The sequence below is a fragment of the Virgibacillus halotolerans genome, assembly GCF_016908515.1.
In the GTDB taxonomy this organism is placed as follows: domain Bacteria; phylum Bacillota; class Bacilli; order Bacillales; family Amphibacillaceae; genus Virgibacillus_M; species Virgibacillus_M halotolerans.
This window is the reverse complement of sequence record NZ_JAFBEA010000001.1, coordinates 1,144,445-1,192,360: the sequence shown is the minus strand read 5'-3', so window position 1 is coordinate 1,192,360 and position 47,916 is coordinate 1,144,445. Positions and strand designations below refer to the sequence as shown.

Annotated in this window: 44 protein-coding genes (1 of these 44 running past the window's edge); 39 read left to right on the top strand and 5 right to left on the bottom strand. The window is 39.1% G+C overall.

Features of this window, described 5'->3' with window-relative positions; all coding sequences use genetic code 11:
- Positions 1–163 precede the first annotated feature (163 nt).
- Entirely contained in the window at positions 164–628 is a 465-nt protein-coding gene (locus JOC34_RS06480) for a hypothetical protein (protein ID WP_205135882.1), read from the bottom strand.
- A 155-nt stretch (positions 629–783) separates the two neighbouring features.
- On the opposite strand from JOC34_RS06480, the gene JOC34_RS06475 reads away from it, so the two are divergent.
- The 31 genes from JOC34_RS06475 (at position 784) to JOC34_RS06325 (ending at position 33,726) form a co-directional block, all read left to right on the top strand.
- Entirely contained in the window at positions 784–1,059 is a 276-nt protein-coding gene (locus tag JOC34_RS06475) for a hypothetical protein (protein WP_205135881.1), read from the top strand.
- A gap of 209 nt (positions 1,060–1,268) precedes the next feature.
- Entirely contained in the window at positions 1,269–1,913 is a 645-nt protein-coding gene (gene trhA, locus JOC34_RS06470) for a PAQR family membrane homeostasis protein TrhA (protein ID WP_205135880.1), read from the top strand.
- An 869-nt stretch (positions 1,914–2,782) separates the two neighbouring features.
- Positions 2,783–3,304 (top strand): P-loop NTPase family protein, encoded by a 522-nt coding sequence (locus JOC34_RS06465; RefSeq protein WP_205135879.1) that lies wholly within the window; start codon positions 2,783–2,785, stop codon positions 3,302–3,304.
- Positions 3,305–3,551: 247 nt separating this feature from the next.
- Positions 3,552–4,721, top strand: a complete 1,170-nt coding sequence (locus JOC34_RS06460; protein ID WP_205135878.1) for an amidohydrolase — start codon at positions 3,552–3,554, stop codon at positions 4,719–4,721.
- A 371-nt stretch (positions 4,722–5,092) separates the two neighbouring features.
- Positions 5,093–6,244 (top strand): ABC transporter substrate-binding protein, encoded by a 1,152-nt coding sequence (locus tag JOC34_RS06455; protein ID WP_205135877.1) that lies wholly within the window; start codon positions 5,093–5,095, stop codon positions 6,242–6,244.
- Between the two features lie 91 nt (positions 6,245–6,335).
- Positions 6,336–7,205, top strand: a complete 870-nt coding sequence (locus JOC34_RS06450) for a branched-chain amino acid ABC transporter permease (protein ID WP_205135876.1) — start codon at positions 6,336–6,338, stop codon at positions 7,203–7,205.
- Between the two features lie 25 nt (positions 7,206–7,230).
- Positions 7,231–8,196, top strand: a complete 966-nt coding sequence (locus JOC34_RS06445; protein WP_205135875.1) for a branched-chain amino acid ABC transporter permease — start codon at positions 7,231–7,233, stop codon at positions 8,194–8,196.
- The gene (locus JOC34_RS06440; protein WP_205135874.1) at positions 8,177–8,950 is read left to right on the top strand and encodes an ABC transporter ATP-binding protein; all 774 of its coding nucleotides are present in this window, start codon (positions 8,177–8,179) and stop codon (positions 8,948–8,950) included. Before JOC34_RS06445 ends, JOC34_RS06440 begins: the two co-directional genes overlap by 20 nt.
- Positions 8,943–9,644: an ABC transporter ATP-binding protein gene (locus JOC34_RS06435; protein WP_205135873.1), complete on the top strand. Its 702-nt coding sequence runs from the start codon at positions 8,943–8,945 to the stop codon at positions 9,642–9,644. The genes JOC34_RS06440 and JOC34_RS06435 overlap by 8 nt, the downstream gene beginning before the upstream one ends.
- A 247-nt stretch (positions 9,645–9,891) precedes the next feature.
- Complete coding sequence (locus JOC34_RS06430; RefSeq protein ID WP_205135872.1) at positions 9,892–11,064, top strand: hydroxymethylglutaryl-CoA synthase; 1,173 nt, start codon at positions 9,892–9,894, stop codon at positions 11,062–11,064.
- A 147-nt stretch (positions 11,065–11,211) separates the two neighbouring features.
- Entirely contained in the window at positions 11,212–11,640 is a 429-nt protein-coding gene (locus JOC34_RS06425) for a MarR family winged helix-turn-helix transcriptional regulator (protein ID WP_205135871.1), read from the top strand.
- 5 nt (positions 11,641–11,645) lie between these two features.
- A complete protein-coding gene (locus JOC34_RS06420; protein WP_205135870.1) occupies positions 11,646–12,845 on the top strand; it encodes an MFS transporter in 1,200 nt (399 codons plus the stop codon).
- 279 nt (positions 12,846–13,124) lie between these two features.
- Positions 13,125–13,688, top strand: coding sequence for a sigma-70 family RNA polymerase sigma factor (locus JOC34_RS06415; protein ID WP_205135869.1), 564 nt, complete (start codon positions 13,125–13,127; stop codon positions 13,686–13,688).
- A gap of 387 nt (positions 13,689–14,075) precedes the next feature.
- The gene (locus JOC34_RS06410) at positions 14,076–14,843 is read left to right on the top strand and encodes an N-acetylmuramoyl-L-alanine amidase (RefSeq protein ID WP_205135868.1); all 768 of its coding nucleotides are present in this window, start codon (positions 14,076–14,078) and stop codon (positions 14,841–14,843) included.
- 261 nt (positions 14,844–15,104) lie between these two features.
- Positions 15,105–15,491, top strand: coding sequence for a 3D domain-containing protein (locus JOC34_RS06405; protein ID WP_239544079.1), 387 nt, complete (start codon positions 15,105–15,107; stop codon positions 15,489–15,491).
- A 126-nt stretch (positions 15,492–15,617) separates the two neighbouring features.
- Positions 15,618–16,427, top strand: coding sequence for an Fpg/Nei family DNA glycosylase (locus JOC34_RS06400; RefSeq protein WP_205135867.1), 810 nt, complete (start codon positions 15,618–15,620; stop codon positions 16,425–16,427).
- Between the two features lie 24 nt (positions 16,428–16,451).
- Positions 16,452–17,297: a deoxyribonuclease IV gene (locus JOC34_RS06395; RefSeq protein WP_205135866.1), complete on the top strand. Its 846-nt coding sequence runs from the start codon at positions 16,452–16,454 to the stop codon at positions 17,295–17,297.
- Positions 17,298–17,394: 97 nt separating this feature from the next.
- Entirely contained in the window at positions 17,395–18,486 is a 1,092-nt protein-coding gene (locus tag JOC34_RS06390; RefSeq protein ID WP_205135865.1) for a GerAB/ArcD/ProY family transporter, read from the top strand.
- Positions 18,476–19,936, top strand: a complete 1,461-nt coding sequence (locus tag JOC34_RS06385) for a spore germination protein (RefSeq protein WP_205135864.1) — start codon at positions 18,476–18,478, stop codon at positions 19,934–19,936. The genes JOC34_RS06390 and JOC34_RS06385 overlap by 11 nt, the downstream gene beginning before the upstream one ends.
- Position 19,937: 1 nt before the next feature.
- Complete coding sequence (locus tag JOC34_RS06380) at positions 19,938–21,068, top strand: Ger(x)C family spore germination protein (RefSeq protein WP_205135863.1); 1,131 nt, start codon at positions 19,938–19,940, stop codon at positions 21,066–21,068.
- A gap of 124 nt (positions 21,069–21,192) precedes the next feature.
- Positions 21,193–22,293, top strand: coding sequence for an amidohydrolase/deacetylase family metallohydrolase (locus JOC34_RS06375; RefSeq protein WP_205135862.1), 1,101 nt, complete (start codon positions 21,193–21,195; stop codon positions 22,291–22,293).
- On the top strand, positions 22,271–23,374 hold the full coding sequence (locus tag JOC34_RS06370) for a DgaE family pyridoxal phosphate-dependent ammonia lyase (protein WP_205135861.1): 1,104 nt from the start codon (positions 22,271–22,273) through the stop codon (positions 23,372–23,374). The genes JOC34_RS06375 and JOC34_RS06370 overlap by 23 nt, the downstream gene beginning before the upstream one ends.
- Before the next feature lies 1 nt (position 23,375).
- Entirely contained in the window at positions 23,376–24,131 is a 756-nt protein-coding gene (gene dagF / locus JOC34_RS06365; RefSeq protein ID WP_205135860.1) for a 2-dehydro-3-deoxy-phosphogluconate aldolase, read from the top strand.
- Complete coding sequence (locus tag JOC34_RS06360; RefSeq protein WP_205135859.1) at positions 24,124–25,140, top strand: sugar kinase; 1,017 nt, start codon at positions 24,124–24,126, stop codon at positions 25,138–25,140. The genes dagF and JOC34_RS06360 overlap by 8 nt, the downstream gene beginning before the upstream one ends.
- An 8-nt stretch (positions 25,141–25,148) precedes the next feature.
- A complete protein-coding gene (locus JOC34_RS06355; protein ID WP_205135858.1) occupies positions 25,149–25,862 on the top strand; it encodes a GntR family transcriptional regulator in 714 nt (237 codons plus the stop codon).
- Positions 25,863–26,001: 139 nt separating this feature from the next.
- Complete coding sequence (locus JOC34_RS06350; protein ID WP_205135857.1) at positions 26,002–27,327, top strand: GntT/GntP/DsdX family permease; 1,326 nt, start codon at positions 26,002–26,004, stop codon at positions 27,325–27,327.
- A gap of 178 nt (positions 27,328–27,505) precedes the next feature.
- Complete coding sequence (locus JOC34_RS06345; protein ID WP_205135856.1) at positions 27,506–28,837, top strand: sigma 54-interacting transcriptional regulator; 1,332 nt, start codon at positions 27,506–27,508, stop codon at positions 28,835–28,837.
- 19 nt (positions 28,838–28,856) lie between these two features.
- Positions 28,857–30,161: an aspartate aminotransferase family protein gene (locus JOC34_RS06340; protein ID WP_205135855.1), complete on the top strand. Its 1,305-nt coding sequence runs from the start codon at positions 28,857–28,859 to the stop codon at positions 30,159–30,161.
- Between the two features lie 59 nt (positions 30,162–30,220).
- Entirely contained in the window at positions 30,221–31,591 is a 1,371-nt protein-coding gene (locus JOC34_RS06335) for a YjiH family protein (protein ID WP_205135854.1), read from the top strand.
- Positions 31,592–31,622: 31 nt separating this feature from the next.
- The gene (locus tag JOC34_RS06330; RefSeq protein WP_205135853.1) at positions 31,623–32,978 is read left to right on the top strand and encodes an FAD-binding oxidoreductase; all 1,356 of its coding nucleotides are present in this window, start codon (positions 31,623–31,625) and stop codon (positions 32,976–32,978) included.
- An 85-nt stretch (positions 32,979–33,063) separates the two neighbouring features.
- On the top strand, positions 33,064–33,726 hold the full coding sequence (locus JOC34_RS06325) for a reverse transcriptase-like protein (protein ID WP_205135945.1): 663 nt from the start codon (positions 33,064–33,066) through the stop codon (positions 33,724–33,726).
- Between the two features lie 179 nt (positions 33,727–33,905).
- Here the strand turns inward: JOC34_RS06325 and JOC34_RS06320 are convergent, their stop codons facing one another.
- A complete protein-coding gene (locus JOC34_RS06320; RefSeq protein WP_205135852.1) occupies positions 33,906–34,580 on the bottom strand; it encodes a GntR family transcriptional regulator in 675 nt (224 codons plus the stop codon).
- Positions 34,581–34,906: 326 nt separating this feature from the next.
- Here JOC34_RS06320 and JOC34_RS06315 point away from each other — a divergent pair, with 326 nt between their 5' ends.
- Positions 34,907–35,926 (top strand): zinc-binding alcohol dehydrogenase family protein, encoded by a 1,020-nt coding sequence (locus tag JOC34_RS06315; RefSeq protein ID WP_205135851.1) that lies wholly within the window; start codon positions 34,907–34,909, stop codon positions 35,924–35,926.
- A 98-nt stretch (positions 35,927–36,024) separates the two neighbouring features.
- Positions 36,025–37,377 carry a gluconate:H+ symporter gene (locus JOC34_RS06310; protein ID WP_205135850.1) on the top strand — a complete coding sequence of 451 codons (1,353 nt, stop codon included), beginning with the start codon at positions 36,025–36,027 and terminating at the stop codon, positions 37,375–37,377.
- Between the two features lie 302 nt (positions 37,378–37,679).
- Here the strand turns inward: JOC34_RS06310 and JOC34_RS06305 are convergent, their stop codons facing one another.
- Together JOC34_RS06305 and JOC34_RS06300 are read right to left on the bottom strand one after the other, a co-directional pair.
- Positions 37,680–38,921: an aminopeptidase gene (locus JOC34_RS06305; protein ID WP_205135849.1), complete on the bottom strand. Its 1,242-nt coding sequence runs from the start codon at positions 38,919–38,921 to the stop codon at positions 37,680–37,682.
- Positions 38,922–39,805: 884 nt separating this feature from the next.
- Positions 39,806–40,471 carry a hypothetical protein gene (locus JOC34_RS06300; protein ID WP_205135848.1) on the bottom strand — a complete coding sequence of 222 codons (666 nt, stop codon included), beginning with the start codon at positions 40,469–40,471 and terminating at the stop codon, positions 39,806–39,808.
- A gap of 343 nt (positions 40,472–40,814) precedes the next feature.
- Here JOC34_RS06300 and JOC34_RS06295 point away from each other — a divergent pair, with 343 nt between their 5' ends.
- Complete coding sequence (locus tag JOC34_RS06295; protein ID WP_205135847.1) at positions 40,815–42,524, top strand: ABC-ATPase domain-containing protein; 1,710 nt, start codon at positions 40,815–40,817, stop codon at positions 42,522–42,524.
- Between the two features lie 164 nt (positions 42,525–42,688).
- On the opposite strand, the gene JOC34_RS06290 is transcribed toward JOC34_RS06295, so the two are convergent.
- Complete coding sequence (locus JOC34_RS06290; protein ID WP_205135846.1) at positions 42,689–43,147, bottom strand: hypothetical protein; 459 nt, start codon at positions 43,145–43,147, stop codon at positions 42,689–42,691.
- Positions 43,148–43,625: 478 nt separating this feature from the next.
- On the opposite strand from JOC34_RS06290, the gene JOC34_RS06285 reads away from it, so the two are divergent.
- The 5 genes from JOC34_RS06285 to JOC34_RS06265 all read left to right on the top strand — a co-directional run.
- Positions 43,626–44,516: a LysR family transcriptional regulator gene (locus JOC34_RS06285; protein WP_205135845.1), complete on the top strand. Its 891-nt coding sequence runs from the start codon at positions 43,626–43,628 to the stop codon at positions 44,514–44,516.
- Positions 44,517–44,651: 135 nt separating this feature from the next.
- Positions 44,652–45,440, top strand: a complete 789-nt coding sequence (locus tag JOC34_RS06280; protein ID WP_205135844.1) for an amino acid ABC transporter ATP-binding protein — start codon at positions 44,652–44,654, stop codon at positions 45,438–45,440.
- Between the two features lie 36 nt (positions 45,441–45,476).
- Entirely contained in the window at positions 45,477–46,148 is a 672-nt protein-coding gene (locus tag JOC34_RS06275) for an amino acid ABC transporter permease (protein ID WP_205135843.1), read from the top strand.
- A gap of 19 nt (positions 46,149–46,167) precedes the next feature.
- The gene (locus JOC34_RS06270; RefSeq protein ID WP_239544077.1) at positions 46,168–46,974 is read left to right on the top strand and encodes a transporter substrate-binding domain-containing protein; all 807 of its coding nucleotides are present in this window, start codon (positions 46,168–46,170) and stop codon (positions 46,972–46,974) included.
- 32 nt (positions 46,975–47,006) lie between these two features.
- Positions 47,007–47,916, top strand: partial view of an LLM class flavin-dependent oxidoreductase gene (locus tag JOC34_RS06265; protein WP_205135842.1) — the 5' portion only. It continues 404 nt past the right edge of the window; the window shows 910 of its 1,314 coding nt (coding positions 1–910); it begins with the start codon at positions 47,007–47,009; the stop codon falls past the right edge of the window.

The window sequence follows — 47,916 nt, the reverse complement described above, 5'->3', positions numbered from 1 at the left end:
ATTTACGTGAATGAGATCTTTTAGACATACAAAAACTCCCCTTAAGGAAAACAGATTTTATTTTTTAATCTGTCTACCTTAAGGGGAGCATATCAGATAGACAATTTGGGGTCTTCATCTCTTTCTATCTAATCCTTATTTATCAAGAAAATTTTAGTGTCGCTTATTCAGGGCTTTTATCGTGTAAACGTCTAAAACCTTCCTGTTCCAGGTAGTCAGCTGCACCATTAAGTGTTGCAAAGGTCCCATCCAAAATGTCACCTGCAAAAACGTTCCAAGTGTTAAAATCCTCAACTATTCTAAGTGTCTGGTTTTCGGCATTTACCCAGGTTTCTTCAAAAGGTTCTGATTCAGATAGAGATTCAATGGACTGTTTGATCACTTCACGAAGTTCTTGTTCCGTAAAATCTCGGATGTTTACCATCCCATTGGAATCGATTGGATAGTTGCCATCTAATTGTTCCGCATACACAAATCCGTTTCCATTAGGGTGTAAACGATATACAACAATTTTTTTATCCATAATGCTTTCCTCAAAGTGAAAATTGACACGACCAAGGGATACATCGTGACGCTTTAATTCAGGAAATGACGCTATAATTGCTAGCTTTTCTTCAAATGTAAGCATGTTACCTCCAAATAGATCTGTAATTTTAGTCAGCTCCCATTATACCACTTGAATTTATAAAAATACGAGGGAACTGAAGAAAATCACATAATACAGGAAATCTAAGGGATAATATATAGAGATTTTTGATTAAGAAATGAATGGAGGATACTTATATGGAACAACCGAACCTACATCAGCAATTACAGCAGGCAAGTCAGCAAATTAAAGAAGCAGCGCAGGCAATTCGGCAGGCGCAAGGATCTGACATGCAGTTACTGGAACAGGCAGAACAGCAGTTACAACGGGCGGAACAGGAATTGCAAAGTGCGCAAAACACGGCCGGAACGGAAGCAACACAGAACCCACAATTTCAGCAAGCTTATGAACAGCTGCATGATACCCGTCAACAAGTACAGGAAGCCCAGCAAAATAACAATGATGTTTTATAAAGTGAAAACTGTCCGTTAAACTGCGATAAATCAAATGAGCGCAAATGTGTATATACATTCGTGCTCATTTTTTTATTTAACGGTTCAACAGTTTAACTAACGCGATTCTAAAATATTTCTGGTATAATAAAGAAATAGCTTGCTTTTAAAAAGTTCAGAGAATATGAACTTTTGTAAGCTATTAACTTCAAAGTATAAGGAATGATCAATTGGCACAAACACATATTTTTTCAAAAGGCGAGGAAATAGCAAATGCAATTACACATGGGATTGGAGCGGTATTAAGCATTGTGGGGTTAGTTGTACTAATCGTATCTGCTTCTCTGCAGGGAACCGCATGGCATGTTGTTAGTTTCACGATATTCGGTGCGACAATGTTTATCTTGTATATGTCATCAACGATGGTGCATGCACTCCCTCATGGGAAAGCAAAAGATCTATTTGAAATATTTGATCATGCTTCGATTTACTTATTTATTGCCGGATCTTACACACCGTTTACTTTTATTGTGATACAAGGAAAATTAGGTTGGACAATGTTTGGTATTATATGGGGACTGGCGATTGCTGGTACCGTATTCAAGGCTTTCTTTGTTAAAAAATATCTGTTCACCTCGACGATTTTATACGTATTAATGGGGTGGATGGTTATATTGGGGTGGAACCAAATTGTCGAAAATTTACATCCTAATGGCGTTATTCTATTTGTGACCGGTGGTATTTGTTATACGCTTGGGGCTATATTTTATGTTTGGCGGGGCTTTAAATTCCACCATGCTGTATGGCACCTATTTGTAATTGCGGGAACAGCCACGCACTTTTTCTGTGTATTATTTTATGTTCTACCATTGTAGGAAATGGTGTAGGTGTTGAGAAAAAAGTAATTTATTCAATATCACACTCTCACAGAGTAAAATTGACAAATAAGCCTTGACAGAATCAGGTAGGATGATGATACACTGTCGAACTTGACTTTTGATAGAGCCTATTCGTTAATTTTGTCGCTTTTTATTATCGCATTTATATAAATTGCGACATAAGAGCATGTTGATTTCCCAAGAGGTGTGTTATTTCGCCGTCCGGGATCGATCCGGGCGGATGCTTTCCGCGGACACGGCCTCAGCCACCTCGAGAAACCCACTCTCGGGGGTCTTCGGACACGTGTTGTTCCCGCTGGAGTCACCGCCCTTCTCTCACCCGGACTAGTAATGCTATTTACGGGAAGTACTTTGTCATTTCATCCAGCTAAAGCACGCTTTTATTGGCAAACGCTATACTTAGCAGCCCGTATACACGAAGACTCCTGCGGGAGAAAAGGCATCGGTGAGACCCCGCAGTGCGTAAGCACAAGGAGGCTCAACAGCCGCCCGCGGAAAGCGAAGTGTATACGGGCTGCGGTCGCCTAAGAAACTTGTTTTATTGTCAGCATTAAGATCTAACATAGATAGAATTTATGTCGCAGCTTATCTCTTTTGTGTAAAAAACAACCCTTTATTTTATAAGGTTGTCAAGGGAAGTATTAGAAACAGTTCTAGGTTTAACTCATCTAGCGCTTTGGACGTATTTTATCGGTGCAAGTTGAGTTAATAATAAAGAAAGAAAACTTGGAAAAATGACTAACCAATTAGAAAAAGCATCTACAGTGGAGACAGCACACCGTGCAGATGCTTTTATTTTGGCTTAAAAAATGTTCAGTTTGTTAAAAAGGAAAGGGGGGAGAGAAATGAAGCGCATTATGGTGATGGGAGTTTCAGCTGGTGTAGGGAAGTCTACATTTGCACGAAGGCTAGGAGGAAAGTTAGATATTAATATCTACCATCTAGATGCTTTATACTGGAAACCTAACTGGATAGAAGCCACATTGGAAGAGTTTACTGTCAAACAACAGGAGATTGTAGCTCAAGATAAATGGATTATGGAAGGTAATTATAGCAATACATATGACATTCGGATAAAAAAGGCGGATACAATTATTTATCTGGAGCTTCCTTTGGCAGTTTGTTTGTACCGCGTTATCAAGCGTTGGATGCTTCATATAGGTAAGACCCGATCTGACATGGGGAGCGGGTGTAAGGAAAAGTTGGACTATGAATTTCTTAAGTTTATCTGTACGACTTATCGTTCCCGTAAGAAAAAGATGCAGGAAAGATTTCAGTCTATTCAAGCGGCTGGCGATCAAATCAATATTATTACGCTAAAGAGTAAGAAAGAAATCCATTCGTATTTGGAAACATTAAATGTTTGAATATTCAAGGCTAATAAATGAAAGCGTCTCAAAGGCGGATAAGGGGAATTGAATGACAAATAATATATAGTAATTAATTTAAAAGTGTAAAATGATTTACAATCCATTTTTCGGGAATATATATAATAGATCTTTCTACGATCTAAGCTTGTAAATTGTTAGCTTTTTATCGCAGTTTGGCGGCAATAAAATCCCCACTGAATGAGGACTTACTTTATACAAATGATAAAACAAAGGAAGTGTTGATATGGCAGAAACACCACTACAAAAATCGGAACAAATAGAACAACAATTGATTGACTTCCGGAGGGCATTGCATGCAGATCCGGAATTGAGTGAAAATGAATTTAAGACACAGGAGAAAATTACTGCGAAACTGGACGAAATGGATATCCCATATGAAAAGGTTGGTAAGACCTCAACGATCGCAACGATTGAAGGTAATGGCCCGGGGAAGACGGTTGCATTAAGAGCGGATATTGATGCATTACCAATAAATGAGGATTTAGGTCTTGATTTTCAATCCAAAAATGAAGGCGTCATGCATGCTTGTGGTCATGACGCACATACGACAATGGCGATGGGCGCTGCGAAAATTTTAAATGATATGAAGGATCAATTTGCCGGGGAGGTACGCGTGATCTTTCAGGAAGCGGAAGAAACGTTTAAAGGCGCGGAGAAAGTTATTGCCGCAGGTGGAATGGAAGGCGTAGATGCAGTATTTGGTATGCATAATTATAATTTGCTTCCCACTGGTTCTTTTAATGCGAAAGTAGGTGATCTGTTTTCTGGATGTGATACCGTTTATGTGACATTTACCGGTGAATCCGGACATGGCGGGACACCGCAATTAGGCAAGGATTCCTTTACGCCGGGTGCACAATTTGCACTTGATTTACAGAGCATTGTAGCGAAAAACACGGATGCACGTACCCCGATTGTGTTAAATGTTGGCCGTTTTAACAGTGGCGCGAAGGCAAATATTGTTCCTAAAGAAACCAGTATGGATATCTCTATGCGTTATTTTGATAGCGAAACACGTAACACAGTCCATGAAGCGATTAAACGCCATGCGAAAGCGCTGGCAGATATGTATCAAATAGATGTTGAGGTAACCGTTGAACCAAGTACACCCCCAACAATCAATGATGAGAAGTTGGCAGAAATTGCTGCGAATGCTGGAAAAGAGGTATTTGGTGAAGATCATTTGGCTGATTTCCCCCGTGCAATGAACTCGGAAGACTTCTCCTATTTTATGGAGGAAGTTCCAGGTGTGTATGGTATCATTGGTACTTATAATGAAAAAAAGGGTACCGTTTATGCACCACACGATGATCAATATCAATTGGATGAAGATCTCTTAAAGTTGGGTGCGGCTTGGCATGTTGAATTTGCCCTAGAATTTTTAGGGAAATAGAATCTATTAAAAGAGGATGTGTGCTGCGAGTGGAGCATACATCCTCTTTTAATTGTCCCAATTGAAAGCGATTGCTCCTTTAATAGGGATATGCATCCGATGTTAGAGAATGGTGTAAAAAAATAAAATTCGGTAAAATTCGACTTGATTTTTAAAATTATTAGGTTTAGAATACTCTTATATCTAGTAGATAGAATATACTGCGATATATTGCATCTTTCTGCAGTTATCCTTGAATGAATGGAAAGGGAGGAATCTGTGCATCTCGCAATAATAAATTAACAGTAATGATAATTGGATAGGCCAGATCTTTGATCCCTGAAGGACAAGAGGGGTTATTTTATTTTATTAAGAAAAATGGGGGTATCATAATGAAGTTAAATTTTAGAATGTTCGCCACTATCGCAAGTTTGTTTGTATTGTTTATGCTTGCAGCGTGCGGGGGAAGCAATGATACGGCATCAGACGCTTCAGGAGAATCCGGTGCAGTTTCCGGTAAAATTGGTGTTGTTTCGTTTATGACCGGTTCTGGGGCTGCTTACGGTGAGGCGATTACAAATGGATTGGAGTTGGCAGAGAAGGAACTCGATGAAGCAGGGGAAGTCGACGTTGAGTTAGTGATTGAAGATTCTGCTGGGGAACCGGACCAGGCGCTTTCAGTGACACAGAAGCTGATAAATTCGGAAGATGTAGTTGGCATTATTGGACCAACATTGAGTACAGAAATGGAAGTGGTTGGACCGGTTGCAGATCAAAATGGCGTCCCGATTATGGGAACATCGAATACAGCAGAAGGCATTCCACAAATCGGTGAGTATGTGTTCCGTGATTCTATTCCGGAAACACAAGCGATCCCGGCTTCAGTGGAAAAAGCAATAGAGGAATATGACGCGAAAAAAGTAGCTATCATGTATGGAAATGATGATGTATTTACGAAAGCGGGCTATGATGCAATGAAAGACGCAGCGGAAGACTTGGGTCTTGAAGAACTTACCACACAAACATTTCAAATCGGACAGTCCGACTATAAAGCACAACTTTCAAAAATTAAACAGATGGAACCAGACTTGATTCTGTGTTCTGCATTATACAACGAAGGTGCTGTCATTATGAAACAAGCTCGTTCCATGGGGATAGATGTTCCGTTCGTTGGTGGAAATGGATTTAACTCTCCAGAAGTGATCGAAATTGCGGGTGATGCTGCAGATGGATTAATTGTTGCAACACCATGGTTTACCAAAAAGGATGATCAAAAGGTGCAAGACTTTGTATCTACGTACAAGGATGAATTCGGTAAAGAACCGGATCAGTTTGCTGCACAGGCCTATGATGGTCTTTATCTAATGGCTGAGGGATTGAAAAATGCTGGTGAAGCGGACCGTGATGAACTTCGAGATGCGATTGCAGAAATAGATGGTTTTGAAGGGGTACTCGGTGATATTTCGTTTGATGAAGATGGCGATGTGGTAATGGATCCTACTGTACTAATCATTGAAGATGGTGAATTTAAGGAGATGAAATAATTTCGGCTGGTTAAATAAAATGATCTGAGAAAGCCTGCTGATTACTGAAAAAAATGTATTGTTAAAACAGGCAATTAAAGGATGTGATGTCATGTTTCTGGAACAATTGATTAACGGAATAACAACAGGAAGTATTTATGCCATCGTTGCCCTTGGATATACACTCGTTTTCGGGGTGCTCGGTATCATTAACATGGCACACGGGGAAATCTTTATGTTTGGTGCTTTTATGGGAGTGGTGATCACTAGTACATTGGGGTTACCGCTTTGGCTGGCATTTGTTGCTGCCGCAGTTATAACGGCGATCCTAGGTTATTTATTAGAACGACTGGCATTAAGACCATTAAGGAACAGGCCGGACTCTCATCTTGCTCCATTAATCAGTACCATTGGGGTATCGATATTTCTTGAAAATCTTGCAGATAAACTGTTTGGATCGGGTAACCACCCGGTTCAAAACAGTCTTTCTGAAGCAAGCTTTACAATAGGTTCTGTGAATATTTATGTTGTACAAATTGTGATCTTCTGTATTTCGATCGCCTTAATGATTGCACTGTCCTATTGGCTATTGAAAACAAAAGGCGGAAAGGCATTGCGGGCGACAGCGGAAAACTTGGAAACGGCGAGTTTACTTGGGGTAAATACCAAAAGGGTTATCATGGTTACTGTGGTTCTTGCATCAGTTATCGGTGGTATTGCTGGGATTCTGGTTGGAATGGCATTTAGTTCGGTCAACCCACAAATGGGGCTGTCATTCGGATTAAAAGGCCTGGCGATTATTATTTTAGGCGGAATGGGCAATGTGAAAGGTGCGATGGTCGGCGGGATGATTCTAGGTTTATCCGAAACGCTTGTTGTGGCACTAGGCTATTCCGGTTACCGTGACGCTATTGCGTTTATTATGATCATTGTTATATTGCTACTTAGACCGCAGGGGTTGTTTGGAACGAAAACAGCATGATGTATACTGGGAGGTGAATCAATCCATGCTAGGAGAATTAATCAATCCATATTATTTACAAGTTGCCTCGTTTATATTAATTAATATCATACTGGGTCTAAGTATTTATGTAACACTTGCCTCAGGGCAATTATCGCTTGGAAGTGCCGGCTTTATGGCCGTAGGTGCATATACGACAGCGCTGTTGACAACAAACTTTGAGGTGCCATTACTGGTTGGTATTTTAGCGGGTGTAATGCTGGCAGGGATTTTTGGAATCATTGTTGGTATTCCTTCTCTAAGGTTACGTGGTGTGTTTCTTGCTATTGCGACATTGGGATTTGGAGAAATCGTTCGTGTGTTTATCGTCAACACGGAATCATTGACGAAAGGCGCAATTGGCATTTCCGGAATTCCACAGCTTGGTAGAGAAATACTCGACAAGCTGGAAGTCATTGGATTTGATCCGGAGATACTCGGTTTGAAGGCAAATCAGTTTACATTTTTAATTGTCTTTATCTTATTGCTGATTATTGTAATCGTTCTGGTCTGCTTTTTTTCCAGACAGAAGAACTCCCGTGTAGGGCGTGCCTTTTCAGCTATTAATATGGATGAACAGGCCGCGGCATCGATGGGGATTAATGTTACATATTACAAAGTGCTTTCATTTACACAAGGAGCAATGCTTGCAGGGCTTGCTGGCGCACTGTATGCGCACGTATTATCTTATATTAGTCCGGCAGATTTCACGTATCACAAAGCCGTTGAAATATTGACTTTCTCCGTATTTGGCGGGAGTGAAGTCGTCGGTGGAGCGATCTTTGGTGCTACATTTTTAACGCTACTTCCTGAAACATTAAGGGCGATTAGTGAGTACCGCTATATGATCTATGGTATTTTGTTGGTTGTGATGATGGCGTATCGTCCGCAGGGAGTTATTGATGAACAAATGATGCGTTGGTTTAAACGAAGGAAAGGAAGGAGACAGCAGCATGGTACTGAAAATAAATAACATTAGTAAACAATTCGGCGGTATTACGGCATTATCGAATGTATCCTTTTCTATTACGGAAGGAGAAATACTAGGATTAATTGGACCTAACGGTGCAGGGAAAACAACCATGTTTAATATGATTACGTCCGTGCTTGCGCCAACCTCTGGTGATATATCCTTTTATGATGAACAGATAAGTGGGTTAAAGTCACATCAAATCACAACAAAAGGTATTTGCCGGACCTTCCAAAACATTCGTTTGTTTCCAGAAATGACTGTTATCGAAAACGTAATGACAGGAAGTCACTGCAGAACGAAGTCAGGTGTGTGGAAAAGCGTGTTTCGCACAAAATCACAAAAACAGGAAGAAAAAGAGATATATGATAAGGCAAAACAACTGTTAGAAACGGTTAACCTACTGAAAGAGCGGGAGACACTTGGGAAAAATCTTGCCTATGGTCAGCAACGAAGGTTAGAAATTGCCCGGGCACTGGCAAGTGAACCAAAACTGTTACTGCTCGATGAACCAGCGGCAGGGATGAATGAACAGGAAACGGTAGAATTACACCGCTTGATTACAAAAATACGGGACATGGGAATTACAATTTTATTGATCGAACATGATATGCCACTTGTCATGAAAACTTGTGATCGGATTGTCGTCTTAAATTTTGGTAAGAAAATTGCTGAAGGAGAACCGAAAGCGATTCAATCAAACCCAGAAGTGATTAAGGCTTATTTGGGCACGGAGGGGGATGACGATATTGCTTAAGGTCGCAGGTGTAGACGCTTTTTATGGCCAGATTCAGGCGTTAAAAGGAATCGATCTCGAGGTAGAGGAAGGCAGTATTGTGACGATCCTTGGTGCCAATGGTGCAGGAAAGTCAACTACGATGAAGGTTATATCTGGCTTGTTGAAGCCTAAAAAAGGAAAGGTGACATTTCTTGGTAAAGATATAACTGGCTTACGCCCCGATCAACTGATACGAAAAGGAATTGCACTCGTACCTGAGGGGAGAGCCATGCTGGCAGAAATGACAGTGCTGGAAAATTTAGAGATGGGCGCTTACCACCGGAAGGATAGCGAGGTGGATAAGGATATCGCACAAGTAATGGAACGTTTTTCCATTCTAAAAGAACGTAAGGACCAACTGGCGGGGACGATGTCGGGTGGTCAGCAGCAAATGCTTGCCATTGCTCGTGCCTTACTTGCACGACCGAAGCTGCTGCTTTTAGACGAACCCTCAATGGGCCTTGCCCCGATCATTGTGGCGGACATCTTTAAGATGATTAAAGAGATTAATCAATCAGGCACAACGGTATTACTTGTAGAGCAAAATGCTAAACAGGCTTTGAAGATTGCTGATTATGGCTATGTTTTGGAAACAGGAAAATTAACAACTGAAGCCAATGCAAAAGACTTATTAGAAGATACAAGTATAGCAGAAGCATATTTAGGTGGATAAATAGAAGTGTTAGGAATCTTCGTGCATATTAAAGGAGATGCCTGGCATTTTCGTGCGAATTTTTGCTGAATGAATGATTGGTTTACATCATAATCTTCCATGTCTAGATTTGCAATTAATTGTCTTTCATCGTTGTTTATATTATTATTTATAATGTTGGGATAAAAATCATGGCAATTGTGAAAAGCATCACTTAGATTCATCACAGCATTGATTAAATTTTTATCGTAATCGAAGGAGCATAACATTGAAAATAGGAATTGACAAAATAGGATTTTACACCCCTCATTTATATGTAGATATGAACAAGTTGGCAGTTGCCAGAGATATTGAACCAGAAAAATTCACGATTGGCATCGGTCAGGAGAAGATGGCGATTTCCCCAGTTACGCAGGATGCTGTGACATTGGCGGCCAATGCAGCACTGAATATCTTAGATGAACAGGATAAGGAACAAATCGACTTTGTGATTTTCGGTACGGAAACAGGCATCGATAATTCCAAGTCGGCAGCGGTTTACGTCCACCATTTGTTAGGACTTCATCCGCAAGCCCGTGCAATTGAAGTGAAGCAGGCTTGTTACGGGGCAACCGCAGGCATTCAAATGGCGAAAGGGCATATTGCGTTAAATCCTGACAGTAAAGTACTCGTACTAGGTTCGGATATTGCTAGATATGGACTAAATTCGTCCGGAGAAGCTACTCAAGGTGCTGGAGCGGTTGCATTGGTGATCAGTGCAGATCCTAAACTATTGGTACTGGAAGATCAAAGTGCTTACTTGACGGAAGACGTGATGGACTTTTGGCGCCCGGTTTATTCGGACAAGGCTTATGTAGATGGAAAGCTTTCCAATGAAAAATACATCTCGTTCTTCAATACTGTTTGGGAGCAGTATAAAGCAAAAAGCGGTCTGGAACTGAAGGACTTTGCAGCGATTTGTTATCATCTGCCATATACGAAGATGGGACTGAAAGCACTAAGAACGATAATGGATGAAGGAACGGAAGCAGATAAAGAACGTTTGTTAGCGAATTATGAGGTAAGCAAAGGTTACAACAAGATTGTTGGAAACATTTATACCGGTTCCTTGTATTTGAGCTTACTTTCCTTACTTGAACAAAAAGACGATCTAGCGGCAGGGTCAAGAATCGGTCTGTATAGCTATGGATCAGGTTCAGTAGGCGAGTTCTTCACAGGTATTTTGCAGGAAGACTACCGTAAGCATCTTCACGTAGAACAACATACAACATTACTTTCCTCAAGAACGGAAGTAACCGTTGCGGAATATGAAGATATTTTCGAGCAAACATTGCCAATCGATGGTTCGACCGTTGAACTAAACGTGGATAACGATCCTGCAACCATTTGTGTCACTGGTATAACGGATCATATGCGTCAATATGTTAATAAGGCAGATTAAATAAAACGATATGCTGGGGAGATTTATTTCCCTGGCATTTTTATTTTAATTGCAAAAAGGTACAAAAGGACACTAGACATCATGGAATAAAATATGTATAATATTGATTAGTTTCACTAACTAACTAATTAAAGGCGGTAAATAATCATGGAACCCCATAGAGAGTTTTTTTATGCGTACGCAGTAACTTATCGACCGTATTTAAATCTATTAAATAACCAATTGGCTTCGTTTCAGCTGTATAGCTCCCAGTGGCGGATTATGAATTTTATTCTGCACAATGGCGCACATACAGTTAGTGATATTGCGATGTACCAAAAAGTAGAAAAGCCAACCACAACAAAAATGGTGCAGCGATTAATAGAACTTGGTTATATGGAAGCCACTCCCGGAGAGGATAAACGAACAAAGGTGATTCAATTAACGGAGACAGGTCTTAAGATATGTGATCAGGTAGAAGAAAAGCTTAATCAATTACAAAGCTATTTATTAGAAGACGTATCAGAAGAGGAGCAATTGATGGCTACCCGCTTAATAAAAAAAGTCTCAGAAAAAATAGCGGATTATAAAGGATGATAGGAATGGAAAAGGAAAAATTATGGACAAAGGATTTTGTCTCGGCATCGATCGTTAACTTTGTGTTAATGTTATCGATGTATTTATTGTTAGTAATCATGGCAACTTATTCAATGGAGATATACGGCGCCTCGGTAAGTTTAGCCGGTTTAGTTGCCAGTATTTTTGTCATTGGGTCTTTGGTAGGCCGATTATATGCAGGAAGACAAATAACGAAAACAGGAAGTAAAAAGATGCTGATCACGGGGATTATCATATTCCTCATTTTGACCTTATTTTATTTTATACCAACGAATATTTATCTCTTATTATTATTGCGTTTCTTACATGGTATTGGGGTAGGTTTGGCTACGACAGCAACGGGGACCATCGTAGCACAGGTTATTCCTCCAAGCAGAAATGGAGAAGGAATTGGTTATTTTAGTATGAGTGTGGTATTAGCAACCGCAATCGGACCGTTAATTGGTGTTGGACTGATTGGTACCCTCGGCTATACAAGTGTTTTTCTATTTTCTCTCATCATGGGAATCGCCAGTCTTGTGATTGCACTCCCGCTTAAAGTTCCAGAAATGGCAGCACCGGAAAGTACTGAAGGCGAAGGGAAAGGATTCAAGATATCCAATTTCTTTGAATTAAAAGCAGTACCGGTTTCTATTTCCATGTTTGTTGCTGCTTTTGCTTACTCAGGCATTTTATCATTTATAACTGGCTATGCTGCAGATATTAATTTAGTAGAGGCGGGCAGCTTTTACTTCCTCGTGTATGCGGTAATTATTTTATTGTCACGACCGTTTACAGGGCCGTTGATCGACCGCAGAGGTGGGAACAGTGTTGCCTATCCAGGTCTTGTGTTGTTTGCGATTGGCATGCTAATGATTAGTCAAGCAACTACCAGTTGGGTATTTTTACTAGCGGCAGCTATTATAGGGTTGGGCTATGGTAATTTTCAATCCACCTCTCAAGCAATTGCCATCAAGGTAACACCCCCACATCGCATGGGGTTAGCAACGTCAACGTATTTTATCGCCCTGGATCTTGGACTTGGTGTTGGACCTTTCGTGTTAGGCTACCTGGTTCCATTATCAGGCTATCGGGGCATGTATCTTTCCCTGGTAGGTTTAATTGTTGTAAGCATCATCGTTTATTACTTTACGCATGGTAGAAAGGACAAAGCACTTACCCGTTCGACGACCGAACAGGCATAAAATTTTTGCGAAATGATATAAGCAAGCAATCAAAAACGCTTGGTACTTCATAGAGAAGGCCAAGTGTTTTTTTGCTGTTTAGAAAAAAGATAGGTTTAGCTTGCATTATCTGACCTGATCATTTATGCTGTTTTATACAGAACAAACGTTCCTATTTTAATTGGCGGATGTTTGTCATAAAGATCAATTATTTTAAAATCATGCCACCAATGAATAGGCAGCTACGATGATAGTAGTAAAGACAGAGGAAAAATTTACATCGAAAAAGGAGGACAACAAATGGATGCAAAAAAACATGTATCTTTTGAAGAAATGGTGAAGCAAAATGAGCGACGTATTCACTACCAAATTCACAAATTGAACGTGTATGATCCACACAATGAATTTTATCAAGAGGGCCTGGTCGCGATGTGGAATGCTTATGAAAAATATAAACCGGATAAAGGTATGCTATCGACGTACTTTAACTATACGATTCGCAATCGTTTAATTGATTTAATCCGGAAAAAGACAGCGTTGACACGCAGTGATGATATGTTCTTTGAAGCGGAGAAGCAAAAGGTAGATCACGGTAATCGGACTAGTAAAAGCACACTTCCCTTACCAGCATTATCTGATATTAATGTACAGGATTTATCAATCTGGGAACAAGTGCACACGATCTTAACCGAGAATCAGTGGAAGTGGGTCTATTACTTTATCATTCTGGAAATGCCGATAAAGGATATTGCCGCACGCGAAGGTACCTCGGTGGACGCAGTGAAAAGCTGGGGTAGACAGGCGCGGAAGAAACTACGTGAGGAAGGGTTTAAGGAGAAGATAAAAAAAATGACGGAAGTTTAGTGTACCAATTTCAATGGTAAGTAACCTACGATATAAAACTATCCTAACTTTAAAAGCTTTGGGTAGTTTTTTTATTGCTAGGAATGTTTTATAGGCACGCTGGGAGAAGTGTATTCGTGTAGCGGGTTGAATAACAACAATCTATATGAAAAATTATTATTTAGAATCTCCTACCGTTATGCCACTTGCGTCGCTCCCGATACGATTCTACTAATAGAAGATGTTATTTTCATGTTCTCCGTTTCTTGGAAATAACATCTTCAAACTACTTGTTAACGGGAGGGATAGTTGCCTTATTAGGTAAGGAAGATCCGAGGTTAGTGAAAACGGCTAGTCCAATCGGGCAAGCAGTTTTTCTAATATAAAGTATGAAGGAGGAGATTTAGAATGGTTAAAATTTATGTAGATGCAGGGCATGGTGGAAGTGATCCAGGCGCAGAAGGAAACGGTTTGCAGGAGAAGAATGTGACGTTACAGATTGCGAAAAAGGTACAGGAATATCTAGGTGAATACAGTAATGCAACTGTCAAAATGAGTCGGACTACCGATAAAACTGTCAGTCTTGCAGCCCGTACCAACGAGGCGAATGCATGGGGTGCTGATTATTTCTTATCGATTCACATTAATGCTGGAGGCGGGACAGGTTATGAGGATTATATCCATAATACGTTGTCAGATACATCCAATACCGCAAATTTACGTAATACCATCCATGCTGAAGTAGTGAAATTAAATAACTTGGGTGATCGTGGAAAGAAGAAAGAGAACCTGCATGTGTTACGAGAATCAAGCATGCCAGCAATGCTATCGGAAAATGGTTTTATAGACACGAAAGCAGATGCCGATAAGATGAAAAATGCTACCTGGATCAATAATGTCGCACGCGGCCATGTGAATGGCCTGGCAAAGGCATTGGGATTGCAAGGAGGTAGTGATGGGGGAGGAGGTTCGCAAAAGTATATTGAAGTATTAGTAAACTCATTGTGGACATACAATACTGCTGATTGGGATGATAGAGCTGTTACGGTAAATAAAGGTGAAGTGTTTACCGTTATTAAAGATAAATTCAAGGTTGGAGAAGGCTATATGTATCAAATTAAGAGTGGTCTCTATATTACGGCTAGCCCAACCTATGTTAGGGAGTATACAAAGTAATAAAAAATAACAAATTGAAAAATGTTTAATAGATGGAAGTTACGGGAAATCAACATGTAATCTTACCAATTTAGCATGACCTATTAACAGCTGGTCATGCTAAATTGAATTTAATGAGGAGGTATTTTTATCAAATATTTAGTTCTCACAACATTATTTGTGGCAGGTGCATTTTTATTTACTGGATCAGCTTATGCAAGTAGTTACACGATTCAGCCCGGGGAAAATCTATATCAAATAGCAAATAATTATGAGGTTGGAATGGATAAGCTCATTGCTTCAAATCCAACTGTCTCCAATCCGGATGACATTCAAGCGGGACAAATGATCAATATACCGGATGAAAGCGGAAGCCCATATACGGTTACTGCTTATACAGCGGGAGAGGAATCAACTGGAAAACAACCGGGTGACCCTGGCTATGGCATTACTGCCTCTGGCAATGAAGTACAGGAGGACCAAACATTAGCTTGTCCACCATCACTATCATTTGGAACCAAGGTACATATACCTGAATTAGATAAGACATTTACTTGTGAAGATCGTGGGAGTGCGATTACGAATGGCCGATTAGATGTGTATATAGATGATTTAGATGATGCATTGGAATTTGGCGTGAAAGAATTACAAGTTCAAGTGATGGATTAATAGAAATATTTTTCAAAAGCGTTCATCCAGCTTAGACAGCTGGGTGAACGTTTTTATTATTTTATTAAATGTTTTATATCAACTAGGGAATAATAAGGAAAAAGTTTTATCGTTGGAGGTATAAAGATGCCTGAATTACCGGAAATGGCAACATATAAAACCTTACTTAATCAGCAGATTGGTGGGAAGACAATAACCGGGGTAACGATTAATCGGGAAAAGTCAATTAATCTAGGGAGCGATAATTTTAAAAATAAGATAAAAAATCAGCAAGTCGAAATGATTGAAAGAAAGGCTAAGTATTTACTTTTCCATTTGAAAAATGGCGATGTTTTACTATTACACTTAATGTTAGGTGGATGGATGTTCTATGGTAAAGCGGAACAAAAGCCGGATCGTACGGTACAAATTCAATTAGAATTTGGTGATCAATATCTATACTTTATTGGGCTAAGGCTAGGTTACCTTCATCTTTTGTCACGAAAAGAGGTGGGGCAGGGATTAACGGATTTAGGCCCGGAGCCACTAAATGTTAATTTTTCCTTGGAATCATTTTTGGATTTGATTAAAAACAAGAGAGGTAGGATAAAAACAACGCTCGTTGATCAGGCGTTTTTATCTGGAATTGGAAATCGTTATTCCGATGAAATTGCTTGGCATGCACAACTGCTTCCAGAACGAAAAGTGAATGATCTTGATCATCGCGAAAAAGCGCAATTATATCAATCCATACGTTTTATACTTTCCCAGGCAATCGAAAATGGTGGTTATATGGATCAACCTTTGTTCGAAGGGGACATTAAAACAGGTGGTTATCATAAGCATATGTATGTGTACGATCGGGAAGCGAAAGCATGTAAACGGTGCGGCTCACTGATTATCAAAGCGGACATTTCATCCCGAAAAACATTTTTTTGTACGAATTGCCAGTACTGATTTCACAGCGTGAAGGAGGATATGATGAAATTCGGTAGTCATGTTTCCATAAGAGATGGTTATCTAGGGGCAGCAAAACAAGCGTTATCCATGAATGCAGCAGCATTTCAATACTTTCCCAAAAATCCGCGAAGTTTAAAGCTAAAAGCATTTAATAAAGAAGATGCAATGTTATGCAAGGCATTTTGTGAAGAAAATAAGTTAGAATCAGTTGCACATACACCATATCCGACAAGTTTAACACCTAAGGAGGATGCTAAAAGAAACAAAGTCATTCAATCCCTGTTAAATGATTTGGAAATTGCTGATGCCTGCGGTTCCATTGGGGCAGTGGTTCATTTTGGCAAGGCCATTAGTACGCATGACCCGTTGGCTGGTTATCAATTAATGATTGAAATACTAAATGAAGTGCTTGTCGAGTGGCAAGGGGATTGCAAAATATTACTTGAGAACAGTGCAGATAAACCAGGATCGATGGGAACGACATTGGAAGAGCTCGTTCAAGTTCGAAAACTATGTGAAGTTCCGGAAAAAATAGGATTTTGTTTTGATACATGTCATGCATTCGCAAGCGGATTGTGGAACGGTGACAACTGGCAGGATGTGATGAAAAAGGGGGAGCAACTTGGGTATGTTGAACAATTGGAAGTAATCCACTTCAACAATTCAAAATATGATACAGGCTTAGGAAAAGATCGACATGCGAATATATTTAATGATGGTTATATAACGGAAACACAATTTGACCAGCTGATACAAAATCCACAAGTAAATGAAATCCCATTTATTTTAGAAACACCAAAAGAAAAAGTGTCACATCAGGAAGAAATCAAACAATTACAGGATAGATGGGGGAGTTCGTACGATTAAAATGGTTCTGTTCGTTCGATTACAAAAATGATAAATGCATAGCAATATTCAATTTCAGACAACATAAGCATAATATGGTTATTTCTGGAGGATGTATATGGGCTACAAGATCAGTGTTTCGCAGGTTTTTTACATATTCTTGTTGAGTACAGGCTTAAGTAACCATGTGCTTGTAATCCCATTACTGATTGATGCTGCGGGGCGTGACGCGTGGATCAGCGTCCTAATTGGCTACCTTATAAGTATTCCTTTTCTACTTATCTTGTTATATGTTATGAAAAACCTTAAAAACATATCCCTTTTTGATTGGTTGAAATCTACTTACAGTGCTGCATTTAGTCGAATCATTGCCACGTTAATCGCTATTTACCTACTCATCGTCGGCTGGATTACATTAAAGGAAACGGTAACATGGACACATGAAACATATTTATTGAATACGCCTGTGCTCGTTATTGGTTTATCAATTCTTGCATCATCTTTATATATATCTTATGGAAAAATAAACGTCATTGCAATTTGTGCTGGTGTATTACTTCCATTAGTAATTGTTTTCGGTTGTTTTGTGGCGATAGGTACAATCCCCGCAAAAGACTATTCATTTATTACACCTGTTCTTGTAGAAGATACTTGGTGGGATGTAGGCAAAGGTTCTATTTTTGTTTTTGGGTCACTGGTAGAACTTTTTCTACTGGTCATTTTACAGGATCGCGTTTCAAAGCGAATGAAATTTCCGCATTTACTATTACTCTCCTTATTTCTTATCATATTAACGTTAGGACCGTTACTTGGAAGTATGGCGGTATTTGGACCTGAGGAAGTGGAAAGGTTAAGATATCCTGCCTTCTTGCAGTGGAGAATACTAAGCATTGGAACCTATTTTAATCATTTGGATTTTTTATCGATTTACCAATGGCTTTCAGGGTCTTTTATTCGTCTGGCATTGATTCTATATTTAATCACAAAGGTTTTCGAGATGCAATCAAAGAAGGGCCGTATCGTTATCCAATCCGTTGTTTGTGTGCTTTATTTGATATTTATTTCAATTCCCATATCAGATGAGCAACTTGCTTTCTTTTTAAGAAAATACTTTTATAGTGGTAGCAGTATTTTTGCGGTAATGGTCCTATTGGTTTTAGCTATTTTTATAAAGAAGTCAAAGAATAGGGTGTCAGCGAATGAAAAGTAAAAATAAAAATAATACGATCGATTATTTTAATAACCTTTTTCAACAGTCGTCAGATATCAGTATTGAAGAACACCGATTAATCAATGACAAGAAAACAGAATCCGTGCTTGTTGTTTACTGTGAAGGGCTAACAGAAACGGATTTATTAATGAATAGTATTCTTCCGGGAATTCAAAGAACCTATTATCTACATGGTCTGCAAGGATTGGAGAATCAAAAAGACTCCAATTCACTGAAATGGTCAAATAGGGCGAATGCCCAAATCAACAAAACGATTCAGGACAAGGTATTCGATGGATATACAGTTATCTTCATCGCAGACACGGTTTATTTTTATAATACGTCCAATCCGCCAAAAAGAACACCGGAAGAATCAACGACGGAAGTATCTGTAAAAGGTCCGCGGGATGCTTTTATAGAGGATATCGGTTCAAATATTGCATTGGTCCGTAAGCGGTTGAAGACAGATTCCTTTGTTACGAAATCATTTACTATCGGGAGAAGAAGTAATACGAAAGTAAGCCTGGTTTATCTGACTGATATCCAGAATGATCAGATGATCCAAGAAGTTACTGAACGGTTGAACAATATCGATTTAGATGCATTGATAAGTGATAATCAACTTGGGGAATTACTCGGAGATTCTCGTTATGCATTATTTCCACTAATGGAGAGCGTTTCTCGACCGGATGGTGTTGTTAGTAGCTTAGTGCGGGGACGCTTTGCCATTTTTATTGATAATGTGCCAAACGTTATTGTAGGTCCAGCCAATTTGGGTGTATTAATGAATACGTCTGAAGATGCGCATATGCCTTACTATTTTGCTTCGTTTGAAATGCTGCTTCGAATCGCGGGATTACTCCTGGCTATTTTTCTTCCTTCATTTTGGGTGGCTCTATCGGCATATAATGTGGATCAGATTCCATTTCCATTGCTCGCAACAATTGGTGCTTCCCGATTGGGAATTCCGTTTAATACAACTGTAGAATTGTTGTTAATGCTTGGTCTGTTTGAATTGTTTAGAGAAGCTGGCGTCCGTTTACCAAAAGCTGTTGGTCAGACCGTCGCTGTCGTCGGTGGGCTGATTGTCGGGGATGCTGCAATCAGAGCGGGATTAACCTCTCCCACCATGCTAGTCATTTCTTCCATTACAGCAGTCGCCACTTTTACTTTAGGTAATCAATCCTTATTTGGAACAGTTACTATACTAAGGATTTTTTCCATTCTATGTGCAGCAGTGTTAGGGATGTATGGATTTTTCGTTAGTTTATTTTTTGTTGTTGCTTATCTTGCTAAATTGGAATCATTTGGAATCCCTTATTTGAGCCCAGTATCCCCGTTTGTCAAACAAGATATATTTAAAGCACTATTTAAACTTCCGGTCACCAGCGATAAAATGCGTGCCAAAATACTCCGAACACAGGATAGCGACAGGCAGGGGGAGAAGTGAAATGAAGCAACTGCGTACAATAGGAATAGGCTTATTAATTGCTATCGTATTAACAGGGTGCTGGGATCAAAAGGAGATTGGTGAAGTAAATTATGCAACTGCAATTGGTATTGATTATGAAGACAATAAATATACGCTATATGTACAACTGTTAGATTTTTCCAATGTGGCCAAACAAGAAGGTAGTAAGCTCTCAGAGACGTCGCCATTATATATAGGAAAAGGAACAGGATCGACCTTTATGGAAGCCGTAAATGATTTATATGAAACATCACAGCAATCAATTAATTGGGGACAAATTGGTGCAATCATCTATTCTGAATCTGTAATGGAACAAGGAATTGAAAAGGTCGAACAGGGAATGAGAAGGAATGGAGAATTTCGTTATACGCCATGGATATTTGGAACAACTGAATCGATTGAAAAAATACTAGGGGAATCCGGTTTCTTTCATCTTCCACCGGTATACACGGTGCTATATAAACCGAATGTCACGTATAAGGCTAATTCCTATATCGAACCCTTACGTATGTACCAATTTAATGCCATTTATAAGGAACCAGGCGGGACCTCACTGTTACCGTCTATCTCCGTTAATGAAGGGGCATGGAAAGAGTCAGCTGCAGAAGAGAAACCAAAAGGAACACTGGAAATTGACGGTGTGTTTCCAGTTAATGAGGGGAAATACAGGCAATGGATGTCACGTGAGGAAGTACGCGGACTCAGATGGATCGACCCAAAAACAAATAATACTACTATTAAAGTTGTTCAAGATGGAGAGAGCATTGGGACGGTGGAAGTTATCAAGCCCCGCGCACACATTAAACCGGTTGAGGAAGACGGGGCCGTGAAATTCAACATTAAATTGAAAGCAAAGGGGCAATTAACTGGTCTTGAAGAGGAAATGCCTGCCGCCGAAATTGAACAGCTTGTTAAAAAACAAATGGAAGCGGAAATCGTATCGACGTATCAAAAAGGATTGGATAAAGATGTAGATATATACAATTTAAAGAATATAATGTTCCATCGCGGAATGAGGGCGAAAGAAACGGAAGCATTTCCACTCATAAGTGATAGCTTAGGAAAAATTTCAATCGACTTTCATCTGGAAAGTAAGGGGATATATGATTGATTTATTTTTGGGGGGTACAATTAAACATTATAACGTTATATTTACTTATGCTGTTTTTTGTGTTATTCTTTGTACATAGAAAATGTAAGCGTATTAAATGGAGTGAGAAAAGGTGGCATAAAAAATGAAAGAGCGGTTTGTTTTACGCAATGTGAAGCGTATAAATGAAGAAAAAATTGATATCGTAATCGAAAATGGAACAATAGCTGACATAGCAAGTGCCGGGCAAGGGAAAGGGCAGCACATCGTTGATCAGTCTGGGATTTATGTGTCTAGTGGCTGGATTGATCTACATGTTCATGCTTTCCCTGAATTTAATCCTTATGGCGATGAAATCGATGAAATTGGTGTGAAGCAAGGGGTAACTACAATTGTGGATGCTGGCAGCTGTGGTGCTGATCGAATGGCTGATTTAGTTGCTAATGGAAAACAAAGTAAAACGAACCTGCTTGCCTTTTTAAATATTTCTCGGATCGGCTTAAAAAGAACGGATGAGTTATCGAATTTGGACTGGATTGATCAAGAGAAAGTTGTAGAGACAGCAAATAAGTATAAGGATGTCATTGTTGGATTAAAAGCACGAATTAGTAAAAGTGTTGTTTGTGAAAATGGAGTTAAACCTTTACGTATTGCTAGAAAGCTTTCTAATCAAACAGCATTGCCTTTAATGGTACATATTGGTTCAGCGCCACCGCAAATAGAGGAAGTTATACCACACCTAGAAAAAAGAGATATCATCACGCATTATTTGAACGGAAAGGCAAATAACCTCTTTGGCACGGACGGGAAACCATTAGATGTATTGGTGGAGGCAATAAAACGAGGCGTTCATCTGGATGTTGGCCATGGAACTGCAAGTTTCTCATTTAAAGTCGCCGAGGTGGCAAAACAGCATGGCGTTGGTTTCAATACAATTAGTACGGATATCTATCGTGGGAATCGTTTAAATGGGCCAGTGTACAGTATGGCCAATGTTCTTTCTAAGTTTCTCTACTTAGGATATTCTTTGGTGGATGTCATCGAAGCAGTCACAACACATGCTGCAAACTGGCTTAACAAGCCTGAACTTGGGCGGATAAGGGTTGGGGATTCAGCCAATTTAACACTTTTTGCTGTGGAAGATAATCCTACGACATTCACGGATTCTGAGGGAGAACAGCGGATTGGAGAAAGATTAATAGAAACAAAGGGAGTTGTAATAAATGACAGGTTCATTGAATGCTAAATATGGTCTTAAACGCGTAATTAATGCAAGTGGTCGAATGAGTATCCTTGGTGTGTCTGCTCCAACAGATACGGTAATGAATGCAATGAAACACGGTGGAAAAAATTATGTGGAAATTGCCGATTTAGTAGACAAGGCCGGTGACTATATTGCTGATATATTGGGTTCGGAAGCCGCAGTTGTTGTAAACTCAGCTTCCAGTGGCATTGCCCTCTCAATCGCAGCACTTGTAACTGAAGGAAGTCGTAGAAAAAGTGAGCGTCTTCACCAAGAAATTATTCCGAAAAATGAAGTAATCATGCTGAAAGGCCACAATGTACAGTACGGTGCACCTGTAGAAACGATGATATATTTAGGCGGTGGAAAGCTAGTTGAAGTTGGTTATGCCAATGAAGGAAAAGCAGCACATATTGCAGATGCGATTTGTGAAAATACAGCAGCCATCCTTTATGTGAAGTCACACCACGCAGTGCAAAAAAACATGATTTCTATTGAAGAAGCATGGGAAGTCGCCGAGCGAAATAATGTTCCTCTTATTGTAGATGCAGCAGCAGAGGAAGATATTCAAAAGTATATTAAATATTCTGATCTTTCGATTTATAGTGGCTCAAAGGCAATTGAAGGACCAACTTCTGGAATTGTCGGTGGGAAACGAAATTATATTGAATGGGTCAAGCTACAATTACATTGCATTGGACGGAGTATGAAAGTTGGTAAAGAAGTAACTTTTGGACTGCTCCAGGCAATGGAGGAATATGGTGAAAAAGAAGATAAAAGTGAACAAGAAAAAGAATCCTTACAAGTGTTACTTCCCTTAAATGAAATGGAAGGGGTGCAAGTGACGATTGTACAGGATGAAGCGGGTAGAGCAATTTTTCGCGCACGTATCCAAATTGATCCAGATCTCTCAAATATAACCGCGGAAGAAGTTGTGACGGGATTGCGTGAAGGGGAAATCGCTATTTATACACGAGATTATGGTGTGAGACAGGGTTATTTTGATATAGACCCGCGTCCGCTACAGCATGATGATATTCATGTTATTAAAACAAAAATAGAAGAAATGTTGGGAGCAGAATAATATGTCAAATAAAACCAATCACTTTTATAAAAACCGTGTTGCTTTGAATGTTTTAGCTAATAGTGTTGAAAATGCTAAAGAAATATATGATGCTGCAGAAGGCTATGTTTTGGTTGGTGTATTATCCAAGGACTATCCAACGGTTGAAGCTGCTGTAGATGCCATGAAAACGTATGGAGCACAAATTGAAGGTGCTGTATCGATTGGTTTGGGTGCGGGTGATAATCGGCAAGCGTCTGTTGTAGCTGAAATCGCAAAACATTATCCTGGTAGTCATATTAATCAAGTATTTCCTGTTGTTGGTGCTACCAGAGCAAATCTTGGTGAGAAAGATAGCTGGATCAATGCGTTGGTATCGCCTACCGGAAGCGTTGGGTACGTAAATATTTCAACAGGACCTGATAGCGCAGCACAAGATGACCATGCAATCATACCGATAAAAGCAGCTATTGCACTGATACGGGACATGGGCGGCAATTCACTGAAATACTTTCCGATGAAAGGATTAGCATGCGAAGCAGAGTATCGCGCGGTTGCTCAGAGCTGTGGAGAGGAAGGATTTGCTTTAGAACCAACAGGTGGCATTGATAAAGAAAACTTTGAAGAAATATTGAATATTGCTTTAGATGCAAATGTGCCAGAGGTTATTCCCCATGTATATTCATCGATTATCGATAAAGAAACAGGTGAAACGCGTATCGAAGACGTACGGGAATTATTGGGCATTATGAAGAAGGTCGTTGATAGTCATGACTAAACAGATTGCTGCCTTTGGAGAAGTTGTCATGCGAATGCAGGTGCCAGGACACGAACACTTATCACAGGCAAATACACTAAATTATTCATTTTCCGGTACCGGCGTCAATGTTACATCCGCTTTAACTCGGTTCGGGCATACGGGGCACTTAATTTCTACATTGCCCCTGAACCCACTTGGTGATGCAGCAGTATCACATCTTTTAAAGCTAGGTATATCTCAATCTTATATTTATCGTTCTGGGGATTATATTCGTATGTATTTTTTAGAAAATGGGTTCGGGACACGTCCAAGTCGTGTTACCAATTCAAGCAGACAAGAAAGTAGTTTCAATGTAGCGCCAGTGGATACATATGACTTTGAAATGATTGCCAAGGAAATAGACATCGCACATCTATGTGGCATCACGCTGGCAATGAATGATCATATCCGAAAGCAAATGAAACGCTTTGCCACGGCGGTGAAAGAAAATGGTGGTACCGTAGTTTTTGACTGTAATTACCGTCCGGGGCTATGGGGCGAATCCGGTTATGAAGAAGCAAAACCCTATTATGAGGAAATGCTGCATCTGGCCGATATCGTTATGATGAATGAAAAAGACGCAAGATTCATTCTTGGTATGGAAACGATGGAGACAGAAAGTAAAGCACAGCTCATGGACCTGATCCCATCCGTTGCTGAAAAATATAATAACCTTATTATTGCGGGTACCCACCGCACCGTTAATAGCGATAATACCCATTCACTTCGTGGCTATCTGTATAAGAATCAAGCATTTACATTCTCGGAAGCCAGGACATTTTCGGTCCTTGACAGAATAGGAGCGGGAGACGCTTATACGAGTGGTATCGTGCACGCGGAAATTGAAGGCTTTACACCAGAGAATGCTGTATCTTTTGCAACTACAGCGGGCATGCTTGCACACACAGTTGTGGGTGATACACCAATGGCTACAGTAAATGAAATATATTCAGCTATGGAAGAATCGGTTGGGGATGTAGAAAGGTAGTGAGCATAATGAAAGTTTCGAGAAAAAAAGGGCCATTATATTTGCAGATTAGGGATATTATGAAGGATCGAATTTTGCATGGAGTGTATGCAATTGAAACGAATATACCTTCAGAGCCAGAATTGGAAAGTGAATTCAATGTGAGTAAAATAACTGTAAGAAACGCGATAAAAGAGCTCGTACAAGAGGGATACCTTGAAAAAAAGAGCGGTAAAGGAACCAAAGTGATTCGAAATACTTCTACTGCAAGGATTTCAAAAGGAAAACGATTTACAGAGATTTTAGTAGAAGAAGGGCATAAAATTCAAAAGAGTCTATTAGAAATCAAAGTCATCCATACGCCACCTGGAACAGAAGCATATCATTTATTTGGTGCGCAATGTTTACGAATAGAACGCCTTTATTGCCTAGACGATGCCCCATACATTCATTATGTGCACTATTTATCAGAACAGCTAGAAGGGACGGAACTGGCAGACTTTAAAGATCAATCTCTATATAAATTCATTGAAGAACAGGGTATTTCTCTGGAAACATATCGGGATGAGTTTGCTGTGGCCATGGTCCCTTCTGAAATAGCGGATCGATTAGAGGTAAGGCAGGGATTGCCTTTATTAAAACGGATGAGATATGCCTATGATGAATTAGGACATATTATCGAGTACAGTGAGGGCTATTATAAGACGGAAATGCAACAGTACATCGTAAATTATGATGTTTAAGTAAGAATTAGTGTAGACCTGAAATCAGTGAATCTGTATAGCAGTCAAGTCAGACAAGACTGCTATATTTACAAAAACGAGGTCTGGCTTTGGTGTTTTTATTGAAAGCGCTAACTATACAAAGGGGAGTGAGTTGAATATGGATATTTATCTATTAATAGTAACAGTGCTCGCGATTGTGATTGTTATTTTAGGCGTTTCATGGCGAAATTGGCACGCTTTTATTAGCTTAACAGTTGCCAGTTTGTTCTTAGCTATCATGTCAGGGTTATCAATGGATAAAATTGTGGACGCCTATGAAACTGGTGTTGGTAGTGTTTTAGGTCATTTAGTAGGTATTTTAGCTTTAGGAACGATTTTAGGAAAGATGATGTCAGCTTCAGGTGCTGGTGTACAGATTTCAGAGTACTTTGTTCGGATTTTCGGAGTGAAAAGGCTGCCATGGGCGATGCTGTTCACTGGTTTTATTGTTGGTATTCCAGTGTTTTTTGAAGTAGGGATTGTTATTTTACTACCGTTAGTCATTGCTATTCGTGAAAAGACAAAACAAAATATCCTATTAATTGGATTGCCACTTATTGCAGGGCTGTCAATCGTACATGGTATTGTTCCGCCACATCCAGGCGCAATGACAGCGATCAGTATTTATGAAGCAGATTTAGGAAAAGTACTTCTCTATTCGCTTATTATTGCATTGCCAACAGCGATTATTGCTGGTCCGCTATTTGCCAAGTGGGTGCATAAACGTGTTGTTCCAGTAGGAGAACCTAAACTTGTGAATTCAAAGACAGAAGTAGAAAGACTTCCAAGTGTTGGCGTTTCTTTTTTCATTATTTTATTACCAGTAATATTAATTTTATTATCTGTATTCGCACCATTTATGTCACTACCTAGTGGTATAGTAAATTTATTCTTATTTATTGGGAGTCCGGTTATAGCATTATTAATTTCTTGTTTTGTAGCCTTTTATTTGCTCGGCTATCGTCAAGGGATGGGGAAAAAAGATATTAAGCGATTAACGGATGAATGTATTTTGCCAGTTGGTTCAATTATTTTAATTATTGGAGCCGGCGGCGGTTTTAAAGAGATTCTAATCGAGAGTGGTGTAGGCGATTCGATTGCGATGATGTCTGAGCAGCTGTCTTTGTCACCGATTGTTCTCGCTTTCTTAGTTGCCGGATTAATTCGGGTTGCAACCGGTTCGGCAACAGTAGCATTAACAACGGCGGCAGGTATTGTGTCTCCGGTTATTGCCCACATGACAGATGTGAACTTGGAGTTATTAGTTATTGCAACAGGGGCAGGTTCGCTTATGTTATCCCATGTGAACGACGCGGGTTTCTGGTTAGTAAAAGAATACTTGGGATTAACAGTGAAAGAAACGTTCAAAACATGGACCGTATTAGAGACACTGCTTTCATTTATTGCTTTTGGAGCAGTCCTGCTTATCAATAGCTTTGTATAAGGGTTTCATCGGAAAAAGCACCGCGAGCTTTTAATTCAAACTTGCGGTGCTTTTCATACGCTGAAATAGACGGAAAACAAAAATTAGTCTTGTATATCAGAATTCGATCAGGTATACTTTTATACAAAATTAAATAATTATTTAAAATTAAATAGTGAGCAAAAAAGAAGGTGATTTTTTGCAACAATTATACTTATTACCAAATGCGGAAGAGGAAATAATTGATTCTTATGATGAGGATATTATAGTAACAAACCGGGATGGTAAAATTATTAAGGTTTCGCAAATCAGTGGATGTTACTATGATTTACCTGCGGCGGATTTATTGGGTAAATCTGTGTATGAACTAGAAGCAAAGGGGATTTTTTCTCCTGCAATCACGCCCCTGGTTTTAGAGCAGAAAAAGAAAGTAGCAGTTGTCCAAATCGCTTCTAATGAAAGAAAAATACTGATCACTGGTATTCCCTTATTTAATGAACGACATGAAGTAGAGTTTGTTGTCAGTTACTCGTATGATGTTTCAGAATTGAAAGTGCTTCAAGCATATCTGACAGAGCTTGAGGATGAAATGTTTGCAGTAAAGGGAGAACTTGCCTTACTACGGGAAGAACAATTACAAGTCAATGGACAACTTATTGCTGAAAGCAAAGCAATGCAGCAATTGCTTAAAACGGTTAATAAAATCGCTCCGCTTCAGGTGGCTGTTGTATTGCAAGGGGAAAATGGTGTAGGTAAATCAACGATCGCTAATTTGATTCATCAGCAAAGTACCAAAAAAGATGGTCCTTTTATTAAAGTGGATTGCGGTACGATCCCGGACTCGATGCTTGAACGGGAATTGACTGGCGCATTTGATACAGGGAATACCGGAAAAATCGGATTACTTCAAATGGCACAATCCGGAACATTATATTTACAAGGTGTAGATGAGCTTTCTTTAGCTGCCCAAACGGTCCTTTTGAAGGCATTACATCAAACGAATGGCAATTTTAGAATCATCAGTGCAACCGAGCGGAATTTGGAGGAATTAGTTGCGAAAAGACAATTTAGAGAAGATTTATTTTATTATTTGCATGTTGTTCCAATGCAAATAAAGCCATTACGGGAAAGGTTAGAAGACTTAAGTGAAACGATTCAAAAGTATTTAGATACATACAACCGTGTCTATCAGGTGAATAAAAAGCTTTCAGATCCTTTATTTCATGAATTGCTTCATATGGAATGGAGCGGCAATTACTTGGAAGTAAAGAATTTGATGGAGCGATTAATAGTTGAAAGCGAAACAACCATCATTACGAAGGATGATTTACCACTAGGATATCGCAAACATAATACCGGTCTAAATGAGCTAGAAATCGAGGGGAATACACTACCTGCCATTATAGAAAAGGTGGAAAAAGAAGTACTAATGAATGCGCAAAAACGTTATAAAACAACGACTGAAATGGCGAAAGTTTTAGGGATCAGTCAACCATCCGTCGTACGTAAACTAAAAAAGTATGTGGATTAATTAAATGGAGGGAATAAAAATGGAAAATAAAGGTAATGATTGGCAGGAACTAGTGGGTTCCATTGGTAACTTTCTTGCCCCAAGTATGGCGAAGGATCACCCAAATCTTCCAGTAGTGAAAGCGGAAGGGTGTTATTACTATGGTGCAGACGGTAAACAATATCTGGATTTCACATCAGGAATAGCAGTAGAGAACGTGGGACACAGACATCCTAAAGTCGTACAAGCAATAAAAGATAGTGCAGATCATTTGGTGCACGGTCCATCGGGCGTTATTATCTATGAATCTATTTTAAAACTGGCGGAGGAGCTTCAGGGAATCCTCCCACCAAAGCTTGATAATTTCTTCTTTGGAAATAGTGGAACGGAAGCAATTGAAGGGGCATTGAAATTAGCAAAGTATGTATCGAAGCGTCCTTATGTTATTTCATTTACAGGTGGATTCCACGGTCGAACGATTGGCTCACTTAGTGTCTCTACGTCAAAAAGTAAATACAGAAAACATTTGCAACCGTCATGGTTAACGTACCAGTTGCCATATGCAAATCCTGTGGATTGTCCGGAAGACGTGGACCCAGAGATATTTTTCTCGGAAAAGTTGGAGAAAGAGGCGGCGGCCTTGTTTCGCCACCAGGTTGATCCAGAAGAAGTTGCTTGCATGATTGTTGAACCTGTATTAGGGGAAGGCGGTTATATCATTCCACCGAAGTCCTGGTTGAAGAAAATTCGTGAAATCTGTGATCGACACGGCATTTTATTGATTTTTGATGAAGTACAGACAGGATTTGGACGTACAGGTAACTGGTTTGCAGCACAAACTTTTGATGTTAAGCCAGATATCATGGCTGTTGCAAAAGGAATTGCGGCGGGTATGCCGCTTGGTGTCACCATAGCCTCTAAAGAATTAATGGCACAATGGCCAATGGGAGCACATGCGACAACTTTCGGTGGGAATCCGATAGCCTGTGCAGCTGCAAGAGCATCCATCGAAGTTATTAAAGAAGAAAACCTGCTTGATAACACTCGAAATATTGGAACATATACACTCGAAAAATTAATGGATTTGAAAAAGAATTACCCAATTATTCAAGATGTTCGTGGCGTTGGTTTAATGATTGGGATTGCGTTGCAGGATACGGAAACCGGTGAGCCTGATGGGGAAGCAGTGATGAAAGTATTGGATGGCTGTCTAGAAAAGGGCGTGTTGTTTTATCTTTGTGGTAACGCCGGAGAGGTTATTCGAATGATTCCACCATTAACCATTAATAAGGAACAAATCGATCATGGGTTAAATGTACTTGAAGAAGTGCTTGCTTCATTATAGAAAACTAGAAAGACCGCAAACAGAAGGGGATACCACAAGATAGAAATGAGGGTGTAATCATGAATAGTGAATCGAAACAAGAAGCGCAAGTAATCAATAAAGCAATTGATAAAAAGGGATTAATGCGATTTTTAATCCCTTCTTTATTCGGTGTGTTTATCTTTTTATTCCCCGTTTATGATGGAACTACATTCAATATTCCATTAGGCATCATCACTGAATTTGTTATTGATTCATTAACCGGTGCACTCCCAGCAATTGTTACCTATGTGATGTTAATTTCAGCAATATGTACCATTGTTACGGTTTCACTTAAGCCGAAATTCATCATGAATTCCGAAGTGCTTGTTTCTTTGTTCGATGTATCTGTTTTTTGGACAATGACAAGATTGATCGGAACTTTATTCGGCTTGATGACTTTTTATCAAATAGGACCAGATTTGGTAAAATCTGAAGTAACCGGTCAAGTTATGTTCGGTTTATTGACTACCCTAATTGTATGGTTTTTTGTCGCATCATACTTAATGCCACTGTTGATGAACTTTGGTGTTATGGAATTCTTTGGTTCCTTATTGCGAGATGTCATTCGACCACTATTTACATTACCAGGTCGATCAGCTATTGATTTGTTAGCGTCATGGGTTGGCAATGTAAATGTTGGAGTAGTGTTAACCCGGGAACAACACCGTGCTGGGTTTTATACTGGACGTGAAGCGGCTGCGATTGCAACCTGTTTTTCAACGGTTTCCTTACCTTTTTGTCTCGTCATTGCTGGCATGTTGGATATTGAACATAAGTTCCCAATCTTATATTTAACCATTTGTATAGCGGGTGTAGTCAGTGCGGTCATTATCCCAAGAATCCCCCCATTATCCAAAATTACTGATACCTATTATACGGATAGTGATTACTCGGAATTTGTTCCGGAAGGGGTCTCGAAATTCAGATGGGGTCTAAAACAAGCAGTTGAACGGGCGGAAGAGTCAGGTTCTTTTAAAGAGCAAATCAAACAAGGTACTGAAGTGTTTCTTGGTATTGTTTTTGTTCTCATACCACAAGTGATGGCGATTGGTACTGTTGCATTAATCATTGCTGAATATACCCCTTTCTTTGAGATTATTTCAAAGCCGATGGTACCTATTTTAAGCTTGATGCAAATACCGGAAGCTGCAGCAGCTGCCCCGGCAACAATCGTCGGTTTTATTGATATGTTTATTCCTGCTGTGCTAGCCTCTGGAATTGAAGCGGAAATTACAAGATTTGTGATTGCTGCATTATCACTGGTGCAAATTATTTACTTAACGGAGATGGGGACATTACTTATTATTTCAAAAATCCCTGTAGGCATAGGTCGTCTGTTTCTCGTATTTTTGGAACGTACGATTATTTCCTTACCGATCATCGTAATAATTGCACATATTATTTATTAGCGGATCAAAAATCTATTAAAGAGGTGCACCCATGTTTATCTCATTGCTAAAAGAACAAATAGGTAGTGACAAAGTCAGCCAAAGTGAATCTGAATTGTATCGCCATAGTCACGACGAGTCGCCACATCAAGCGATCGAACCGAAAGTAGTCTGTTTTCCGGAATGCAGTAAAGATATTGAAAAAATTTTAAATATAGCATATACGCATAACATTCCTGTTACCGCATTTGGTATTGGTTCAGGGTTGGAAGGGCAAGCCATTCCGATTCAAAAAGGAATTTCCCTTAACTTTGAACGTATGAATAATGTGGTTGACTTTTCACCCGAGGACATGACCATCACGGTACAACCAGGCATCACTCGGCTACAATTAAATAAATTGGTAAACCGACATGGGCTCATGTTTCCCATCGATCCCGGAGCAGATGCGACGATTGGAGGAATGGTCGCAACCAATGCTAGTGGAACAACCGCAGTAAGATATGGCTCCATAAGGAATCAACTGCTTGATTTGGAGGTGGTGTTAGCTGATGGAACAGTTATTCACACTGGTACACATGCCAAAAAGTCATCTTCTGGCTACCATTTAACAGGTCTGTTTGCTGGTTCAGAAGGTACTTTAGGGATCATTAGCGAAATAACGATACAACTGCACGGAATACCGGAGCATACGCTGATGGCCAGGTGTACTTTTGAAACACTGGAAGCTTGTGCGGAAGCATCCCAAACGATTTTATTGAGTGGTATTCCAGTGATGCGAATGGAATTGGTAGATGCAACGAGTATTGACCAAGTAAATACATATGGTGGCTACGATTATCCCATCAAACATACATTATTCTTTGAATTTGCCGGTATGCAAGCCGCTGTGAAGGAAGAATTAAAACTCGCGAAGGAGCTTTTACATGATCTTGGTTGTCAAGACTGGGAAGTAGCGAGCGATCCCAAAGAACAAAAGGAAGTTTGGAAATCAAGACACGAGCTGTCTTATGCGTATACACACATCCAAGGAACGCTCGATACAGGTGCAGATGTTTGTGTGCCAATCTCACGTGTTCCGGAAATGATTGTTTATGCACGGAAACTAATTGAGGAGAGCGGATTAAAGGGAGGCATTTTAGGCCATATAGGCGATGGCAACTTTCATACTATCGTCATCTTTGATCCCAAAATAGAAGGGGAACGGGAAAAAGCCTTCTATACGAATGAAGCCCTTGCGATAAGAGCGATTGAAGTCGGTGGCACTTGTACTGGAGAACATGGGGTGGGGCTTGGAAAGATGCAATTCCAGGAAGCAGAGCACGGAGCTGCGGTTGAAATTATGAAAAAAACGAAGCAAATGCTTGATCCTACAGGGGTATTGAACCCCGGGAAGATGTTTCGTTGAGTGAGGAAGATCCATATGAAATAAACCTGTTATAAAAAGGGCATAATGGATTTAGGAAGTACCAATGATTAAGGGTGGTATTCGTATGAATGTCAGCATCGTATTAACCTATCAAACGCCAAAGGGAACAGAAGCAACATTTCATTCAGATGAGATGCCTGCAAGTAAAGCAATGATGATTGCTGAGGATTTAGAAAGAACTGGACGTACAAAGCATTTAATTTTCATTGATAAGATGGAAAATACATGGAACTTAAAAGAATTAAAGAAGTTTATGGCAGAAATCCAGACCGAAGCCCATCATGTGACGGTCTATTTTGATGGTGGCTTTGATTTGAAAACAAAAAAATCAGGCTTAGGCTGTGTCATTTATTATGATAAAAATGAAAAATCATTTCGGTTGCGTAAAAATGCTTTAGTCGAGGAGCTTCATACCAATAATGAAGCAGAATATGCGGCACTGCATCTTGCATTGCAGGAATTAGCAATTTTGGAAGTACATCATTTACCAGTTACGATTGTCGGAGATTCCAAGGTTGTCATTAACCAATTAAATGATGAATGGCCGTGTTACGAAGCGGAATTGTCCAAATGGATGGATCGGATTGAAAATCAGATAAAGAAGCTGGGAATCACACCGGAATATGAAGTAGTTTCCCGAAAAGAGAACCGGGAAGCTGATCAATTAGCCTCACAGGCTTTAAAGGAAATTCAGGTCATGGGTACGAGAGAAGTACGAAGAGAATAATAGCCATCTACTTTTATTTCGTCAGTCGTCCACTGTGCGTCACTAAGAAAGAAGCTTTTAATAAAATACATCGAAGGAAAAGTGTATATCCTGCCAATGGAATAATAAAGGCATAATGTAATGGGCTGTCTAGTGATCCAAAACATTATAAAACAAACATGTGAGCCGCTAAGAAAGCCTCACATGTTTGTTTCTTTTGTTTTTTCAAAAAGCTGTGCAGCTTCCTCTTGTATACTTCTAATATGAGCGGAAATGACCGCAGTAAAAGCGGAAAAGTTCCTATCTTTTAGTGATTGATAAAGTTCCCAGTGATCTTGATGACGCTTTAGTGTGCTTGTAAGTGAAGTGGAGCGGACAATTCTGGATAAGGCAATATGCGTATTAAACGAGTTAAACAAATCCATTATTGTTTGATTGTTCGTTTCTTCCACTAAAGTATTGTGGAATTTCATATCCAGCTTGTTATACTTTTCAAATGAAAATGGCTTCGTGTCCAGCACGTGGTCCATTTCTTGAACTACCTTTCCCAATTTATCAATTTTATCTACAGATAAACGAGCAATCACTTGTTTCGCAGCCCATATTTCAACCATTAATCGTGCATCAAGTGTTTCGAGAAATGATGTGAAATCTACCTCGGTTACATAAGTTCCTTTGCGGGGAATGATTTCAATCAATCCATCATAGACAAGTTGATTGATTGCATCCTTTACAGGTGAGCGGCTGACGCCAAATTCATCTGATAGTTTATAAATATCCAGCTTATCCCCGGGTTGATATTCTCCGTCGATAATTTTTGTGCGTAATAAATCATATACTTGCTCTGTTAATAGAGAGGTTTCAATTTTAGCCATATTACAATATCCCCTTTGTCCATATTATCCCTGTTTATTCCTAAATCACACTAACATGAAACATGTCAGTGCAATTTAACGCGTCGTAATGCCATAGCATTACGATTATATATCTTTTTCACTAAAAAGAAAACACTGTCTATTTTAATCGAGTGGAGAAAGATAATAAAAGCGTTTGACATCTAAAAAAATATAATGTATTCTTTAAATGTAATATGTGAAATGTTACATGTCAACAAATTAATTTAGAATGAAAGCGTGACACTTGAAAAAACCTTTTTTTAACTAGATATGAAAAGGATTACAACATACAAGGAGTGGTCTTAATGAAAGCGATTCAAATTCCAGAAGCACATCGTATAGACATACTAGAGGTGCCAGAACCAACATTGGAACAAGCAAATGAGGTAAAGGTCAAAGTAAAAAGAGTAGGAATCTGTGGTTCGGATATGCATATTTATCACGGAACGAACCCACTTGCAACTTATCCAAGAATTGTGGGGCATGAAGTAGCCGGAGAAATAGTAGAAGTCGGTTCCAATGTAAGCAAAGTAGCAGTTGGGGACCACGTTGTTATCGAGCCTATTAGTTATTGCGGGGAGTGCTATGCGTGTAAAAGCGGCAGACCGAACGTTTGTAAAGAAGTATCCGTTTTTGGTGTACATGAAGATGGTGGAATGAGAGAATTTGCTGTACTTCCAGAAAGACAAGTGCATCAAGTAGATTCAGAGATTAATTGGGATGAAGCTGTCATGGCTGAACCCTATACGATCGGTGCTCAAGCAACATGGAGAGGAAATGTTCAAGAAGGACAAACTGTCTTTATCCAAGGCGCTGGTCCAATTGGTATTACGGTTTTGAAAATGGCTAAGCTACGTGGTGCAACAACGATTATATCCGATCTTACTAACGAAAGATTAGCGTTTGCGAGAGAGAATGGCGTTGATTATACGATCAATCCAGCAGAAGTCGATGTAAAGGAAAAAATCAATGAAATTACAGATGGCGAAGGTGCCAATGTAGTGATTGATGCTGTAGGTATGCCGCAAACATTTGAATTAAGTGTTGATGTTGCATCCCAAGCAGGTAATGTCGTTACACTAGGATTCAATGCAACACCATCATCGATTGCATTGATGCCAATCACGAAGAAGGAATTGACGATTACAGGATCAAGACTGCAAACCAATCAATTTGGCAAAGTAGTTGAGCTCATCAATACGAAGCAATTAACACATGATGGTCTCGTTACGCATCGTTTCCATATCGATGATGCCAAAGAAGCATTTCAGTTTATCGAGAATAACCCGGATAAAGTGCGAAAAGCAGTCATTGAGTTTGAGTAAAACCGTTTGCTAATCCAGCTATATGTAGCGTTTAACAGAATGAATGAAATAAAAAGTAGCATCATCATAACAGTTTAATTTAAAGGAGTGTGTAATTCGTGCCACTAATTATAGTCGCGCTCGGGATTGTTGTTTTACTCATCATGATCATGAAATTTAATTTAAATACATTTATTTCATTGGTTGTCGTCTCATTCTTGATAGCCCTCGCTTTGGGAATGCCAGTAAGCGAGATTGTTGGAACAATTGAAGCAGGTATGGGAGGCACTTTAGCAGGTATAGCGCTCGTCTTCGGACTTGGTGCAATCCTTGGTAAGCTCATTGCAGATTCAGGTGGTGCACAACGCATTGCCATGACACTCATTGATAAATTCGGTGAGAAGCGCATTCAATGGGCAGTTGTTGTTGCTGGGTTTATCCTGGGAATCGCATTATTCTTTGAAGTAGGACTCGTATTATTAATTCCGATTGTATATCAAATCTCTAAACAATTAAAAATACAATTTCTATGGTTAGGTTTGCCAATGGCGACTGCATTATCCGTCACCCACGCATTCCTGCCTCCACATCCTGGGCCAACTGTAATTGCTCAAGAATACGGTGCGAACGTAGGAATGGTATTGGTTTATGGGTTTATAATTGCCATTCCAACCGTCATTATTGCAGGTCCTTTATTTGCAAAAGTTGCAAGGAAGCTGGTACCATCTGCTTTTGAAAAAGAACCTAGTGGTAGCCTGGCTTCGATTGGTGATGCAAAGCAATATAAATTAGAAGATACACCAGGATTCGGTATCAGTGCATTTACAGCACTATTCCCAGTTATTTTAATGGCGCTTTCAACCATTATTACGTTAATTCAGGATGGGATGGAGCTAGAAGGAAATTGGTTCTTCGATATCGTGACAATGATTGGTTCGCCAACAACTGTTATGTTGCTCTCTGTCCTGCTTGCAGTATACACAATGGGGGTTGCAAGAAAGATTCCTATGAGCCAACTGATGAAGTCAGCGGAGAATGCAGTTGCAGCAATTGGAATGATGCTACTCATTCTTGGTGCCGGTGGAGCACTAAAACAAGTATTAATTGACGGTGGCGTTGGGGACTATGTTGCCCAGATCTTTGAAGGTAGTACCATTTCACCATTAATCTTAGCTTGGCTGATTGCTGCACTACTTCGGGTTGCACAAGGTTCCGCTACAGTAGCAGCTCTAACAACAGCCGGATTGGTTATTCCAATGATGGCGGGGACAGGCGTAAACGTAGAATTAATGGTGCTGGCAACAGGTGCAGGTAGTATCATAGCTTCCCACGTTAACGATACTGGTTTCTGGATTGTAAAAGAATCGTTTGGTTTGACCATGAAAGAAACGTTCTCAACATGGACAGTACTGGAAACGCTTATTTCAGTGAGTGGGTTAGTGTTTGTGTTGTTGTTAAGTTTGTTTGTATAAAATTATAGAGATAGAATTATTTACTAGAATAAAAACTGCTAGAAGGATGGCTTGATTTTGGAGCTGTTCAGCTAGTGGTTTTTTGATGGACATCTTGATAAATATGTTACCTTCAACTTTTAAAATTTTATAGTTGTATTAGGTGGCTTAAGATAACATATAAAAGTAGTTAAGTTGTCGATATGGACGCTTTTTTATAAACCTCCTCACATCCGTAACATAGATGTGAGGAGGTTTGCCTTCTTTCTAGACTGTTATCATGGATAGTCCTTTACCACTTTAGCGTAGTGAGGGACTGACCCCTAAATGGCCCAATCTCCGTTACGGAAAATTGGTACAGCCGTGCCATCTTTTTTGATACCGTCAATATCCATCTTGTCTGAACCGATCATGAAGTCAACATGGGTGGTGGAAACATTCATGCCATGTTCCTGTAATTCTTCTTCGCTCATTTTTGTTCCACCTTGGATCGTTGTCGGATAAGCCGCTCCGATCGCCAGGTGATTGGATGCATTTTCATCAAATAGCGTTTCGAAGAAGGTAATTCCTGATTGTGAAATAGGTGATGGATCCGGAACTAAAGCAACTTCACCCAAGCCAGTTGCTCCTTCATTGTCTGCGACCAATTTTTTAATCGTTGCGTCTCCTCTTTCAGCGGAGATGTCGGTAATTTTGCCATCTTTAAAATGCACTTCAATTCCTTCAATTAACGTACCAGCATAACTTAACGGCTTTGTACTGACAACGACACCATCCATACGATGTGTGTCGGGAGCTGTGAATACTTCTTCTGTCGGCATATTGGCAATAAACTCTACACCCTTAGGATCATAACTTTCCGCACTTTGCCAAATATGATTCTTCGGTAAGCCGAGCGTTAAGTCGGTCCCGGGTGCGGTGTAATGCAACGCATCAAACTGAATGTCATTTAATTTCGTTGCTTTTTCTTTTAGTGTTTCTTTATGTTCATTCCAGACCGCAACAGGATCATCATGATAGATGCGACACGTCTTAAAAATTTGGTCCCATAAGGCATCAACCTGTTCCTCAGAAGTTTTAATGTCAGGAAATACGTTACTAGCCCAGTCAGCACCAGCTGCAGCGGCAACGGTCCATTTCAAATCGTCATTTTGTGTTGCAACGCGCTGAGCTTTAAATGCTTTTCCAACCACTTTTTGATAAGCAGCAACTTTGTCAGGATCGACCTCATTCAATAGGTTTGGATCATTGGATAAGATAGAAAGTCGACAGACGCGATGGTTTAATACATGGTCTTCGGATTCTTCAATTTCGTATTGTGGAATGCTTGTCAATACTTTTTCAGACTGATGTAGGTAGTGTTGTTTGGTAATTTGATCATCGGACCATTTAACGATTACTTTTTCAGCACCTAGCGCATAGGCTTCTGTTGTGATCAAACGGGCTAAAGGCGCCTGATCAACTGCAATGGTCATTTTTACCCAATCACCGGATTGAACATTGATTCCTTTTGCGACTAACAATTCAGCATATTTTTGCAAGTTTTCATTGAAATTTGGTAGCATGGTTTTTTTCCTCCTGATTTATTCACTGTAATGATATTAGTATAGTAAAAGGGTACACGAATATGCAAATTGTGGGGATAATAAGTTTTTTCAATGAAAAAATAGCTAGTATGAAAAGTGTTTAGCTACTATACTGAATGAAAACTATGATGGCGATCTTCTGTATATGGAAGAAGAACTAGAAATGAAATTACACATATTCTCTTGGGATGATATGGAATTTGAAGAAGATTATGATGTGAAAGTGGAATTTAAATAAGATGTCGGATGAAAGGTGGCTTATGGGCTGCCTTTTTTTTGAGGGGAAATTTAATACTCAGTATGATCGTAGGTGCCGTCGTGTAAAAGAACAATTGAATAAAATCGACGGTATAGAATTTTATGATGCATTATAGAAAGTGTAATTAAGTATTCAAGGTGGTGGCTAATCCCTTAAAAGGGTGTGATGCCTATGTTAATTTTTGAGTCGTTAGTGATTATGATCAACTTTAGTTTGCCCTTACTAGCGTTGTTGACATACAAAGGGAATTTACAGTATATTACAAAAAAATTTCTTTTTTGGTGTATAATTAAATAAAGATATTCATATAATATAAAAGGGAATGGATAGTTTAACTACCCAGTCACATGTGTAATTGCCATTCAAAGTGGCGACCTTTATTTGGAAGAGAAAGATAACCTCCTAAACGCTGGCCAAAGTATTCAGGTGGTTATTTTTCTTTTTTTAATATAGCAGTTTGACGGTCAGTAGAGCCTCCTAAAAAATATAAGGAAAACATAAAATTTCAGGTGGAGATTTACTGCTACATAAGCCTTTTTTAGTCAATCATTTTTCCTATAATACTGAAAAACAGTGGAGCATTTGAGAATGCTCCACTGCTAATTTAATTGTTCAATTTATCGTATGCTTCGACTTGCATCTCATATTCGTATTCAACCATTTGAAAGTCATATTGCCAACTGTCCCAGGCATTTTGCATGATTTCTGCTTGAACATCATCAAGCTCGAGCTGCTTTAAACTATTATAGGATTCTGTTTGAATCTCTATTTCGTAATCAATCATTTGATAATCTGTATCCCAGTTTGTTTCTGCGTTATTTTTAATTTGGGATTCCACTTCCGAATCATTTAGGTCAGCTATCGGATTACTAGCCGTTGCAGCAGAAGCGGGTTCGGACTTTTCTTCTTTTTCTTTCTTCGCCTTGGCTTCTTTATCAGCTTTTTCCTCTTCCTTTGAAATAATTTCCTTTTCCTTATCTTCCAGTTCCCCTTCAATTGTTTCCAATTCTTTTTCCTTGTCATCTAGTTCTTTTTCTCTTTCATCCAAATCTTCAGCTTTGATATCCAGGTCTTTTTCCTTGGTATTTAATTCTTTTTCTTTGTCTTCTAGTGCTTCTAAATCTGTTGGATTTTCCGTTGCTTCCGCATCCTCATTAACACCAACAAGATTTGCTAATACTGGTATCCCAATTAATACGATGATTCCCCAAACCCACCAACGTTTAAAAAATGTTTTTTTTACTTTTGATTGACCTTCTTCATCAGTCATTGGAATCCTCCTGTTAACAAGTGATTTTTAATAGTTAAATAGTACCATGACTAATGAATTAAGTATATATAAAAATGGAAATTTTCATTTAAAAGAACAAAATATAGATAAGGGGTTTAAAGAAGGGCATGTAAGTATGACCGTGCACGAATTAATACGCTTCATATTACTTATCATTACTTGCTTCCATTACATGTATGTCAAATATTTAATCGTAATAATATGCTTGCAAAAAGGATTCCTTTCAAACAAAACTTTAAAATGAAATAAAAATCATTTACAATAATACGCACACACTTTTACATAAAATGATTTTTATTCGCAAAGAAACGGAGGCATAACATTGAACAATTTAAAGAAAGCATTATCAAGAATAGATGGCAAAGGCTATAAAGCGTATAAAGACATTCAAGGTTCCTATTCATTTCAGAAATATCATCTTCTGATAGATTATGTACAAGGGGATCCGTTTGCGAGTCCTTCGAAAATCAGATATATCGTTCCGCGTGAAAATACCATTGTTGAAGATTCCTGGTTTGAAAACCGTCAGCGTAAAATTGCGCTTGAAGACCATATCGCTCGCTTAGTCGCGGATTCCATTCAACAAAACGCTCCAAGGGCAATGGGGACAGGAAAGAGTGGCATGATTACGAACGATCGACCTGGACAAGAAGTGATGGAACGAACGGCAGTAGAGGTAACAGGGAAGGAAATTACGATTTGTCTCAGTGTTGGGTTACCTGCAAGGGGGAGAAGCGTGCTTGGGCAGCAAGCGGAAAAGCTGTTTTTCAGTCATTTGCCCAAAATACTGGCGCAATCTATTTTTTCACTTGATCCTGAAGCGATTCATGCTGTGGTTGTGTTGGCTGACCAACAACAGGTGATCCGTCAATATATGGCAGCGCATCAGTTGGTTGCGTTTGTAGCAGATGGTTCGGTGCTTCCGCGTGCTAGTGGAATTAGTGATCAACCGCTCACAAACAAAAATGTCGTTCCTTTTAAAGCACCAGAAGAAATGCAGATAGAGATACCTATTCCACATCGTGCGGATCCAATAAAAGGAATGGGTATTCATCAGGGAATTACCGTGATCGTTGGTGGAGGCTATCATGGTAAAAGTACTTTATTACAGGCCATTGAACGTGGGGTGTATGATCATAAAGCGGGAGATGGTCGTGAGTTTGTCTTGACAGATCCTACTGCATATAAAATTCGAGCGGAAGACGGTCGCAAAGTAACTCGTGTTGATATCTCTCCATTTATTCAGAACTTGCCATTTGGAAAAGACACAACACACTTTTCATCAGAGAATGCGAGTGGAAGTACATCCCAGGCAGCGAACATTATAGAAGCTCTGGAAGCAGGAACACAAACTTTGCTGATCGATGAAGACACAAGCGCCACCAATTTTATGATCCGTGATAGCCGTATGCAAGCATTGGTCGCCAAAGAAAAAGAGCCGATTACGCCTTTTATCGATAAAGTGAAACAATTGAAACAGGATTACGATGTATCTACGATTCTTGTGATGGGTGGATCAGGTGACTATTTTGAGGTAGCCGACACAGTTATTATGATGGAGCAATATCAGCCATTTGATGTAACACAAAAAGCACAGGAAATAGCCGATTCTAAAACGATCAAACGACAGCAAGAAGGCGGCAAGGAATTTGGGGTGATTACAAAAAGGATACCACACCCAAATAGTCTTAATAGCCACAAGGGTCGGAAGGAAAAAGTCGCTGTGCGCGGATTGTCGCGTATTCAATATGGCAACACCGACCTGGAGCTTGATCAAGTGGAACAACTCGTCGATCCTAGTCAAACGAGAGCCATTGCAGAAATTCTTCATCACATGGAGAAAAAAGGATTGTTGAAGAAAAAGCAGGACTTCACTGTTCTATTAAAGCAAGTGAACCAACAAATCGATGAACAGGGACTGGCTTCATTTACGCCTTTTCCAAATCAACATCCTGGAGATTTAGCTCGACCACGAACGTTCGAAATTGCAGCCGCAATGAATCGGTTAAGAACCCTGATGATTGAATCATAATTATTTATTTCACGGGATATATTTATCAGTGATATAAAAGAAAAGTATTGAGTGCGCTATAGGGAAAGCCTGAATCAAGTGTGGCTGATTCAGGCTTTCTTTATAATGGAATATAATACACATAACAAAGGGAGAAAAGATATAACTATTTTGGCTACAGCCAATTAATCTGATTTATATATTTTTTGTTGCCACTTGTGGTAAAAATAAATAATGAATGAGAGGCCAAAGATCACTAAAAAATACTCCCAAGGAGCGATATTCTCATATGTGGCAATATCTAGAACACTTAAGAACGGGAGCGCAATAAAAGCCATAAATGCATCCATGATTATATTTACAACGATATACAGTAAAAAGCCGTGTGATGTGAATCTGAATATCCAAAAGGTACCAACAGCGAAAACACCATAAACGAAGCTTACGTCAATCATATAGCCCCAAGGAACAATCTGCTTATGCATGATCCACCATTCATATGTATAAGCAATTTGAAAGATAATTGTCATTAATAATGAAGTGAAAATAGTGACAGGCATATACCTTCTTCGTTCTTCTGGACTAGTGAAAAACAAAGTAAACCAAGGCACTATCAAGCCAGCAAGCATAATTATATGGACCATGAAATAAATTCACTCCTTCTCTAAAAATTATTGTTTCCGCTAGGGGGTGAATTTATTCAATTAAGTTACAGCCATCTCATTAAATGCTTTGCCTGTATTTTTGTTTCCCATATGGACACAATCTTTCAATATTTATTATCCCTTAAAAACTTAACAAAGTTCAGTAAAACTTACTAGCATCTATAAGCCCAAAATTCACTTATCTATTAACTTTAATTATTTCATGTATAATTAGCATGTAATTAAATTTATTATCCAATAAAACTATAAGAACCATTTGTTGTCATTAACAGGGAAAGTAAAAAATATGTCCGGCAACATGTCATTTTACTATAAGAATTCATATATAACGTGCTGAAAAATAAAACGTAAGTGCTTATATAGAATCCAAATTGGACATCCTTTTCATTAGTTCCTTAAACAGAAACAATACATAAAATTTTCAGTAATTTATTTAGTCTGTCAGGGAGGAATCATCATGAACATCGAGAATATTGAGGCCTTTATATTAGTAAATCACTTTGGCAGTATTAATAAAGCATCGAAAGCATTGTTTTTATCCCAGCCAACAGTAACAGCACGAATTCAATCATTAGAACGAGAGCTAGATACGAAACTATTTGACCGGGTTGGAAAGCAGTTAGTCATTACCGAACAAGCAAAAGAATTTCTTCCATTTGCGGAAAGAATTATTCAAACTTATAAAACAGGGAAAAAACGAATGAAAGAAAAAGAAGGTACCGATCAGCTGGTGATTGGTTCTACTCGATTAGCAAATGACTATTTAATTCCTTACATTATCCCGAAAATAGCTGAAAAATATGAAAATGTAAAAATGAAACTCCATACAGGATCGAGTGATGAGATATTACAAAAAGTACTGGACCGGGAAGTGGATATTGGTTTTGTAAGTAATCAGGATCATACGTTAGTAGAATCTGCGGCTGTTTTAGAGAGCCCAATTCGGCTATTTGTGCAACCAGAACATCGTTTAGCAAAAACAGAAACCATTGATGTAGAAGAAATTGCGAAAGAGGATATTGTATTTTTTGAATGTGGTTCGCTAGATTGGTCAATGGTTCACAATCTTTTTCAGAATTTGCCGCAAGTTCCAGATATAAAATACGAAGTAGACAGCATGGAAGCAGCCAAGGAACTACTTTTGAATGGGACAGGTATTGGTTTCTTGCCAGAAATATGCGTTCGAAAAGAGCTTCGTGCGAACAAGCTTCAAGCAGTAGATATCCCTATCTTATCTAAGCTTTCTCTTAAAACGGACAGTATCTACTATAAGGGAGAAAAACCTACTTATTTTGGCTCAATCTATCAAATTGCTAAAAATGAGGGGAGTAATATTGAAGGCATATAGAGAAACTCTATATGTTTATAAAAAAATATGAATAACTAACAGAGGAAATTCTGTGCTATACTAACATATAATTAAAGTGTAGTAATTCACAGTGATTACTTTGTTTTATCTTTAGCATCGTAAAAGGAGGATACAATGATTAAGGTTTCTCATCTAAAAAAGAGCTTTCAGCAGACGGAAGTTTTAAAAGATATTAGTTTTAACGTAGAGAACGGTGAAGTAGTAGCAATTATTGGGCCTTCTGGTTCTGGTAAGTCTACATTGCTCCGTTGTTTAAATTATTTGGAGAATCCAGATGGAGGACAACTTGAAATCGGAGAAGTTGTTCTAGATACAAAAAAGGCTACTCGGTCGCAAATTAACAATATACGTAAACAAACCTCGATGATTTTTCAGCATTATAATTTATTTAAAAATAAAACGGCTTTGGAAAATGTTACCCATTCCTTAGTTGTAACGAAAAAAATGAAAAAAGAAGTTGCAGCGGAAATAGGTCGCGACCTATTAAAGAAAGTTGGTTTGTTGGATAAAGCGGATAGTTACCCAGTGAAACTATCAGGAGGACAACAGCAGAGAGTTGGGATTGCAAGAGCGTTAGCGGTTGATCCACATGCGATTTTGTTTGATGAGCCAACTTCGTCCCTTGACCCTGAATGGGTAGGTGAGGTGCTGCGAGTGATCTCCGGAATAGCGGAGGGACGCAAAACAATGATTATTGTGACGCATGAAATGAATTTTGCTCGGGAAATTGCTGACAAAGTAATTTTTATGGCGGATGGTTATATTGTAGAACAAGGAAAACCGGAGGAAATATTTGATTACCCAACAAACGAAAGAACGAAAAAGTTTCTGCAAGATTATCAAAAACAGGTGGGTGACTTTCAAACCAATGGTTCACCTTCTGTTAGGGAAGTAATGAAATAAGCATGAAGGATTTGAATAGAAGTTGGCGGTGTTTTTATGAATTTTGATATTGGCTATATGATTGAAATTATTCCAGAACTACTAAAATATATACCAATTACTTTATATATGGCAATTGTTTCGATGATAATTGCCATTATCGTTGGTGGTATTTTAGCTGTTATTCTTGTAAATAGGGTGCCTGTTATTTTGCAACTAGCAAAAGTTTATATTTCCTTCTTTAGAGGGACACCTGCGCTCGTACAATTGCTTTTGATTTATTTTGGATTACCACAGCTGATTCCAACTTTTAACAGCATCGGTGCTGAAACTGCAGCAATCATTGCTTTTAGTCTAAACACATCAGCCTATTTAGCAGAAATATTTCGGGCTGGACTCGTATCTGTGGATGAAGGGCAAACAGAGGCAGCGGCAACAGTTGGTATGACTTATGGTCAAACGTTGCGAGGAATCGTCTTGCCACAGGCTGTTCGGAATGCGATTCCAGCGACAGGAAACACATTTATTGGCTTATTAAAAAATACCTCATTGGCATTCACAATTGGTGTCACCGAGTTATTGGCCCAAGGGAAACTGATAGCATCTGCAACGCTTAATTTTTTCGAAGCATATCTTGCAGTAGGACTGATTTACTGGGCATTAACCGCTTTATATAGTAGGCTGCAAACTTGGTATGAAAAGAAAATAAATCTACCATACGAAAGATAACAACAGGAGGAATTGCGATTTGAAAAAGCAAATTATTTTTATAATGATGATAGGACTTTTATTCTTAACAGCTTGCGGGAGTAACGCTGCTGAAACAGAGAACAGTTCAGATAAGAAAGATGTCATAAAAGTCGGTGCAATGCCGGATGCGTATCCCCACTTTTATATGGAAGATGATGAATTGAAAGGCTTCTCTGTTGATATCACAGAAAAAATCATTGAAAAAGCTGGATATGAAATTGAATGGGAAGTTGCAGATTGGTCAGGTCTTATCGCTTCACTGGAAACAGGGAAAATAGATACATTGGCTGATTTTGCAGACACTCCAGAAAGACAAAAGAAATTTGATTTCACGGATACTTATTTTTATTCGCGGGTTGGGATTGGGGTTAGTGAAGATAATGACTCCATCCAATCATTAGAAGATTTAAAAGGAAAAAATGTTGCGAATTTACTTGGTTCCAATTACGGGGAAGTCCTAAAAGAAAATGATCCAAATGACGAAATTGAATTGACAACTTTTGACGGGTTGGAAGTGATCTTTCAAAACGTTGCTAACGGGAAAAATGATGCATATGTATCGGGCAGAGAATCCATGTTAGCGATGGTAAAGGATAAAGATATCGCTTTGAAAGTTATTGACTATTCCTTTGGCGAAAAACCTGTTGGATTCCCTTTTGGAAAGACTGAAGAGAATGCACAGATAATATTGGATTTGAACGAAGCGATGGATGAGCTCCATGAAGATGGAACATTAAAGGAAATTTCCGAAGAATGGTTTGCTGAAGATGTGACCGTTAGCGGAGAAGGAGATAGCGAAGAGTAATCCGAAAATAATGAGAAAGCAGTGATCAATACATGTCTGATAAAAATATCAAATTAGGTGTTTTATTATATGGACCTGGTGCCCATATGAATTCATGGAAAGCGGAAGATGTAGAGAAAGATGCCAGTATTAATTTTAATCATTACTTAAATCTAACGAAAAAGGCGGAAGAGGCGGGTGTCTCCTTTGTATTTATTGCGGATGGATTATATATTGATGAAAAATCAATTCCGCATTTTCAAAATCGTTTCGAGCCGCTGACATTGTTATCCGCTCTTTCAACTCTAACATCTAAAATCGGTTTAGTTGGAACGGTGTCCACTACATATAGTGAGCCATTTAATATTGCCCGCCAATTTGCGTCATTGGATAAGATTAGTGGTGGGCGCGCCGGTTGGAATGTAGTTACATCCCCATTACAAGGTAGTGCAGGTAATTTTAATAAAGGGAATCACCCAGAGCATGCTTTACGTTATGAGATGGCTGGAGAGTATCTAGAAGTAGCACAGGGATTATGGGATTCATGGGAAGACGATGCTTTTATTAGAGATCGTGAAACCGGTAAGTTTTATGATGAAGATAAAGTACATACACTGGATCATAACGGAAAATTCTTTAACGCAAAGGGTCCGTTAAATATTGACCGTTCAAAGCAAGGTCAGCCCGTTATTTTCCAAGCTGGAGCATCTGAATCAGGAAGAACTTTTGCAGGGAAGCATGGTGAAATAATCTTTAACGCAGCAAGTACATTCGAAGAAGCAAAAAAATATTACGATGATGTAAAAACAAAAGCAGAAGAAAATGGACGCAATCCAGAAGAAGTGCGCATTTTGCCTGCTTTAACTCCAATCATTGGTGCAACGGAAGAAGCAGCAGAAGAAAGATATAATGAGATTAAAAATCTTGTAACGATTGAAGAAGCATTGAATTTCTTGAGTCGCT

What these genes read in the sequence shown, in the direction of transcription:
- JOC34_RS06315 (WP_205135851.1), top strand. Translation starts at nt 34,907, where the DNA reads ATGAAAGCGATTCAAATTCCAGAAGCACATCGTATAGACATACTAGAG.
- JOC34_RS06370 (WP_205135861.1), top strand. Translation starts at nt 22,271, where the DNA reads ATGACAGGTTCATTGAATGCTAAATATGGTCTTAAACGCGTAATTAAT.
- JOC34_RS06385 (WP_205135864.1), top strand. Translation starts at nt 18,476, where the DNA reads ATGAAAAGTAAAAATAAAAATAATACGATCGATTATTTTAATAACCTT.
- JOC34_RS06275 (WP_205135843.1), top strand. Translation starts at nt 45,477, where the DNA reads ATGAATTTTGATATTGGCTATATGATTGAAATTATTCCAGAACTACTA.
- JOC34_RS06475 (WP_205135881.1), top strand. Translation starts at nt 784, where the DNA reads ATGGAACAACCGAACCTACATCAGCAATTACAGCAGGCAAGTCAGCAA.
- JOC34_RS06355 (WP_205135858.1), top strand. Translation starts at nt 25,149, where the DNA reads ATGAAAGTTTCGAGAAAAAAAGGGCCATTATATTTGCAGATTAGGGAT.
- JOC34_RS06460 (WP_205135878.1), top strand. Translation starts at nt 3,552, where the DNA reads ATGGCAGAAACACCACTACAAAAATCGGAACAAATAGAACAACAATTG.
- JOC34_RS06325 (WP_205135945.1), top strand. Translation starts at nt 33,064, where the DNA reads ATGAATGTCAGCATCGTATTAACCTATCAAACGCCAAAGGGAACAGAA.
- JOC34_RS06405 (WP_239544079.1), top strand. Translation starts at nt 15,105, where the DNA reads ATGGATAAGCTCATTGCTTCAAATCCAACTGTCTCCAATCCGGATGAC.
- JOC34_RS06395 (WP_205135866.1), top strand. Translation starts at nt 16,452, where the DNA reads ATGAAATTCGGTAGTCATGTTTCCATAAGAGATGGTTATCTAGGGGCA.
- JOC34_RS06450 (WP_205135876.1), top strand. Translation starts at nt 6,336, where the DNA reads ATGTTTCTGGAACAATTGATTAACGGAATAACAACAGGAAGTATTTAT.
- JOC34_RS06420 (WP_205135870.1), top strand. Translation starts at nt 11,646, where the DNA reads ATGGAAAAGGAAAAATTATGGACAAAGGATTTTGTCTCGGCATCGATC.
- JOC34_RS06360 (WP_205135859.1), top strand. Translation starts at nt 24,124, where the DNA reads ATGACTAAACAGATTGCTGCCTTTGGAGAAGTTGTCATGCGAATGCAG.
- JOC34_RS06285 (WP_205135845.1), top strand. Translation starts at nt 43,626, where the DNA reads ATGAACATCGAGAATATTGAGGCCTTTATATTAGTAAATCACTTTGGC.
- JOC34_RS06380 (WP_205135863.1), top strand. Translation starts at nt 19,938, where the DNA reads ATGAAGCAACTGCGTACAATAGGAATAGGCTTATTAATTGCTATCGTA.
- JOC34_RS06440 (WP_205135874.1), top strand. Translation starts at nt 8,177, where the DNA reads ATGGTACTGAAAATAAATAACATTAGTAAACAATTCGGCGGTATTACG.
- JOC34_RS06300 (WP_205135848.1), bottom strand. Translation starts at nt 40,471, where the DNA reads ATGACTGATGAAGAAGGTCAATCAAAAGTAAAAAAAACATTTTTTAAA.
- JOC34_RS06335 (WP_205135854.1), top strand. Translation starts at nt 30,221, where the DNA reads ATGAATAGTGAATCGAAACAAGAAGCGCAAGTAATCAATAAAGCAATT.
- JOC34_RS06290 (WP_205135846.1), bottom strand. Translation starts at nt 43,147, where the DNA reads ATGGTCCATATAATTATGCTTGCTGGCTTGATAGTGCCTTGGTTTACT.
- JOC34_RS06390 (WP_205135865.1), top strand. Translation starts at nt 17,395, where the DNA reads ATGGGCTACAAGATCAGTGTTTCGCAGGTTTTTTACATATTCTTGTTG.
- JOC34_RS06415 (WP_205135869.1), top strand. Translation starts at nt 13,125, where the DNA reads ATGGATGCAAAAAAACATGTATCTTTTGAAGAAATGGTGAAGCAAAAT.
- JOC34_RS06340 (WP_205135855.1), top strand. Translation starts at nt 28,857, where the DNA reads ATGGAAAATAAAGGTAATGATTGGCAGGAACTAGTGGGTTCCATTGGT.
- dagF (WP_205135860.1), top strand. Translation starts at nt 23,376, where the DNA reads ATGTCAAATAAAACCAATCACTTTTATAAAAACCGTGTTGCTTTGAAT.
- JOC34_RS06445 (WP_205135875.1), top strand. Translation starts at nt 7,231, where the DNA reads ATGCTAGGAGAATTAATCAATCCATATTATTTACAAGTTGCCTCGTTT.
- JOC34_RS06330 (WP_205135853.1), top strand. Translation starts at nt 31,623, where the DNA reads ATGTTTATCTCATTGCTAAAAGAACAAATAGGTAGTGACAAAGTCAGC.
- JOC34_RS06465 (WP_205135879.1), top strand. Translation starts at nt 2,783, where the DNA reads ATGAAGCGCATTATGGTGATGGGAGTTTCAGCTGGTGTAGGGAAGTCT.
- JOC34_RS06320 (WP_205135852.1), bottom strand. Translation starts at nt 34,580, where the DNA reads ATGGCTAAAATTGAAACCTCTCTATTAACAGAGCAAGTATATGATTTA.
- JOC34_RS06425 (WP_205135871.1), top strand. Translation starts at nt 11,212, where the DNA reads ATGGAACCCCATAGAGAGTTTTTTTATGCGTACGCAGTAACTTATCGA.
- JOC34_RS06305 (WP_205135849.1), bottom strand. Translation starts at nt 38,921, where the DNA reads ATGCTACCAAATTTCAATGAAAACTTGCAAAAATATGCTGAATTGTTA.
- JOC34_RS06480 (WP_205135882.1), bottom strand. Translation starts at nt 628, where the DNA reads ATGCTTACATTTGAAGAAAAGCTAGCAATTATAGCGTCATTTCCTGAA.
- JOC34_RS06410 (WP_205135868.1), top strand. Translation starts at nt 14,076, where the DNA reads ATGGTTAAAATTTATGTAGATGCAGGGCATGGTGGAAGTGATCCAGGC.
- JOC34_RS06400 (WP_205135867.1), top strand. Translation starts at nt 15,618, where the DNA reads ATGCCTGAATTACCGGAAATGGCAACATATAAAACCTTACTTAATCAG.
- JOC34_RS06350 (WP_205135857.1), top strand. Translation starts at nt 26,002, where the DNA reads ATGGATATTTATCTATTAATAGTAACAGTGCTCGCGATTGTGATTGTT.
- JOC34_RS06280 (WP_205135844.1), top strand. Translation starts at nt 44,652, where the DNA reads ATGATTAAGGTTTCTCATCTAAAAAAGAGCTTTCAGCAGACGGAAGTT.
- JOC34_RS06455 (WP_205135877.1), top strand. Translation starts at nt 5,093, where the DNA reads ATGAAGTTAAATTTTAGAATGTTCGCCACTATCGCAAGTTTGTTTGTA.
- JOC34_RS06375 (WP_205135862.1), top strand. Translation starts at nt 21,193, where the DNA reads ATGAAAGAGCGGTTTGTTTTACGCAATGTGAAGCGTATAAATGAAGAA.